Source organism: Alteromonas sp. AWJ4_197 (genome assembly GCF_056160285.1).
Genome location: NZ_JBSWWW010000006.1, coordinates 288,358 through 346,028, shown reverse-complemented (window position 1 = coordinate 346,028; position 57,671 = coordinate 288,358). Strand labels below are relative to the sequence as shown.

Sequence of the window (57,671 nt, the reverse complement as noted above, 5' to 3'; positions counted from 1 at the left end):
GGTAACGTTGTGGTATCAGTAGTATCTGATCTATTTTATGAAGAAGCGCTGGAATTCCAGAAACACTTCAATAAAACCGGTGCCGCTGAGGGGGTATTCCAGGTAGCAAGATTAAGTCATTTAAACGACTTACTTATGCATGAACATCTGGCCGGTGTGGTGGTGGATTCTCACACTGAACGTACTGCTCAGATTGCGGCCATGTTATCTTCCCGCAAGGGCGCTATTCTGCCGGTCATCACCGCAGAATATAACGATAACCTGATCCAACGTTTACTTACTGAGAAAACCATCAGTATTGATACCACCGCATCCGGCGGTAATACTTCGCTGATGACGCTGGTGGAAGACGACGAGTAAGTCCTTAAGGTCTGTCGTAAACACCACAAAAAACCGGTCCCGCTTAAAAAACGGAACCGGTTTTTTTAACTTTAAATAAAATGGCGTTGCAGGTTATGTCCGGCTTACATCCATTCTTCGTTACGACGGCGCTTCTTCGGCAGGAAGGTAAGGATCACGCCAAGCAGTACGCCACCACCGGCAACAATACCGCCCCAGGTAAACCACTTGATCATTTCATCTTTACTCTGCTGTTCCAGCTTATTGGTAAGACGGGTAATCTGAGTTGTCTGATCGCCGGTTTCGTCCTGAAGTTGTTTCAGTTCCTGACGGGTCGCGTTCAGTTGCTGTTTCAGCCTTTCATTCTCTGACTGTAAACCCTGTACGCCGGCTTCGCTGTCGGCCAGACGCTGAGTCAGCAACGGAATTTTCTCGGCATAAGACATTTCATTACTGATAAAACGGGTTTCTACCCAGCCAGTGCGGCCTTCATTATCTTTTATCTGCGTAAACTCTGTCTCGTTATTTCTGTCCAGTACAGTAATGGGCGTTCCGGCGGCCACAGAGCCTAAAATCCGGTAGTTCCGGCCCGCACCCGTATGAAGAAATACGAAAAGATCGTCGCGGATATAATTTGAAGAAGAAGCTTCCAGCTGCAGAGATTCTTCAATGGAATCCTCCTGTGCGAAAACCTGGATTGAAAGACCAATTAATGCGATGGTCAGCCATTTTCGTAACATAGTGCGTCCGTAGTTGTTTTAAGAAACTGTGTGATGTTATTGGCTGCAAACCTGAAAGGCAAGCGTACCCGCCACATTGGACCGGCAACCCGGCTGACAGTTCACTACGTTTGCACATTTGTAAGGTGATCATCCGTTGCGAAAAGTATTATACGAAGGTATTGTGTCGGAATACTGACACTTACCGACCTGCCTTTTTCTCTATGTCGGAAATAGAAATAAAATTTGTTACCCGCGACAATGCTTTACCTGCATTTGTCGAAAAAGTGCTGCCTGCCTTTGAGCAGGCTGGTTTCAGCATTTCCCGTGAGCCGGAAATGCGCTTGCAGAACGATTATTACGATACTGCAGACCACCTTTTCCAGCAGGAAAAGATGGGTTTCCGCGTCCGTGGTAATAATGGCCGTTTTGAACAGACCATGAAAACCCATGGCAAAGTCAGCGGCGGTCTGCATGAGCGTGCCGAGTACAATGTGGCCCTTGACGGTGCTGAGCCGGACTTGCGCCTGTTTCCCGGGGATGTCTGGCCGGACGACTGGCTGATTGAGCAGGTAAACGATAAATTGCAGCGCCAGTTCAGTACCCATTTCGTAAGAACCGCGTTCGATGTTGAATGGGACGGCGCATGTGTAGAAGTGGTGATTGACGAAGGTGAAGCCAGTACGGGTAAGAACAGCTCTCCTATCCATGAGATTGAGCTGGAACTGAAACAGGGCGAAGTGACCCACTTGTTTACACTGGCAAAGTTGATCACAGAAAACACATCTGTGCGCCTGAGCGATGTGTCTAAAGCTGCGCAGGGCTACCAGTTGCTTAACGGGCTGTCGCCGGTTATTTCCCAAATGCAGCCTTATTTAAAGCTGGAACAGGGTACAACAACCGAAGAGGCTTTCTGCCGGGCAGTGCAGCAAGCGTTATCTCACTGGCAGAAACATGAGCATCTGTATTTCGAAACCGGGTCTGTGAAGATGTTCGGCGAAATCGTTAAAAGTGCACGCCTGTTGTTGCAAACCGTATCTTTGTATCTGCCTGTTCTGCAGTGCCCGCAATTATTGTCAGTGCATCAGTTGCTGATGAAATATATGCAAGTCTGGTTATGGCAGGATGATCTGCAGAGCCTTCGCTATCTGTTGTCGAAAAAAAGCTTGTTTAATAAGTGTCTGAGTCGTTATCCGGCACTGACCAGTTATTTGCAGGGCAGAAAAGCCGGGTTAATTCATGCACACACACCTGATGAAATACTGTACAGTAAACAAACTAATACGTTAAAAGTATTAGTTGCTCAGTTATTGCAGGAAAAACCCTGGCGCCAGCATTCAACTGCATACAGCCTGCCGGTAATGGAACATGCACAGGGATGGTTATCTCAGGGCTGGCAAACGGTACAACAAACTATGCCGGGCAGCAAAACAATGACACCCGAAAATTATCTGGCCATTGGTGTACTGCTGAGACAAACCTTATGGAACGGTTTTCTGCTGGCTGATTTATTTGATGAAGAACGACATCATTTCCGCGCGCCATGGTTAGATATTCTTACCGGAATTGACGAATTAAAAGCGTTAATGATGCTGCGGGCCCTTGCTACTGAATCTGAGCTGGACGAACTGTCAGATGTATTCACTTGGGTGGATGATAAGATTGCTAATTTGATGCATGTCATGGAGAGAACCAGACAAGCCGGTATGCAGGGCGACGTATACTGGTAAGCAGGCCGTCTGGTCGCACAACGTTTCTTGAAGGAAGTGAGGTAGAAATACATTATGTTGCATCGCTACACCCTTTTCGTGCTGGTTTTGCTCTACCTGGTGATACTGGTTCAGTTCTTCAGGGAAAAGCACCGTGTTTCCGGTGCGCCATGGGTGCTGGCAGCCATGATAGTGTGGCCGTTCATTCTCACTGATGAATGGTTGCGTGCCTTCGGACAGGATGCCGCCGGACTGTCGGTGCTTACTGTATTTACCCCGTTGCTCTCACTAACCTTACTGTACCGTAGTGTCAAACTGCTGGTTATTGATAATGCCAGACCTTCTAAATTGTTACTGTGGCTGCCGGTCGCCCTGGCGCTGCTGGCAGAAATCCCCTTACTGTTTGTCAGCGCTGATGAAAAAGCGCAGTGGCTGGTCTCTTCTCCCACAGGTCATCCGCTGGACAACTGGCATATTTATCTGGTTTATATGGTCACCGGGTTCGGTATTCTGGTACTCGGGATCCTGATCACCGAACTGATACAGAATTACCACCGTTACCTGTCATCTCAGGTGGCTGATGTGCGGGAATTTCGTGTGCAGTGGCTCGGTGGTGCTATGGGAGTTACTGTTGGTCTGGCATTCTGCTGTATTTTGCTGGTCACAGCCGGTGCATTCGGTTTTTTCGATATTCACTTCTGGCAGTCATTGTTTAACCTGCTGTTTGCTATCGCCTTATTGCAAACGTTTATTGCTGTTATTCGTCCGCAACACACGTCTCCGTCGCCGCTGGATTATCACCGCCTTGACGATTTAAAAGCCGAACAGTGCATCATGCGGGAGGCGCTGGTTAAGGCTGAGCAGACAATGACGGATACAGAAGCATTTAAATCCCCCGGCTTGCAGCTCAAAGCCTTTGCCGGTCAGTGCCATGTGGATCCCACTACCCTGGTGATTGCGCTGAGGTTACTGGAAAAAAGAGATTTCAGAAGCTTTGTTTATCAGTACCGTCTGACCTATGCCAAAAATGAGCTTCTCGGTAGCGATGACTCACTGGCGGCGCAGGCGAAACGTCTTGGTGTGCATTCAGAACAGTTTCTGAGCGGTGTAATGATGAACCACATGCGTAAGCAAAGGTAGTCTGTTGCGCGTTATCACCTGACGCCTGAAAAAGCTGATGTCAGGTGAAGTGGCGGTGCAATACTGCGCCGGTAAACGAGGTACGTAAGTAAAATCCTCTGGGGCGGGTTTTTATTTTCTGTCCGTCAGCATCAAAGGCATCTGTCAGCACATTGCCACTGGCTGCTTTAGGACGGATGTGCAGTGCCTGACCAAGACGCGCAGTGATTTTTTCTACTTCCCCCAGCACAATCATTTCTGTGAGTTCTTCCCAGTCCTTTTGCAAGATTGCGTCTTCCCGGGCATCCGGTTGCCAGAAAAATGCCGTGGCAACACGTCGCTGTGCGAGGGGGATGGCGCGGTCACCTTCCAGTGGCACCCATAAAACCTGCTGAAGCTTATTGCGCACATTAGACGTTTGCCAGGTAGTACCGGGTTTACTTATCAGCGGCGCGTAACAAACATACGTGGTTTCCAGCGGAGTAAAATTCCCGTCAATAGGAATCGTTTTCAGCTCTACACCGAGTTCCGGGAAGTCCTGTTGAGGTTTTGAGCCGGCTGTGGCTCCCAGCCATTTTTCTATCAGCATACCCGGCCAGCCCTTGTGCCGTTGCAGATTTTCCGGAATGGCCACGTGCGCCAGCTCTGCCAGTTCGCCCAGTGACAAGCCGGCAATCCGGTAGCTGCGTGCCAGTAACTCTTCCGGTGTAGCGGGTGCGGTATCGGGTGGCTGCAAGAGACTCTCCGGGTAATATTTGCTGAATTAGGATTAATGCTTTGAAAGGGCTATAGTTTATGGAAGAATGCAGAAATAGAAAAGTTTATCGTGCCCGGGAGTCTATGTGATAGATGCCGACGGATTCCGTGCGAATGTGGGCATAGTGATTTGCAACAAAATGGGTCAGGTGTTTTGGGCAAGGCGTTATGGTCAGCATTCATGGCAGTTTCCACAAGGCGGAATTGATGAAGGGGAAACTGCAGAACAAGCTATGTACAGGGAGTTGCACGAAGAAGTAGGGTTAACGCAAAAAGACGTTACTGTTTTAGGTGTTACCCGCAACTGGTTGCGATACAAATTGCCAAAGCGATTAATTCGCCAGGGCAGTTCTCCGGTATGTATCGGGCAAAAACAGAAGTGGTTTCTGCTTCAGTTAGATTGCCAGGAAAAAGATGTCAATGTGCTCAAAAGTGGTCATCCTGAATTTGATGACTGGCGCTGGGTGAGTTATTGGTATCCCATCCGAAATGTCGTGTCTTTCAAACGGGATGTATACCGTAAGGTGATGAAAGAATTTGCCGGTGTTGCAATGCCCGCGGGTCAACGCGTGCAAAACAATCCGCCGGGGAAACCCAACAAACGTAACCGCAAGCGCCGGCGTAGCGGTTAAACAGGAGAGCATCTTCGTGGCTGGAACCGGGAATATACTCACCACGTTAAAACGCATCGTACAGGAAATGAACCAGATCCCGGATTTGGATCAGGCTTTGTTTCGTCTTGCGTCCCGGGTTAAGCATACAATGCAGGTGGACTCCTGCTCTATCTATCTTGCTGATTATGAAAAGCAGGATTTCGTGCTTAAAGCCACAGATGGTCTGCACCCTGATGCGGTGGAACTGGTCCGCATCGGATTCTCCGAAGGCTTGATTGGTCTGGTAGGACAGCGTGAAGAACCGCTGAATATCGAAAATGCGCATCAACATCCCCGCTTTAAGCATTATCCTGAAGTAAAAGAAGAAAACTACAACGCTTTCCTTGGTACGCCAATCATTCATCAGCGCAAAGTGCTGGGCGTGATCACCATGCAGCAAAAAGCCATGCGCCGTTTCGGCGAAGACGAAGAAGCGTTTCTCGTCACACTGGCCACCCAACTTGCGCTGGAAATCACCAATGCGGACATCCGCGGTGCACTTACGCCGAATGCGGCAGTGGAATCTGTTCCGAGACAAAAAAATGTGCGCGGCATTGCCGGCTCTCCCGGCCTGGCTGTGGGTACCGGTTATTCCACAGACAGTTCAATTTCCCTCCGTAACTGGGTGGTAAAACGCTGTACTGATAAAGATCTGGAAATCCGTCTGTACCGGCGAGGTGTAGAACTTACCCGTAAGCACGTTGATGATTTATCCGGTCGTCTGGATGAAGCAATTCCCGATGACGTAAAGTCCATTTTTCAGCTTTATCATCATTTGCTTGACGCCAACAGTCTGGGACGTGAAGTTGAAGCGAAAATCCGTGAGGGGTGGGATGCAGCTTCATCGCTGAAAATGGTGGTGGAAGATTACGCCGCTAAATTCCAGAATATGGAAGATCCCTACATGCAGGAGCGGGCAATTGATATTGTCGACCTGTCGAACCGGATCCTGCTGAACATTCTGTACGACAACAAAGGCAAGTCGCCGGTTAATAATGAAGTGAAAGGCGACAGCATTCTGGTTGCCGAAGAAGTCAGCGCCTCTATGCTGGCAGAGTTTCCGCGAGCTCACCTTAAAGGCATCATTTCTATCCGCGGGTCGAATAACTCCCACGCTGCAATACTCGCCAGAGCCATGGGTGTTCCTGCGGTTATGGGATGCCAGAACGTCTCCCCGGCACTGCTGAACGGTAAAGAAATCCTGCTTGACGGCTATGGTGGCGAAGTGATTATTTCGCCGGAAAAAACCATCCGTAACGAATTTACCCAGCTGATTGCTGAAGAAGCGACCCTGTCTGAGCGTATTGATGCTGAAGCAGGGCAGATATGTAAAACGCAGGATGGCTGTCGCATTGCGCTTTACGTGAATGCGGGTTTATCGGCGGAGATTGAAGCGACGCAATTTGCTAATGCAGATGGCATTGGCCTTTACCGTACCGAAATTCCGTTCATGCTCAGAGAGCGTTTTCCGTCTGAGCAGGAGCAGGTAGAGCTGTACCGGCAAATCCTGATGGCTTCACCGGAACAACCAATCACCATGCGTACGCTGGATGTTGGCGGTGATAAACCTTTGCCTTACTTTCCGATTAACGAAGAAAATCCGTTTCTTGGCTGGCGGGGGATCAGACTGACGCTGGACCATCCGGAGATTTTCCTGGTACAGGTGCGGGCAATGTTGCGGGCCAGTATTGGTTTAACGAATCTGCAAATCATGCTGCCAATGATCTCCTCTGTCGCGGAAGTTCAGGAGGCAAGACGTCTTATCGATCAGGCTTTCTTTGAAATCAGTGATGAAGTCAAAGACATGGATGTACTGCTTGAGCGTCCGAAGCTGGGTATTATGCTGGAGGTGCCTTCGGTACTTTATCAGTTGCCACAGCTGGCCAGACAGGTAGATTTCTTCTCTGTCGGTAGTAATGACTTAACGCAATATTTGCTGGCGGTGGACAGAAACAATACCCGTGTGGCCAGTTTGTATAACAGTTATCACCCTGCGGTGCTCAGTGCTCTGTATGATATTGTTAAGCAGGCGGATGCCAATCAGGTACCGGTTACTGTTTGCGGAGAGATTGCCGGTGAACCGGGCGGTGCCATTCTGCTTATGGGAATGGGTTACCGCAAATTAAGTATGAATGCCCACAACCTGCGCAAGATAAACTGGGTGGTACGCAATGTATCGCTGGAAGAGTCTAAACAGCTACTCATCAAAACCCTGACGGCAAGTACTCATGAAGAAGTGTTTGTTTATATCAATCAATATCTGGAACAGCGCGGGCTGGGTGGTCTGGTACGGGCAGGCTCCTAGGAGTTTACAGGAGCTGGTTGCTGCCGTGACAGATCTGGGAGAATAGTTGCTGCCGGTATCAAGAAACACAAATCGTCATGGTTCTGTGATACGCTACGCGCCTCGTCAATCCGGATGCGGCGCATGGACCCTTTTTTAATACTTTTCTTTTGCTGTATGGCCTTAGGCCTGGTTGTTGGCCTGCTCGCCGGGATGCTTGGCATCGGCGGCGGTCTTATTATCGTTCCCTGTCTTTCCTACCTGCTGGTACACTTCCTTGGCGTAAATACCGATACCGTCATGCCTATGGCTGTTGCCACCTCGTTATCGACCATTATTTTTACCGGTTTATCCTCCGCGCTGGCCCATCACAAACTGGGTAATCTCGACCGTCATATTGTTATCTGGAGCAGTATTGGTATTGCCTTCGGAGCCATAGCCGGTGCTCACGTCGCCAGCGCCATATCGGGACATACATTGAAAAATATTTTTGCTGTGCTGGTAATAGCAGTGGCTGCACAGATGGTATTTGGCCGCAGACAGGCTTCTTCTCATAAAGCCGGTAAACCCGCACTGGTTTCTGTGGGCGCGGGAACCGGTTGTGTCAGTGCATTAATGGGCATTGGCGGTGGCGCTCTGCTGGTACCGGCATTGGTGTGGTTTCAGGTGAATGTACGGCAGGCAATCGGCTGCGCAGCATTCAGCGGACTGGTCGTCGCACTGTTTGGTACCGCCAGCTTTATACTAACCGGTTCATCCGTCGACGGACTTCCGCAAAACTCGATAGGTTACGTGTATTGGCCGGCAACTTTAGGTATTGTGTGTACCTCGGTATTTACCGCCAATATCGGCGCCCGTCTGGGTCAGCGGATGAACACTGTTTTATTGAAGAAAATGCTCGCCTGCCTGCTGGTGCTGGTAAGTATAAGAATGATTGTAGGAATAGAATAAACCATGGCAGAAAGTAGTTATCTGGTCTTTCCCAACATAGACCCGGTCATATTTAGTATCGGCCCGTTGAGTGTGCGCTGGTACGGTATGATGTACCTTGTGGGTTTTGTGGCTGCTTATATGCTGGCGCAAAAACGCCTGTCACAAACTAACTGGACCCGTGACCAGTTGAGCGACCTGCTGTTCTGGGGATTTGTGGGGGTGATTTTAGGTGGTCGTATCGGCTATGTACTGTTTTATCAGTTCGGTATGTTCCTGGAAGATCCTACTTATCTTTTCAGAATATGGACCGGTGGTATGTCTTTCCATGGCGGGCTTCTGGGGGTACTGGTTGCACTGGCATGGCAGGCAAAGAGAATGAACGCCACATTCCTGCAAATCGGTGATTTTGTTGCGCCTCTTGTCCCCATTGGCCTTGGAGCAGGCAGAATAGGTAACTTCCTGAATGCCGAATTATGGGGGCGTCCTGCCGACGTGCCCTGGGCGATTATTTTTCCGGGCGCGGGAGAGCAGCCCCGTCACCCGTCTCAATTATATGAGTTCGCGCTTGAAGGTGTGTTACTGTTTACCATTCTCTGGCTGTTTTCTGCGAAGCCGCGTCCTACAGGGGCGGTAGGCGGTTTATTCCTGCTCGGTTACGGCTGTTTCCGCTTCATCGTTGAGTACTTCCGTGAACCGGATCAGCACATCGGTTTGTATTCCGTGGGTCTGAGCCAGGGGCAACTACTCTGTGTTCCCATGATCCTGCTCGGCGCCGGCCTGATGGTATGGGCTTACATGCGTAAATCGCCGGTACAAAAATCAGAACAATCATAAGAAAAAGCAAGTATGAAAGAATACCTCAAACTGATGCGTCATGTGAAAGAGCATGGCGTGAAAAAAGAAGATCGTACGGGTACCGGCACGTTAAGCGTATTTGGCTATCAGATGCGTTTCGACCTTGCGAAAGGGTTTCCGCTGGTCACAACCAAAAAGTGTCATTTGAAGTCTATCATTCATGAGTTGTTATGGTTTCTTAAAGGTGAAACCAACATTCGGTATCTCAAAGAAAACGGTGTTTCAATCTGGGATGAATGGGCCACTGATGAAGGCGAGCTGGGACCGGTTTATGGTCATCAGTGGCGCAGCTGGGATGCCGGAGACGGCACCACAATCGATCAGATTAAAGACGTAGTTGAGCAAATCAAAAGTAATCCCGATTCCCGCCGGTTGATTGTCAGTGCATGGAATCCTGCCGTATTACCTGATACATCTGTTTCGCCCAAAGAAAATGCAGCCAACGGCAGGCAGGCTTTGCCGCCGTGTCATACCATGTTTCAGTTTTATGTGCTGAACGGTAAATTATCCTGTCAGTTATATCAGCGCAGCGGTGATGTGTTCCTGGGTGTGCCCTTCAATATTGCCAGCTATGCGTTACTGACTCTCATGGTGGCGCAGGTATGCGAACTGGAACCCGGTGAATTTATTCATACTCTGGGTGATGCTCATCTGTACTCCAACCATCTGGAACAAACTGAGATCCAGTTAGCCAGAGAGCCGTTTCCGTCGCCGCAGATGAATATAAACCCGGCGGTGAAAGACTTGTTCGGTTTTACGTTTGATGATTTTGAACTGGTAAATTACCAGGCCCATCCGCACATTAAAGCGCCTGTTGCTATTTAAGGGACAGAAATGACCACTCCGGTACTGATTTGCGATGACTCAGGCTTCGCACGCAAACAAATGGCCCGTTCCATCCCTGATGGCTGGGATGTGAGTATTTCGTTTGCCGGTAACGGTCAGGAAGCCCTTGAGGCAATCCGTGCAGGCAAAGCCGATGTGATGTTCCTCGATTTAAACATGCCGGTGATGGATGGCTATGAAACCATGAAAGCCATCCGCGAACAGGATTTACCCTGTCTGGTGATTGTCGTATCCGGTGATGTACAGCCTGAAGCGCGGGAACGCATGGTAGCTTTGGGCGCGCTGGATTTTATCCGCAAGCCGATGGACAACAAGAAACTCACCGCGTTATTGCGTCAGTATGGTATTTACAGTGGTGACAGCAGTGCGCAGAACCGTACGTTGCAACTGGCCGGCACGCAAAAAAATACCGCAGATGAGCAACTGGATGCCTACCGCGAACTGGTCAATGTTGCCATGGGACAGGCCGGTGAGAGCCTTGCCCGGTTGCTCGGTGAATTTATCGATTTGCCTATTCCCAATGTTAACGTCATTGAAGCCACAGAACTGCATATGGCGCTGGCTGAAGCACACCAGAATCAGCGGGTTTCAGCCGTTTCCAAAGGTTTTACCAGCGCGGGCATTAAGGGTGAAGCACTGGTGATTTTCAGTGACACCAAAATGGAAAATATTATCCGGCTGCTGAATTACAACGACCAGGTCGCCACAGAAGATCAGCAACTCGAAGCGTTAATGGACGTATCCAATATTCTTACCGGTGCCTGTCTTAACGCATTATCAGCCCAACTGAATGTAACTTTCAGTCACAGCCATCCTATATTACTGGGACAGCACAGCGGATTTGAGACCATGTTGAACAATAATGCGAGTCGCTGGGGGAAAGTCATGGCGATTGAAATTGCCTATGCCATCAAAAGCCGGGATATCCGTTTTGATCTGTTGTTACTGTTTCCGGAGCAATCGATGGCTAAGATATATTCTCGCCTGGTCGATGAGGAATATGTAGCATGATTTCTGATGAACTGATTAGTATGCACTGGCAACAGGATCTTCTGAGCTCTGTTGAGGTAGGCATAGTAGTAATGGACAAAGATTTCACCATCGAAGTGTGGAATCAGTTCATGGAGAACCATGCCGGTCTGCGGCCGGGCCAGGTTAGCGGTAAAAAGCTTTTTTCTTTGTTTGATGAGATAGATGAACAGTGGCTGAGAAGTAAGGCGGACCCGGTTTTCAATCTGAAGACCCCTGTTTTTATCATCTGGGAGCAGCGTCCGTATCTGTTCCGCTTTAGCACTAACCGGCCTATTACATCTGATGCCCTTTACATGTTCCAGAATGTGACCATGTTTCCCCTTTCTTCACCGGATGGTACGGTAAACAAGCTGTGTATGCTGGTGTATGACGTAACCGATCAGGCATTGAGTAAGCTTCGGGTAGAGCGTCTTAATGACGAATTACAGCATATGAGCAGAGTGGACGGGTTGACCGGCTTATTCAACCGTCGCTACTGGCAGGAGCGGTTTGACAGTCTGTTTAAGTTGTCTCAGCGCCGTGAAACTGTATCGACTGCCTGTATGCTGGATATTGACCACTTCAAAAAGATCAATGATACCTACGGGCATCAGGCCGGTGATCTGGTGATAAAAACGTTGGCCAGAGTTATCCAAAAAAGCATCCGTGAAACCGATCTGGCCGGTCGTTACGGCGGAGAGGAGTTTGCGGTGATCCTGGTGGATTCAACGGCAACAAACGCGCTTAAGGTTGCTGAGCGCATCCGCCGGCTGGCGGAAGCCATGGTGATTGATCATGAAGGACATCAAATCCGCTTCACAGTCAGTATCGGCCTCAGTGAATTCCGCAAACCGGTCAATTCTTCTATGGCATGGCTGGAAGAAGCCGACCAGGCGTTATATATATCTAAGAATAGTGGCCGTAACCGGGTATCTGTATGGCACCACGAAAACGAAAAGCAAATAGGGCAGCTGCAGGGTTAAGACACCGCCAGCAGCAGCTTCATGGTATTTTTCAGTTCCTGATATGCTACCGGTTTCACCAGATGGTAACGCATACCTACTTCCATTGAGCGTTGTTTATCGCTTTCATAAGCACTGGCCGTAACGGCCACCAGATGGGATTTGCAGCCACGTTCTTTGAGTATTGTTGCTACTTCAAAGCCGCTCATATCCGGCAAATTGAGATCCAGTAAAATAATACTGAACTCTTCCTCGCCGGCTCTCGACAGTGCGCTCTCACCGTCCTCTGCAAGGGTAACGTCATAGCCAAGGTTTTCCACCATATCCCTCAGGATCTCAGCATTAATAGGCTCGTCCTCGACGATAAGCACATTGACTTTGTCTGACTGACTGAAAGATTTGCCTTTATTGAGACTCAGATGGTGAATGGAGTCGATAAAACGGTTCCTGTCGATGGGTTTAACAAACACCTGCCAGGCCGGAATGTTGGAGTTGGCAATGATATTGGCAATTTGCGGCGCAGCCGAAACCATAATGACCGGTGGCATCCGCTCACCCAGCATAGCTTGCAGATAATTGGCTAATTCAGCGCCATTAATGCCTGGCATGTAATAGTCGGTGATGATGCCGTCATAGGTTTTCAGTTTATCCTGATTGGCCAGTAGATCTGCGCCCGAGAGATAGGTGTCAACGTGATAGCCTTCACTCTCAATCATGTGAGATAAGTGAATGCGGGTGATTTCCTGATCATCAACAACAGCAAATTTTGAGGACGATACAGGCTTTTTCGCCTCGCGGGTATCTCCTTTGGCTGCGTTGAGCGGTACATTCAACGTAAACTCCGACCCGTTATGAAGTGCGCTGGTAACCGTGATAGTGCCGCCCGCCTGTTCCACCAAAGTGCGGGATGCATATAATCCGACGCCTGCTCCGCTGTATAATCTTGAATTGCCGTGAGCCTTGTAGAAGCGCTGAAATATATTATGCAGGTCGCTTTCGGGGATACCGATGCCGGTATCAACCACACGAATCGTCAACAACAGCTTTCCGTCACTGACAGACATGCGGTTGTATACTGATACTGAGCCTTCAGGAGTGAATTTAACCGCATTATCCAGAATATTTTTGAGTGCTTTAATCAGACTGGATGAGTTTCCGTTCACATAGTGGGGCAGAGTACTCTCGTTCTTTACCTGATAATGCAGGTTTTTTTGCTGGCAATTGTAAGCAAACTGGCTGAGCGCATCGTCCAGTAACCGGATGAGGTCAAAATCTTCGTTTACAAACACCTCATCAATTTGTTTCGACTGCATGCTATCCACCAGGTTGCTTGTCAGCATAAGCAGGCGATAGCAGCTTTGTTCTGCTTTCTGAATCAACTGACCCTGTTTGGATTGCATGTTTGGTATGAGCTCCAACGCCCCGATAATGGCTGAAATCGGCGAACGGAATTCATGACTCATACTGGCCAGAAACTCTTCCTTCGTAGTTACCACTTTAGCCGTTTGTTCACGTTCGAATTCCACATCCCGCTTCGCTTCCTGAACCAGATTAAATTGCTCCAGCACCAGATTTTTTAAGGGTCTGAAGAGCAACAGCACAGTGAGCAAAGATAAGCCCAGAGTGATGAACCAGATTCCCAGCAACATCCACTGGTTAAATCTCAGCTCACCAGTGAGTTGCTGTTCAAAAAGCAGTACTGCATGGTCGAGGTCTTCCAATAGCTCGGTGGCTTCAGAGAGGCTTACCGGAGACGCAGAGGTCAGAGCAGAATCCGGCATACTTGCAAGTTCCAGAGCCCTGTCAGCATATTCAAGGGCGTGGGAGTCAAGATCACTTTCTTTCGAAAAATAAAGCTTTTCCAGGGCACCGGATAAGGGGGTGAACAAGCCGTTCAGAGATTGTCTGGCAACCAGTACTTCATGGCTTCTGGCAAACTCCCGTGTCCGGTCAACGAGCTCCGACTTCAGTGATACTCTGCGGGCGCGGTCATCTTCAGACACAAGCAGGTTCTGCAGAAATGCAATGCGCTGAGACAACATGCGCTGCTTTCCTGCAATATTAATTATCTGAGGTTGTATTTGGGTCGAAACGAGATACTGCTGAGTCCATGCAAAGTACACTGTGAGTAACAGTGCAATGGCACTTAGTGCAACAAGATAAGTTCGCCTGATTTTCCCTTTTAAATCTTCAATGGTCAGCATGAACGAAGGTACGTGTTGATGTTTATAAAGCGTAGTTGTTAATTTTCAAATTACCAGAAACCCGGCATTATTGTGCCTGCTGTTCTGCTTTCATAATGTGGGGTTTTATCGCCCGCAAAAACAATAAACTGGGTATTACCATCAAGGCGGTAATGATGAAAAAGGTCGACCAGTCGCCGTCTAGCTTATCCACTATGTAACCACTGCCTGATGCCAGCAGGTTTTTCCCTGCCACACTTAACGACGCCATTAATGCGTACTGGGAGGCTGAAAAGGTGCGGTTACACATCAGCGAGATGAACGCGACCATGGCAACGGTACTCCAGGCGGCTGTGAAACCGTCGACGATAATCGTCAGAGCAAATAAGGTTTTATCCGGCCCCACCCAGGCCATCAGTGAAAACATCAGATTGCTGGCTGCCATGGCAATACCGGCAATAAACAACCCGCGATAAATGCCGTAGCGGATGGTTACCATACCGCCTATGACGGAAAACAATATGGTCACCCACCAGTTCAGTAGTTTGGAATAACCGCCAATTTCACTTTTACTGAATCCCAGCTCAATATAGAACTGAAGACTCATGCGTCCCAGAAAGGCTTCACCGATTTTAAACAGGAAGATGAAGAGTAATAGTGATAATGCCAGCCTTGTTCCGTTACGGGTAAAAAATTCGCGGAATGGTTCTGCCAGAGTAACAAAAAACCACGCGCCGGCTTTTTGCACAAAGCCTGCACTTTGCGGATCAGCGCCCAGGGCTTTCTGGTAATATTCTGTTGCAGCTTTGAGCTGTGCTGCACGGTCTGTAACCGGCTCCTGTGCAAACAGGGTGAATATCATAATGGTGCCCATTACGCAGGCCATCAACAAATAGATGTCATTCCAGGCCCAGCCTGTCCAGTCGGCAATGAAGAAAGGCAGTGCACCCAGACCGCCGTAACCGGTCCACCAACCGGCGGTAGCCATAGATGATCCTGCAGCCAGTTTCTCTCTTTCATCATCGTTAATAATATCGATCCGGTAGGCATCAATCGCGATATCCTGAGTAGCGGAACACAGAGCGATACTGAGACCAAAAAGGGCAACGTAGAATAATGAGTGAGTGGCGTTCAGCATACTCATCATTACACAGCAGGCTACGATGATTCCCTGCATCAGAAAAATCCAGCCTTTGCGCTGACCTAGCCAGGGCAGACGGATACGATCCAGAAGGGGGGACCAGAGAAAATTTATCGCATAAACCGCAAAAATACTGCCGAATAAGCTGATATCTGTACGGGATAAACCTTCATCTTTTAACCAGGCTGTCATAACAGAACTGATCATGACCCAGGGAAATCCGCTGGCAATACCGAACACAAAAATACTGAAAAGTCGCCGGTCAGCAAAGGACTGGATAAAACGCATAAGAAAACTTACCGGTCAGTAACCAAAAGAGTATTTGATCATGTAACGGGAGGAAACACAACCGCCGTTAGCAATTGTGAAAGGTCGTTCAGGGACGGATGCCTACGCAGTCGAGAGGACAGGCACCTTTGCCTTCCAGAAAAGCGGTGCAGGTGGTCAGTTCTTCCACCAGAAAGGGGTCGTACTTGAGTTTTTCTTCAGACCAGAAGTGAAGTTGATGCAGTACATGCCAGAATACACGTTCTCTTTGAGTGTATGGTTGATCGAGGTCGTAATGAACCAGGCTCCATTCTTCCATAGTGTCCCAGAAGAATATTTCTACCTCAGAATGTGGGATTTCGTCTTGCCAAAAACCGCGAAGATAAAAGCATAGCTGCGCGGCCTTGGTATCAACAAATGACAAAAGCATAGTCGGCGCTGCCTGATACCCAAATGATTAGTTAGTATAGTCGTTAACAGTGTATTTTGTGTGATTTGTAAACAAAAGTAAACAGGCTTTTGATTTCCTTGTAAAAAATCACCATTGACTTCCGCTTTGAAGCGCTTTACCAGCCGAGGTAATTTACCCAGCCATAAATTTCTTTGCTGAGGCTGTTACTGAACGCCGAGTTTCCGAACGTGCTGGCGAGATTTACTGATGCACCTAATTGCTTCTGCCGGTAGTGAAGTTTTAGCGCTTTCGTGGCGTCTGTCCGGCGGATAGCAGGGGCTCCGGCAGTCCAGGGAGTCGAACCCGGCAACTGTAAATCAAGTACCGGAAATAATGTACTGGCAAGTTGCTCTGATATATTTTGCTGAAGGCCACTTTGGGGCCAGTAGGGGCTTATCACCACCAGCCCATCGGGCGGGGGCACATTATCGGTAACGGCCAGGGAGAGAAATTGCGCTGCGCCCATTCCCTGACTGATCACCAGTCTGAACCCGGGTACATCATCCACACTGCGAAAGACTGCACCGGCTATCAACGCCATCATCGTCTGACTGGTACTGGCATCGGCTACCGGTGAACCCGCCCAGGCACGGGGATGCATCAGTGCACTCAGCGTATCACTGTCGCTTTGCAACTCATCACTTCCGGTGCCGTCCGCAGGGGGAGCTGTTTCTGCGACAGGGGTTGTTGCCAACGGATTTAAACTTACCGGAGACGGAACGATGCGGGTGTGCCAGCCCCACTGATTAAGTCTGGCAGCCAGTTGCTGCGCATTTTGTAAGGTCAGGCCCTGGTAGCCCGTATCCATAAAAATAATCGCCACACCGCGACTGAGGGTAGTGGTGGGCTGCGCGGAGAAAACCGGAATGTCTTCTTCACCGGCGAGTACGGTTTCGTACTCAGACGGCAAATACTGCTGACGAATATCGTCTGCAAGTATGCCGGCCCGTGTACTGCCGGTCAGCAATAAAAGAAAACACACTATAGAGCGGAACACTGCGACTCCGGTTAACAAATCTGGCTAAACAGGTTATCGGCAGTGCGAAGCAAAACTTAATCCGGGTTGATGACGTCTGAACCCGGAAGTGGCAGCGTGTCAGGTTGATAGTCCATGAATGGCACATCGCTGGTAAACCGTTTCCATTCTCCCGAAGAAGGATGTTGCAGGATCAGCGTTTCGGCATGGAGCTGAAGGCGGGGAGCCTTCGCTCTGGCTTCATCATGAGCATATAACCTGTCACCCAGAATGGGATGACCTAGTGACAGCATGTGCACCCGTAATTGATGAGAGCGGCCGGTGACCGGCAACAGCTCAACCCAAGTTTCCCCGTCAAGACGTTTGATAACACGGTAATGTGTTAGTGAGGGCTTACCATTCTCAAAGTCTACTTTCTGTTTGGGGCGGTTTGGCCAGTCCACAATCAGTGGCAGGGTTATACTTCCCTCATCATCCGCCACAGTGCCATCAACCCTGGCGTAGTAACGCTTTTTCGTCAGCCTGTCCTGAAACTGCTTCGAGAGCCGGCGGTGAGCCTCTTTATTAAGTGCCATTACCATAATGCCGGAGGTTGCCATATCCAGCCGGTGAACCACGGTGGCAGAAGGCAGCACTTTTTGCACGCGGCTGATAAGTGCATCTTTGTGTGCGGGCTGGATACCCGTCACACTTAGCAGGCCACTTTGTTTATTTGCCACCACAATGTCATTGTCGTAATACACCAGCGACAAAAAAGGTGACATGGGCGGATCGTAAATAAACGGCTTTTTACCGGCGGGCATACTCACGGATTATTCACCACGATACGCAGGCCTTCCAGTTGAACTGTTGCAGACTGCAGCGCGGCGGTTAAGCCCGTCAGCTGGGTCTCAATAAATTCGATTTCACTGTCCCGTATTGACGGATTCTGTGCTTGTAAATCCCGTAAGCGGCGGGCTTCTGCGCTAAGGGTTGCCTGCATGGTTTCAATGGCATCATGCTGAATTTGGTTCGCTTGTTGCTGAGCCGCTGCGGTGGCTTTTTCAATGTGCAGTGTCAGCGGTTGTTGCAATGCCTGAATCAGTTGCTGAACAATTTTTCTGCCGGCTTTACGGGGAGCGTCAAAGACCAGGTCTACCGGTTTTCCGTGGCCATCGGTACAAATGCGCAGCGGTGTTGCCGGCAGGAAGCGGCCCGGTTGCAACTTGCGATCTGCGTTTGCCTGAAGTACAAACAGTGACTCCAGCCAGAATGCCCCTTTCGGCAAACCTTTATCAGCGATAAACCCGACACTGGCTTTACCCAGTACATCCGTTAATACCATATCGATGGCATTGTGGACCAGCGGGTGGTCCCAGCTTAAAAAGTGCACATGCTCAAGCGTGGTGGCAATGCGGCGGCGATAGGTGACTGTCATACCTTCAGGATCCAGCCCCGGAAGGTGGTTAACCATCGATTCTGATGGTGTCAGAATGAAGCAGTCGTTACCTTTCTCTTCCTGATTAACGCCAAGGGCATCAAACAGGCGGCCCATGAAGCGGGACAGCTCAACAGATGCATCCTGCTCAACAATTTCTTCGAGCAGCCCGTCTACCTTACCTTCCCCTGACGCATTCAATTCCAGCAGACGATCGCGGCCGGCATCCAGTCTGGCTTTCAGTGTGTCATTCAGGGCTTTACTGGTGGTAACCAGTTCAGAAACCAGCGCTTCGTTTTCAGGGTCAAGGCAGGCTTCCACCAATTGCGCCTGCACTTCTTCGAATACACCTGAGCCTGTGGGGCAGGTATGTGAGAAAGCACCTAACCCATCACGATACCATTTCAACAGCACTTCCTGAGCAGACTGACTGATGTAAGGCACGTGGATTTGAATATCTTTTGTCTGACCAATGCGGTCCAGACGACCGATACGCTGTTCCAGTAAGTCCGGTGTAAGCGGTAAATCAAACAGCACCAGATGATGGGCAAACTGGAAGTTACGGCCTTCGCTGCCAATTTCACTACACAGTAAAATCTGCGCCCCTTCTTCCGGGTCGGAGAAATAGTGGGCCGCTTTATCCCGCTCTACAATACTCATGCCTTCATGAAATACACTCTGGCGAATACCGCTGCGGGTTCTGATCACTTCACCCAGTTGCTGTGCGGTGCGTTTGTCGGCACAAATCAGCAGAACTTTGGCAGGGCGGACTGAGGGTAAAAATTCCAGCAACCAGTCAACACGGGGGTCGTTATCGGTCCAGCTGTTAACCAGTGCGCTCTGGCGCTCCGGATATAACGCGTCGAAGAGTTCACCGCCGCAGACGGCACTGTCGTACATTTCCGGCAGAGGCAACGGATAGCTGTTCAGCATTCTTACCGGGAAGCCTTCAATACCGGCGCGACGGTTACGGAATAACAACCGGCCTGTGCCATGTGTATCAATCAGCTGGCTGAGAATGGCTTTACGTGTGGCCGGTTCATCCATATCGCTGTAGCGGCCGGTTATCTCAGGCGCGAGAGACGTGAGTTTTTCTCTCGCGTCTGCAGATAATGGCTCGTCTGTAAGTAACGGTGACACTGCTTCTGCCAGTGCACTGTACTGACTTTCTTCTTCAAGGAAGTGATTGTAATCATGGAATCTGGCAGGATCTAACAGCCGCAGACGGGCAAAGTGACTCTCATGTCCCAGCTGATCAGGGGTGGCTGTTAACAGCAGAACGCCGGCGGTGATTTCTGCCAGAGCCTCAATGCGCTGATATTCTTCAGAAGGCGCATCTTTGGACCAGGCCAGATGATGGGCTTCGTCGACAACCAGTAAATCCCAGCCTGCATCCAGCGCTTGCTGGTGGCGTTTAGGATTGTCTTTTAAGAAACTGATACTGCACAGTACCAGCTGGTCGTTCTCAAACGGGTTCGTGCCCGACTCGTCCAGCGCATCGCAACGGCTTTCATCAAAAATAGCGAAGGCCAGATTTACCCGGCGCAGCATTTCAACCAGCCACTGATGGACCAGAGAGTCCGGTACCACAATGAGTACCCGCTGTGCCCGGCCGGTTTTTAACTGGCGATGAATAACCAGTGCGGCTTCAATGGTTTTACCCAATCCCACTTCATCGGCAAGCAATACCCTTGGTGCATGACGGTTGCCCACTTCAGAGGCAATGTGTAACTGGTGAGGGATTAATTCAATCCGCGCACCGGACAAGCCAATCGTGCCTGATTTCAGGTACGCATGCTGATGTTCCAGAGCTTTCTGGCGCAGTTCGAACCACTTTGGAGTATCGGTTTGAAAGTTAAATAAACGCTGCTCCGGCTGGTTCAGCCGGATGTGATGGTCGAGAAAGGTTTCCGGCAGTCGCGCCGTTTCTTTGGTGTCTTCGCGCAATCCGTGATAAATCAGTACACCGTTGCTTTCTTCTACCTTTTGTATTTGTAAAGTCCAGCCTTCTTCGCTGGTAATTACGTCGCCTTCAGTAAAGATAAGACGGGTAAGAGGGGCGTTGTCCTTCGTGTAAATACGGCTGTCACCGGTTGCAGGAAAAAGTATCTCAACAGAACGAAAATCGACGCTGAGCACAGCCCCTAAACCTAATTCAGACTCAGTGTTACTCAACCAGCGCTGACCGGCTGAAAACGTATTTACAGAACTCATATTACCACCCTTTATTTTAGCGGCCGGTATTGTACTGAACACCGCTGTACGAATAAAGCCGTGAAGCACCATACCGGGTAAGTTTCACAGAAGTGTAGCCGAAGGCTGACGGACTGTTGATGAAATCCGGATCGGGTTTGCTACTTGCGCAATCAGAAAAGAAATTAATAGCCAAGCCGGGAAAACTGGATTATGGTTAATTTGAAGGTCGACGCGACATGGAGTTGAGCGTCCGGTTCGACACAGGCATCTTCTCCTTCGCGGGACTCTTGATTGCACGTCAGTAATCAGGCGGGCGAGGTTTTACTCTTGACGGAGCGAAGGATGCCAAGAAAAAAATCCACAGAAACAAAGATCTACGTTTTAGATACGAATATTCTGCTACACGAACCCCTTGCATTTCTCTCATTCAAAGAAAATGACGTTGTCGTTCCGATGACCGTTCTTGAAGAACTCGATTACATCAAAGACAGTAAAAAAGACGTTGCCCGTGATGCCAGAGTGTCTATCCGCTCAATGGAAGACTTACTCCATGACGCCACCCCGGAAGACATGCTGGCAGGCGTATCCCTCGAAGGGCTGGGTGCAGGAGAAAATAAACCCACTGGTGCACTGTCTATTTTCGCTGATTTGAATATGGCTGAATCCCAGCAAATATTTACCAGCAACGAAAATGACAACCGTATTATTAATGTGGCGCTGCATCTGCAGAAAACCTATGCACCCCAGCAAGTTGTGCTGGTGACGAAAGATCTGAACATGCGCCTGAAAGCAAAAGGCGCAGGGCTTGCTCACGTAGAAGACTACCGTACCGACCAGCTCATCACAGACATTAAATACTTGTCGAAGGGCTTCCATAAATTTGAAGGCAATTTCTGGGAAAAGGTGAAATCGGTGGAAAGCCGCTCGGAAGGCAGAGACACCATCCACACGATACCCCGTAATGTCATGGAAGATCCCTATATCAACGAATACCTGCTGGACGATACGCAGCAGTTCGCCGGTATTGTTGAGGATATGACTTCTGACGCGCTGGAAGTGCTCGATTTAGGATACGAGCGGTTAATGAGCCGTCATGCATGGGGCATATCTCCTAAAAATATTGGCCAGGCAATGGCACTGCACTCGCTGTTGGACCCGCATATTGACCTGGTTATTCTTACCGGGCCTGCCGGAAGCGGTAAAACATTGCTGGCGCTGGCTGCCGCCCTTGAAATGGTGGTAGAGAAGAACATGTACGATAAAATTATCGTTACCCGTTCTACGCCGGAAATTGCTGAGTCCATCGGTTTCCTGCCGGGCACTGAGGAAGAGAAGATGGCCCCCTGGCTGGCAGCCATCACCGATTCGCTGGAAGTCTTGCATAAGCATGATGAAAACGCGAAAAGCTCGATGAACTACATCATGGAGAAAGCGAACATCCAGTTTAAGTCCGTAAACTTTATGCGGGGGCGAAGCATCCAGAACTCCATAGTCATCCTGGATGAATCGCAAAACCTGACGGCTGCCCAACTGAAAACCATTATTACCCGGTGCGGGGAGGGCACTAAGCTGATTTGTTCGGGTAACCTGGCACAGATAGACAGCAATTATCTGTCAGCGGTAACATCGGGGCTGACCTATCTGGTAGAAAGGTTCAAGAATTTCTCCGGCAGCGCCACGATTAATCTGGACGGGGTGGTACGCTCACGTCTGGCAGAGTTTGCCGAGCAGGAACTCTGAGCTGAATTAACCCTTTCAGGCCGCCTCTGCGCGGCCTTTTTTACTGAATTTCTTCCAGCGTATATTTTTTCTGTGCTACGGCAAATTCAGAGGTTGGCGCAATTTCACCCACTTCGTATAACGCCGGGCCGGTGGGTTCAATCAACACGTAGGTTTTGCCGTCGGCTTTTATGGTTCTCTCGCCTTTGCGTGGTGTAAGTGCTATGCCCAGCAGGGCGTGGTCGGGCAATAACACCAGTACCATGGCAGTGTCCGGCAGAAAGGCTCTGGCGATGGAAGCGGTTAATACGGATTTGCTGTCACAGTCACCACGGTTTTCAGCCAGCAACTGGGCGGGAGGCGCAAAGCCTGAACCGTTACTTTGTGCCCGGTTATCCAGTGCGTCGTAGGGAATGCTTTGCACCCAACTGAGCAGAATATTGAAATATTCTCTGGCATCCGCCTGTGCATCCACTTTCTCGTAAAATGCTTGTGAGAGCGGGATCAGTGTGCCGGTCATCTCATTAATGTACCTTATATGATCCGGCTTGATGGCTTCCTGATTAAATGATGTGCGGTAGCGAGTGTAGTAGTGCTGGTGCAGGTAATCGTTGAATGCTTTTTCCTTCGCTTGCGCCAGCTGGCCCTGAATGGCTGCCAGTTTTTCCTTATTACGGGATTTCACTTTTATTGATACTTTGTCGCCCTGTTGCCTGATTTGAATATTGGCATCTTTAGGGTTGAACTGACGGGCCACATTCAGCAACTCTACCGTTACATATCGCATGGCAAGCTCAGGACGGTAATTTTTCTGTTCCCTTGGTCCCGCTGCCAGCTTTTTGTTATCCAGCGCAAAACTGACAGACTGGGTTCTGTCCTGAGCATCAAGCCACTTGTACTGGTACGTTGTCTGGCCGCCGGCAGTATTTTTTTTAAAAGCCGTTTGTTCTGCTATGGCGCCGGTAGCGGCAAACATAAAACAAAACAACCACCACCGGAGCAGAGAGATATTCATATCAGATCGTATCCATTTGCGCCGGGGCGCAATGCGTCAAAATCCGCCGGAACAATCTGCCCGGCAATTACACAGAGTATGGAACAAAACCTGAATTTAACAAAGGGTTAAGCAGTAAACCAGTCCAGCTTCTTATGCAGTGTGACTACGCTGCCCACAATAATGAGTGTAGGGGGCTTCATTTCATCCAGTTGCGGATGAGCGGTGATAGTATCGAGAGTACTGGTAATGACTTTCTGAGACTCTCTGGTTGCTTCCTGAACCAGCGCAATGGGCGTGGAAGCAGACAAACCGTGTTCAATCAGCTTGCTGCAAATAACAGGCAGGCCGGTGAGACCCATGTAAAACACGATAGTCTGATTTTGATGTGCAAGTGCCGGCCAGTTCAAATCGATGGTGCCGTTTTTCAGATGGCCGGTAGCAAAGGTAACAGACTGGGCATGGTCGCGGTGTGTTAACGGAATACCGGCGTAAGTACTGGCACCGCTGGCTGCGGTAATGCCGGGCACGACCTGAAAATCGATACCGGCGGCTATCAGTTCTTCGATTTCTTCGCCGCCACGACCAAATATGAACGGGTCGCCCCCTTTCAGACGGACAACACGGTTACCTTTTTTCGCTTCTTCGACCATCAGTGAATTGATTTGGTCCTGAGGCAGTGTATGGTTACTTTTCGCCTTGCCCACATAGATCTTTTCGGCGTCCCGGCGCACCAGTTCAAGAATGGCAGGAGACACCAGCCGGTCGTAAACCACGACATCCGCTTTCTGCATCAGGCGCAGGGCGCGGAATGTCAGCAGATCAGGATCACCGGGGCCTGCACCTACCAGATAGACCTGACCTTCAATTTTTTGTTCGCTTTGCGCTGCTGACAGTGCTTCCAGAAATTTGGCGTTGGCTTTGTCGTCCTGGCCTTTTTCTACCAGCTCGGCTATGTCGCCATCCAGTACGTCTTCCCAGAAATACCGTCTGGCCGTTACGCCCTTCAGTGAGGACTTCACTTTCTCACGGAATTTCTCGGAAAAAGCGCCCAGACGGGAGATATTTGCCGGTATCACTGACTCCAGCTTCTGACGTAAATAACGCAGTAATACCGGAGCGACACCACCGCTGCTCATTGCAATAACAATGGGGGAACGGTCAATAATCGAGGGCGTGATGAACTGGCAAAGTGGTGTGTTATCTACCACATTAACCAAAATGCCTTTTTCACGGGCAATATCATGTACATGCTGATTAATGCCGGTTTCGCTGGTGGCCACAAATACCATTTGCTGATCGGTCAGATCAGTATCCGCAAATTCACGTTCAATGAGTGTGACCCGGGGATTATCCGCGTAGGATTTTACGGTGTCGCACATCCATGGCGCGACAACAGTCACGCTGGCTTCGGATTTCAGGATTAACTCCAGTTTTCGGGCTGCCACTTCTCCGGCACCTACGATCAGGCAATGAGATTGTTGAGTGTCGATAAATAACGGGAAGTAACGCATGTGCCTGTGGATCCTGTAACGCTGATAATAACGCAGTGGTGATAGGACTATTTTGACGGGATTCCGTGCAAAGAAAAGAGTTGTTTTGTGCCTTCTTATTTCCAAATGGCATATAAAAAAGGCAAGCTATAACGCTTGCCTTCGAGCATTTAGTTTTTGCGGGGAGCCCGGCGCTTTGGCGGCGTATCGGACCACTCGCGGATAGACAACTTTTGTCCGGCTACGCGGGTGTTCTGCAGCAGCTCTTTGGTTTCACGGGGCATGCCCTGAGGCAAATCAACGGTGCTGAATTTATCATAAATTTCGATAGCACCAATGTTCTTGCTGTTGATATTCCCTTCGTTAGCAATTGCACCAACAATGTTACCGGGCTTGGCACCGTGAGTATGACCAACATCAATACGGTAACGCTGCATGCCGGCTTCAGGCTTGCTTGAAGCGCGCTTACCACGACGGTCGCCTCTGTCTCCGCGGGGGCCACGGTCGCCACGATCACGGGGGCCGCGGTCACCACGATCTTCCCGTTGTGGTTTGCTGTGCAAATCAGGACGGTCAGATTCTTTCAGTAACAGTGGTTCGTCACCTTGTGCCAGTTTGATCAGTGCGGCAATCAAACGCTCAGGCGAAGCTTCTGTTTCCTGTTGTAAAGATTCCACGATAGGCATCAGAGATTCCAGGCTGTCATCACTGGTTGCTTCGCTCACCGCGTGCTTGAACTTGCTCAGGCGCGTTTCGTTCAATTCATTAATTGAAGGAATCGGCATACGTTCAATTGGCTGACGCGTGGTTTTCTCAATGGCGAAAAGTAAACGCTTTTCACGGTGAGAAATGAACAGAATTGCTTCACCACTACGACCTGCACGGCCTGTACGACCGATACGGTGTACGTATGACTCTGTATCGTAAGGAATATCAAAGTTAACAACGTGGCTTACACGTTCAACGTCAAGACCACGGGCAACAACGTCTGTTGCAACCAGAATGTCGATAGCACCCTGCTTGAGTTTTTCTACTGTGCGTTCACGGGCATTCTGCGGGATATCACCGTTCAGTGGCTCAACATCGTAGCCACGGGCAGACAGTTTGTCAGATAATTCAACAGTCGCCGTTTTCGTACGTACGAAAATGATCATGCCGTCAAACGGTTCCACTTCCATAATACGGGTTAACGCTTCCAGCTTATGGTGTGGTGCAACCTGGCAGTAACGCTGACGGATAGTGCTGGCCGTTGAAACTTTCGATTCAATTTTAACGTGCTTCGGATTTTTCAGGTAACGCTGGGTAATCTTTTTGATTGGTCCTGGCATGGTTGCCGAGAACAGCGCAGTCTGCTTTTCTTCCGGAGCATGACTTAAGATGGTTTCAACGTCATCGATGAAGCCCATGCGCAGCATTTCGTCAGCTTCGTCGAGCACCAGAAACTTCAGTTCACTTAAGTTTAATGTTTTGCGGTTAATATGATCGATGATACGGCCCGGGGTACCAACAACAACCTGTACGCCACGTTTAAGCTGACGAATTTGGTTATCGTAAGACTGACCACCGTATACAGGCAGTACCTTAATTTTCTGCGAAAAGCTGGCATAAACCTGAAAAGCTTCCGCCACCTGAATAGCGAGTTCGCGGGTTGGAGCAAGTACCAGCAATTGCGGTAATTTTGCTTCCGGGTCGATATTTGCGAGCATTGGAAGGGCAAAGGCCGCAGTCTTACCTGTACCTGTTTGCGCCTGACCTAACAGGTCATGGCCTTCAAGCAGTAGCGGGATACTTTCAGCCTGGATGGGGGATGGCTTTTCATAGCCAACTTTCTCCAGAGCCTGTAGTATGCTTTCTGGTAAGTTAAGGTCTTTAAATGTCAGCTCGACAGTATTGGTCATTAATGATCCTGAATGATTATATGAAAGAGGTGGGCACGGCACACGCCGGCACGATTACCCGGAGTACCCCTGAATCATGTATCTTCTGTGAATCATGTATCTTGAGGTGGCGCGGGCTGTTTTACTAAAGAGGTATTATATTCCAGATAGGAGTGGAATACCAAACAAGAAAGTAAAGGTACAAAGGATGAATTATAACAAAACAGGAAAACGGATAATAGTGCCTCTGGCGATTGCTGCATGCTTATCTGCGGGTCTCACCGGCTGCGGCAAAAAATCCACAGAAGAACACCTTGAAGCTGCGAAGCAGTTCGCCAATGCGAATAATAGTGATGCAGCCATTATCGAGTTTAAAAACGCGATAAAAAGTAATCCTAAAGCACCTGAACCCCGTTTCGAACTGGGTAAATATTATCTGCAAACCGGTGACTTTGACGGCGCTGAAAAAGAACTTAACCGTGCACTGGATCTGGGGCAGTCTGCCTCGGAAGTGATTCCTTATCTCTCTGTGGCCTATCAGAAAACCGGCGCTGAAAATGCGCTGGCCGGTGTTGATTTTCAAATGGAAGGCATGACTGCAGTCGAATCTGCAGAAGTTGGCTTTTACAAAATGCAGGCCATGGCGCAACTGGGCAAGAATGAAGATGCGCTGGCGCTGATCGATCAGTTAGAAACCCTCGATACCAGTTCGGTGTATAAGGGGCTGGCGTTAACTTACCGTGATATTATCAATGAGAATGCAGAAGGTGCGCTCTCATCATTAAAAGCTCTGCGTGAGCAGGCACCGCAAAACAAAGATGTGTTGCAACAGTTAGGCAAACTGGCGCTGGCGACAGGTGATAAAGCGCTTGCCATGGATGCCTTCGGAGACTACGTAGAAGGTAACCCCACTGATGTAACCAGTAAATTTGCTTACATCACGCTGCTAATCGAAGCAGGAAAAACTGAAGATGCCGACCCGATGGTCTCGGAACTGCTGAACAACAACCCTCAGCATCCGTTACTTAACCAGTATAAAGGTATCATCGAAGCTAATGCCGGCAACTATGAAAAATCCATGAGTTTCCTTGAAACTGCCATGCGTAATGGCAATAACAATCCGGCGATCAGATTACTGGGCGGCTATGTGGCTTATCAGATGCAGGATTTTGCCGCAGCCAATGAGTACCTGTCTGAGGTGGCGCCTGCTTTACCTGCCGATCATCCTGCGTTACGCATGCTGGCCGACAGCTTGTTGCAGATGGGGCAGGGAGAAGACGCATCACAGATCCTGAACCGGGTAGAAGTTGACGGTGAAGCCGGTGCATCACTGTTTTCAAAAGCCGGTTATCAGTTGTTGCGTCAGGGCAACGTGGTAGACGCCAAAGCCATGATTGAAAAATCCGGCACCATGAGTGAAACCGCAGAAGACCTTGCCAGACTTGGTGTGCTGCAGTTATCGGTTAATGATATCGACGGGTTAGTGAATCTGGAAGCTGCCGCCAAAATGGCGCCGGAGTCTGTAGTGACGCAACGTACGTTGATCACGGCTTATATGACCACAAACAAACTCGATAAAGCGAAAGCCGCATCGCTGGAATGGGCTGAAAAAGAACCGGACAACCACACGCCACACTTATTCCTGGCGGAAATTGCATTTAAGCAGGGTGACAAAGAGGGAGCCCTGGCTGAAATTGAAAAAGCCAAAGCGCTTAATCCCGGTACCACTGAAATCGATCTGGTACAGGCCAGATTGCTTCTGTCTGAAAGCGACGTGCCGGCAGCAGTGGCGGTGTTAAATAATATTCTCAAAAAAGAACCGGGTAATGTACAGGCAAGAGATGTGTTATACACCGTCGCTGTACAGACTAATGAAGCCGATGCTGCCGCCGTTGCACAAGGTGTTTATGATCAGCTTCAGAAAACGCCGGATGATCTGAATTTACGTTTATTAGCGGGCCGTATCGCCTTTGCCAATAACGAAGATGACAGAGTGATGAGTTTGCTGGCGCCGGTACAGGCTACGGTCAAGACGCCTAAGTTATACTGGAACCTCAAAGGTCAGACGCTTATCCGTCAGAACGACGTGAAAGGCGCTGCGGCACATTACGATGCGTGGCTGAAACTCTATCCTCAGGACAAAACTGCTGTGCTGGGAATGTTGTTACTGTTAGATGCACAGCAACAATATCAGCAGGGGCTGAATCTCACTAATGCATTTCTGGCGAAACAACCTGACAGTCAGGTCAAATTACTTAAAGCCCATTTTCTGGCTATGACCCGCCAACCCAAGCCTGCAAAGGCGATTCTGGATGATATGCCTGAAAACGTTAAAGCGTTGCCCTTTGTGCGCAGTATTTACGCCCGTGTTGCTATTTTGGAAGGTAAGAGCGCCGATGCTGTGAAAGATGCCATGACGGCATATGACGCCAATCCGAACAGCCAGAATGCGTTACTGGTGGTTGCAGCATACGAAACGTCTGGTCAGGCACCAAAGGTGAACCCGTTTATAGACAGTCATCTTGAGGCACATCCGGCTGATATCCGCATTGCGATGTTAAAGGCGGAGCGGTTGATCGGCTCCGATAAAGAAGGGGCGAAATCTGTGTACGCCGGTATTTTAGAGCAAATGCCGGAAAACTTTGTGGTACTGAATAACCTGGCTTACCTGTACTACGAAGATGGTGAATTGAATAAGGCCATGGAACTGGCGCGTAAAGCCGTTGGCCTGCAGCCTAAAAATGCGGATTCAGTTGATACACTGGCGCAGATCCTTATTCAGCAGGACAAGTATGAGGAATCACTGTCTTTATATGAGTCGGTGGTTAATGATCAGCCTGTTGCCGATATTGTGTATCTGAACTACGTTCAATTGCTGCTTGATATGGGCAAAAAAGAAGTCGCACGCCGTAAAATGCGCAATCAGGAATTCACGACAACCGACGGGCAGAAGCGGGCGGAACGTATCCGCGTTCGCTACAGTCTGTGATTACCCGGCATTCAAAGGTAAACAAAAATCCCCGCTGAGCCGTCAGCGGGGATTTTTTTATGCTTCACCGTGATGGATTAAACTGATCAGTCCGGTGATTTTTGTAACTTGTTTACTGTCTCACGGAGTGATTTCAGTTCGGCCATCACATCATTCAGTGTGGGCTCATTATTTTCAGCGGCGGCTTCACGGCGGGCGGCAGCGTTTTCCTGCTCCATGACACCTACCACAATACCGATTACCATATTGAGAAACGCAAACGCCGTAAAGAAGATAAAAGTGAGATAGTACAGCCAGCTGAGCGGGTACACTGCCATGGTTTCATACATGACATCCGTCCAGTCTTCAAAGGTCATTACCCTGAACAGCGTCAGCATAGAAATAGTGATATCGCCCCACAGTTCACTGTTAATTTGCTCAAATAAGGTGCTGCCAACGGCGGCATAGATGTAAAAGATGATAAACATCAGCAGCATGACATAGCCAAGCTGAGGCAAGGCTTTTACCAGTGACACCAGCAAAATCCGCAATTCCGGTATAATGGAAATCATCCTTAAAACCCTGAACACCCTGACCAGCCGGCCTACGAGAGCAAGATCGGTGCTTTCAGCCGGGATAAGGCTGACAATCACAATCAACGTATCAAACCAGTTCCAGAAGCTTTTGAAGAACTGCTTTTTATTTTTCTCGCCCAGAAAGCGAATGGTGATTTCCGTCAGGAAAAAGGCACTGATAAACCAGTCGAGTATTAATGTTACCGAGGCAAAACCTCTTGGCATATCATAGGTTTTGGCGCCTACCAGTAAGGCGGAGATGATGATGACTGAGATGACAAAAATCTCAAATGTTTTATTAGAACGGATCCGTTCAAAGCGATTCTGGAGTTCAGTGGCTTTCATGATGTTGGCAAAATTACTACTTAAGTATAAATATTAAGAATCAAGAGTGTTTCAAAAATGCAGTTGGTTTTTCTACAATGTCATTAACGTTAACATCATCGAAGGCATGTATAATGGATGACTCATTATCAGGCTTGCAAGGAAAATTGCTGGATACCAGTGAAAAACTGGAGAATTTTATTCCCACTTCAGAGCATGCTTCCTCGCTGAAAGAGGACCTGCATGACTTGCTATCCATGCTTTCTGCGTTGCAATCCCATTCAGCAGACCCGGGCCAGTAATCTTATTTCATGCACATACGAAAAAGCCGTTTGCCCGCTAAGGCAAACGGCTTTTGCTTTTCTCTTCACAATTAACTGTTTTCGGTATCCGCCGGACGTAAACCTTTGTTAATCATTTCAATATCCTGTGCTGTCAGCGTACCGGCTGCCTGTTTCAGGTTAACTACCGCCTGAATGAAATCGTAGCGGGCACCAGCCAGGTTACGGCGGGCATCAAACAGGTTTTGCGTGCTGTCCAGTACGTCAACAATGGTACGGGTACCCACATCGAAACCGGCTTCAGTGGCTTCAAGTGCACTGCGGGCAGAAACCACAGCCTGTTCCAGTGCGCGGATTGTCGACATCGATGCTTTCACATCGTTAAACGAGCTGCGTACTGACTGAACAGTCTGACGATAAGTCAGTTCCAGATCCTGACTGGCAGAAATGTAGTTAAACTTCGCCTGCTCAGTTTGTCCCGATACGCTCAGGCCCTGGAAGATAGGTACGTTCAGTTGCACACCAACGCTGTAGCTGTCGAGGTAAGGCGTGGTGTTGTCGATAACTTCGTTACCTACAGTCGTTGTACTGTGAGTTTTGTCCTTACCCGCAGACGCAGTTAAATCCAGTGTTGGCAGGTGACCGGCACGGGCAGAAGAAATGTCTTCTTTCGCAATGTCCATCGCCAGGCGGTTAACCAGTAACGATAAGTTCTTCTCTTCGGCGGTTTCCAGCCATTCATCCGGGGTGGCCGGTTGTGGCATGGTTGCAGAGAAGTTCTCTGTATTCAGTTCGTACAGTCTGTCGTGGTACTTACCGGAAATTACACGAAGTGCTTCAAGTGCCAGCTCAACGGCATTTTCTGCCTGAATTTCCTGAGCAATGGTATTGTCGTAGTTAGCTTGCGCTTCATGCACGTCAGTGATCGCCGTTAAGCCCACTTCAAAACGTTGCTTGGTTTGTTCAAGCTGACGCTCAATGGCACTTTTCTGAGCTTTAACAAATTCCAGACTGTCTTTCGCACGTAACACATCAAAATACGCAGTGGTTACCCGTACAATCAGTTGCTGCATGGCAGAGGCCAGAGTGGCGTCGCTTTGTTCTGCTACTTTTTCCGCGCGGTCCAGACCTACCCAATTGGCGTGGTCGTATAATGACATGGAAAGGTTCAGGCCATAGCTGGTGGTATCACTGTCGGAGTCGATCATGGTGATACCTTCGCCTAAAAACTGGGCACGTTCAGCAGAAGACGTGGTATAACCTACGGTTCCTGAAATTTGTGGCAGCAAAGAGGCACGGCTGATGGTAATACCGGAGTAGGCAGCGTCCCGTTGCGCTTTGGCCTGATTTACAACCGGATCATTTGCCAGTGACTGCTGATATACTTGCAAAAGGTCGTCTGCAAATGCCGTTGCCGGAACACCTGCGGTAATACCTAATCCAACCATCAACGATAAGAGTGTTCGTTTCATTAATGTGCCTTCCTGTAATTATTGACGGTCCACTGGACTCATAAGCTATGAAGTGTATGAAATCACTCCGTAAACCGGTAGTCTGTTCTGGTAACAGGGCGTGTTTAACTGTAACAGAATATGTTATCGCCGCTTTTCTCTGTAAGCTTGAGTACGGCTTTTTACCAGAAAACCAAAATGGTGATTAAACAGCCGGTTTCAAGTTGACCAGTATCATAAGGCTTTTACATGCGAGAGTGAATGTAAATGAGCAAAAAAATCGGGATGTTTAACTCAAACGATATAAAGATTGAAGCAAAAACGCCACTGTATCAGGGCTTTTTTAAAATGGTGCGTTACGACTTCAAACACAAGCTGTTTGCCGGTGGCTGGAGCGATACAGTACGCCGTGAAATATTTGAACGGGGTCATGCCGTTGCCGTTCTGCCTTACGATCCTGATACGCAGGAATTCGTACTGATCGAGCAAATCCGGATAGGGGCAATGGCCACCAGTGATAATCCCTGGTTAATTGAAGTTATCGCCGGCATTATCGATGAAGGTGAAACCGAAGCGGATGTGTGTTGCCGTGAAGCTGAAGAAGAAGCCGGTATTGTGCTCAGGCAACTGAGTAAAGCTACCAGTTACCTCGCCAGTCCGGGCGGCACCACGGAGCGTATTCATATTTTTATGGCCACCACGGATGCCACTACCGCCAGCGGTATTCATGGCCTTGATCATGAGTCAGAAGATATCCGAGTTCACCGTGTGGCAGAAAAAGACGCCCTTGAATGGCTGGAAAATGGCCGCATTGACAACGCTGCTACCATAATTGCGCTACAATGGTTCTTCATGCATAAAGAAGTACTGTTGAAAAACTGGAGTCAGGTTTGAATCAGACAACGCGAAAATATGTACCACATCTTCCCAGCATGCAGGCACTGTGTGAACTGAACTACAGCCGTTTCCTGCGTTTGCTGCCGGACTGTGATACCGAATCGCTTGTCTACCGGTTTTCTGTGGCTGAACAGTTTACTTATCAGATTACCATTGATGAGGCTGCCCGTTACACCACCACGCTGACGGTTTCTCAAAACAGTACCGGCACGCCGGAATATCTTAAACCGTCTATGTCTGTCAGGTTGTATCACGATGCCAGAATGGCTGAAGTCATCACCAGCCAGAACACCGGCGCGTTTGCCCCGTCATACGATTATCCCAACAGCAAAATGCGCCAGCGCAACGAGAAACTGATGATTAATATCTTTCTGGCAGAATGGCTGCAGTTTTGTCTGAAAAATAAACCTGTGGTATCGGCCCCGGTTTAATGCGGCTGCTGCAACTTTCCGATTGTCACCTGTTCGCCGATCCTGCTCAGACAGCATACGGTGTAAATCCTTATCAGTCATTGAGCCGTGTGCTTGAATGTGCCGCCGGGGAAGCGCCGGACAATGTGATAATTACTGGCGATGTCAGCGGCGATAACAGCGAAGAAAGTTACCGGCATTTTCTGTCACTGATGGACCGGTATCTGCCCGGCTGTGAGTGGCGGGTCGTAGCCGGAAACCATGACAGTAACGCTCACTTTGAAGCTATATTCGCTGATCACATTCTTCATGCCGGCAACGCCTGGTGCATCAATAACTGGAAAGTACACGGGCTCGATACGCGTTTTCAGGGCGCCCGGGGACAAATTCTGCCGGCAGAATTGCAGGCGGTGAGTGCAGATATCAACAGTACCGCTGATTGTTTTCATTTACTGGTACTGCATCATCATGTTTTGCCTACCGGCAGCTGGATGGATAAACACGCCCTGGAAAACCCTCAGGATCTGCTGGCCTGGCTTGAGTCCGCTACCGGTATCGCTCTGGCAATACATGGTCATGTGCATGCCGGATTATGTTATGAAGCCGCCGGAATCTCCGTGCTGTCAGTACCCTCGACCTGTTGGCAATGGCAGCTAAACCCTGAATTTGGCACTGCTGCGTTACCCCCGGGATTCCGGGAAATTATGTTGTCGCCTGATGGCGAATGGACCTCTTCAGTCAGGAGAATTGAATGATTCACGTGTTGTACCTGCACGGCTTTCTAAGCTCACCTAAATCAGTAAAAGCGCAACAGACCCTCGCCTGGTGTGAAAAGCACCGGCCGGATATCACATTACATATCCCGCAACTGTCGAATTACCCTTCTCAGGTGGGGCTGCAACTGACAGACTATATTCAGGCCCATCCACAACTGACAGAAGCGGGTCTGCGTGCCATAGGCAGTTCAATGGGAGGCTATTTGTCTTCCTGGCTGGTGGAGCAGTACGGCGGCAAAGCGGTATTGATCAATCCGGCGGTAAAGCCATTCGAATTGTTGCTTAAATACGTTGGCGAGCATGTTAACCCGTATACCGGTGAGCCTTTTAAGATTGTGCAGGAAGATATGGCGATACTGAAGGCAATGGACAGCGACAGCTTAGCGGCACCGGAAAGCTATAAGGTACTGCTGCAAACCGGTGATGAAACCCTGGATTACCGTCAGGCTGAAGAAAAGTACGCTGACAGCGACCTTATCATTGAGCAGGGCGGCGATCACAGTTTTACCGGTTTTGAAAAACACCTGCCGGCTATTTTCCGCTTTCTTGATTAAAATCCGGCAGGGGGCTGTGTTGCAGCTTTTCCGCAAGTAAGCCGAACAGCCTGTGTCAGATGCCCCGCCGGACGCAAACGGGCAATTGCTCACATAACTGATGCCTGCTAACATCGTTTAAAACTGTGGCACGCCCGTGCCTATAATAAACAGCGTCCTGGAATAAGCAGCACTATGTCTAATCAATATAATTCCGAAGCGATAGAAGTCCTCAATGGTCTGGACCCGGTTAAACGCCGTCCGGGCATGTATACCGATACGATGCGGCCCAATCACCTCGGTCAGGAAGTTATCGATAACAGTGTGGATGAGGCGCTGGCCGGACACGCGACGAATATCAAAGTGATCCTGCATGAAGATCAGTCGCTGGAAGTCATTGACGATGGCCGGGGCATGCCGGTAGACATTCACCCGGAAGAAAAAATGTCCGGTGTGGAATTAATCATGACCAAGCTTCATGCCGGCGGTAAGTTTTCCAATAAAAACTATGCTTTTTCCGGTGGTTTGCACGGGGTCGGGATTTCTGTTGTTAACGCTCTGTCCACCCGCGTTGAGGTAGTTATCCGCCGTGACGCAAACGTCTATCAGATTGATTTTGCCAATGGTGAAAAGGCGGAAGAGTTACGGGTCATCGACTCCTGTGGTCGCCGGAATACCGGCACCCGTGTAAGGTTCTGGCCTGATCCTCAGTATTTCGATTCTGCTAAATTCTCTGTTTCCCGCTTAGTGCACAACTTACGTGCTAAAGCGGTGCTTTGTCCCGGGCTGCGCATCCGCTTCGACAATAAAGTCAGCGGCGATACCACCGAGTGGTATTTTGAAGACGGCTTGCGGGACTATTTGTATCAGGCGGTGCAGGAGTTTGAAACGCTGCCGGCAGACACGCCTTTTATCGGAAACTTCTCCGGCAATGCAGAAGCTGCGGACTGGGCTGTCATGTGGCTGCCTGAAGGTGGCGAACTGGTCACCGAGAGTTACGTAAACCTTATTCCTACTGCACAGGGCGGTACCCATGTTAACGGTCTTCGTCAGGGCCTGCTGGAGTCTATGCGGGAATTTTGTGAATTCCGTAATCTGATGCCCCGCGGTGTTAAATTATCTCCTGATGATATCTGGGACCGCTGTGCTTACATTCTGTCGACGAAGATGCAAGACCCTCAGTTTGCCGGTCAGACAAAAGAACGTTTATCCAGCCGTCAGGCATCAGCGTTTGTTTCCGGCGTGGTTAAGGATGCTTTCAGTTTGTGGCTGAACCAGCATACTGATGTGGCAGAAGCCCTGGCTGAAATGTGTATTAACAACGCCCAGCGCCGTCTGCGCCAGAACAAGAAAGTAGCCCGTAAGAAAGTCACACAGGGCCCGGCACTACCCGGCAAGCTCACAGATTGTTCCGGCCAGGATATTACCCGTTCAGAACTGTTTCTGGTGGAAGGGGATTCCGCGGGTGGTTCTGCCAAGCAAGCGCGGGATCGTGAGTTCCAGGCGATTATGCCGCTGCGGGGAAAAATTCTGAACAGCTGGGAAGTCGAGTCCTCCCAGGTGTTGGGTTCACAGGAAATTCACGATATTTCTGTTGCACTGGGTATTGACCCGGATTCTTCGGATTTATCCGGTTTGCGTTACGGGAAAATTTGTATTCTGGCTGATGCTGACTCCGACGGACTGCATATTGCCACGTTGTTGTGTGCCTTGTTCGTCCGTCACTTCCGTGCGCTGGTAGATGCCGGTCATGTGTATGTTGCCATGCCGCCGCTGTTCCGCATCGATGTGGGCAAAGAAGTGTTTTATGCGCTGGATGAAAGCGAGAAACAGGGTATTCTGGACCGGATTGAAGCAGAGAAGAAGCGGGGCAAAGTGAACGTGCAACGCTTCAAAGGTTTGGGTGAAATGAACCCTATCCAGTTACGTGAAACCACCATGGATCCTAATACCCGCCGGTTAGTTCAGCTTACCATTGATGACAGCACAGAAATGTTAGAGATGATGGATATGTTGCTGGCCAAAAAGCGCTCCGGCGACAGAAAGTCCTGGCTGGAAAGCAAAGGGAATATGGCCGAAGTGGTGTAATACCCCGCAGCCTTTATTAAAACTAAAAATAGCCACAAATGTCGCTATTTTTGTCTTGTAAGTTTCATATCAATATGGGGAATACCGTCTTCCAGATACATAGTGGATGTTGGCGTAAAGCCAAATTTTCCGTAGAAACCTGCCAGATGTTCCTGTGCGCCGATTTCAATATTCTGCTCCGGCCAGTATTCAGCGCAGTACGCTAATGCCTTTTCGATCAGAGTGTATCCCTGTCCCGAACCGCGACACTGGCTGGTTGTCAGCACCCTGCCAATACTGACTGACGGATAGCTGAGCCCGGGCGGTAACAAGCGTGCGTAGGCGACAATGTCTCCGTTCTCATAACCAAGCAGGTGACGAACACAAGCCTGAGTATCTTTATCATCCAGCTCAGAATAGGGACAATTTTGCTCTACGACAAATACATTTATTCGTGCCTGAACCAGGGCGTACAGTTGGGTGATTGTGAGCTCACCGAAAGTCAGGCATTGCCAGTTCAGCATAGTATTATCTGCATTGTCTTTAAAATGAATTAGGGGAATGTATCAGGCTTTCCGGATTATTGCACCGGCATTCCGCAAGCATAGTCTATTATTTCACCGGTATATCAGGTGGCACTATGTTCAATCTTTGCTAATTTTTGTATGAGGTGGCAATCAGGCCGCTTTCTTTTTTAGCGATCCGGCTTCGGAACATTTTTCAATGAAAGACATCAGCTTGCACGATAACGGATTTGAGGCCGTTTTCAGGGCCTCAAAAGATGGTCTGGGTATTTTCCGCGAAGGTATATTCTTCGATTGTAATCAGTCGATGCTGGATTTGGTCGGCATCGCTGATAAAGAACAGTTCATCGGCCTGACGCCTTTCGATTTTTCTCCTGAATTTCAGCCTGACGGCCAGGTGTCGGCTGAGAAAGGCGCAAAGCTCATTGAGCGTTGTATGGAGGAGGGGAGTTTACGATTTGAATGGCTGCACTCCAGATTCAACGGGGAGCCATTTTGGGCGGAGGTCATCATCACAAAAATGATGATGAACGACGAAGTTGTGGTGCACGCAAACTGGCGGGATATTTCTGAAAAGAAAAACCTTGAACTGGAAATCGCTGCACAGAAAGATGCCTTTGAAACACTATTCAATGAGTCAGTAGACGGATTATGCCTGCTCACCAGCGAGCACTATCTGGATTGCAACCGCGCCTTTCTCGAACAACTGGGATTCAGTAAAAAAGAAGACATTATTGGTCTGACGCCCATGGATATTTCGCCCGAATATCAGCCGGATGGCCGGCCGTCTGAAGAGGCTGCCGTAGAGATCATCGAAAATGCGTTTAATAAAGGTAGTGTGCGGTTCGAATGGGTGCACAAAAAAGCCTGCGGGTCAGAATTCTGGTGCGAAATTATTGTCACCCTGATTACCCTTGGCGGAGATGATGTGCTGTACGCCATCACCAGGGATATATCTGAAAAGAAAGCATTGGAATTACAAATTGTAGAGCGCAATGCGGCACTGAAAGACTCCAATGCCAGCCTTGAAACCATGATCAATGATTTGAAGCAAACTCAGGATAAGTTAATCGAGTCTGAGAAAATGGCCAGTTTAGGGTCGCTGGTGGCGGGGGTGGCTCACGAAATAAATACGCCGGTAGGCATTGGTCTGACGGGGGTAACCCAATTGATGGAAGAGTGCACAGATATCCGTCAGCGTTACGATAAAGGCAGCCTGACAGAAAACGACTTCGAAGACTTCCTTAACAGTGCCAATGAAATCGCTGATATCGTGAAAAAGAATCTGGTAAGAACCGCTCACCTGGTGAGAAGCTTTAAGCAAGTTGCGGTTGACCAGACCAGCGAGGAAGACCGCGAGGTAAACCTTAAGCAATACTTCGATGAAGTGGTGTTCAGTCTTGCCTCGGTGTTACGAAAAGCCAGTGTCGTGGTGGATATTCATTGCCCTGATAATCTCAATGTTATTACTAACCCGGGTTTGTTGTCTCAGGTACTGACCAATCTTATAGTCAATTCAGTCAATCACGGCTTCAGTGATCGGGATAGCGGGCACATAGCCATGACTATCAGTGAGCTGAACAGTCACGAATTTTTGCTGGTGTACAAAGATAACGGGAAAGGGATCAGCGAGGAAAATGCACCGAAAATCTTCGACCCGTTTTTTACCACGCGCCGGGGGACCGGCGGCACCGGACTCGGGCTCAATATCACTTACAATATTATTACGAATGCATTGGGCGGAAGCATTAAATGCAGAAGCAAAGAAGGCGAAGGCGTAGAGTTTACCATTCAGTTTAAAGTGACTGACCGGCTGTTGTAATGTTCAGCCCTTGACCAGTGACAACGCATTTGCGGTAAGAAAACGGGTGTTATTCCGTCCGCCTTTTTTCGCCGCATAGAGTGCGTCATCAGCTCTTTCCAGCACCACATGCCAGCCCAGATCGCCCTGTTCCATGGTGGCCATTCCCACACTGACAGACAAGGGAAGGGATTCGGTTCCCATACACAAGGGCGTGGACTGAATAGCGAACCGCACACGTTCAGCAATGGCTTTCACATCGCTGACTTTCAGCCCTGCCAGCATGATCACAAACTCCTCGCCGCCAAGACGGAAGTGATAGTCGTACTCCCGGGTGGCTTCCCTGGCGACATTAGCAATATGACGAATGGCTCTGTCGCCGGTTGTGTGTCCGTACTGGTCGTTTACATTTTTAAAAAAATCGATGTCGAAAGTGACAAACGCGAAGGAAAGCTGATTACGCTGGCAGCGGGTAAATTCTCTGCTGGCAGATTCATTCAGGGCATGCCGGTTAAACCAGCCAGTGAGCGCGTCGGTTCTGGATACGGTTTTAAGGGTAACCTCCCGTTTCCAGGCGTGAACAAATATTAATCCGAGTGTCAGACCGGAAATATACAACAGCACAACCAGTGAATTAGTGGTCTGAATAATATCGTTACCAAGGAACTCAAGGTGGTCAGGGAAAAGAAGAATTGCCACAGCACTGCCGGCGGTGTGAACAATGAAAAGCAGAATAATCGTCATGACAGCCCAATAACTCTTACCATGGGCCGAGTGTCTGAAGCGCCACAAGTGGAAGACACTCAGCAGGTTTAATGTCAACATAACCGGGTAGATGGCCAGCATGCGGAATTCCACATTGCTGCTGATTGCATCGTTAAAATGCATCAGCAAAACAAAAGCTGAAAATACACCAATGGAAAGGTGGCTGTTCACCGAGCGGGTTTGCGATGTAATCCCGCTGAGCACAAAACCATGGGCGGCGATATACAGTGTGTTAGATAACACAGGAGTAAGAAGCCAGGGCACGGTGCGAACAGACGCAACAAGGATTAACAGGCTGCAGGCGAGAAAACAGACGCCGGCCAGGGACCAGTCACGCATGGCTTTATCAGCGGTGTTGGTCAGAAAGAGAGCTGACAGCGTAATGGCCATCATTGCACTTAGTAAAACCGTGCAGAGGGAAAGCGTAAACAAGTCCATGTGAGTTCCACGTCAGGGAAGAAATATCGAAATCCGTGATATGGAAAAGTAATTTGCAGCAATACCGGATGCAATTCAATACTAATGCGATGAACGGATTAAGATTGATCCGAATCCGGGGTAAGGTTAGTTTCAATGAGATACCCGCTTAAACAAGGACATTCACACCCTATGACATCTCCCCGTGCAATCAGCCCGACAACCCGCGCCATTTTGTTTGATCATGACGGTACCCTCATTGATTCTGAACAGGTGCATTATGAAATCTGGCGAACAGTGCTCCGCCAGCATGGTGTGAGCCTGACGGAAGCTTTTTACAGTGATGTCATGGCCGGTATTCCGGTTGCCCAAAACGCAGTTGATGCAGTGACAACATTTAAGCTGCCCGTTGCAGCAGAAAGTCTGGCGGAAGAAAAACATGAACAAACCCGCCGTTATCTTGCAGAGCAGCCTTTTCCACTGATGCCTCATGCAGTACAGACCATTAAAAAGTGTTACCAGAGCGGGTATCAACTGGCCATCGTGACCGGTGGAAGCCGCATTTCAGTAGAGCGTACGCTGGAGGCCAGGAACCTTCGTCATATGTTTTCCGCAACGGTTTCCGTTGAAGATGTGACTAACAGCAAGCCGGCGCCTGATTGCTATCTGCTGGCCATGAAAAAGCTGGGACGCCAGCCTCATGAATGTGTCGCCGTTGAAGACACGGAACATGGTATGCGGGCTGCCGTGAACGCCGGTGTGCCTTGCGTCGTTATCCCCACAGTCCATTCAGCCGGACATAATTTTAACGATGCCACATCCAGATATTCATCCCTTCAGGCATGGTGGATGTTAGAGTCCTGATTGTCTGAAGACATACCGGGATTGAATTTATTCCGGAATTCACAAAGAATAATAACCTTCGGTTTAAGAGGCGGATCCGTTTGCGAATATTACGTGGTGTCATTATAGCGTTGCTGGTGAGTGTATTGCTGGTGGCGGGACTGATTGTACTGATGATAGAAAGTGAACCTGTGGTTGATGTAAAAGCAGCGGAACAGGTGGCAGATGCCGATACCGTACATGAACTGCTGTCTCAGCTGGAATCCAGTGTTTCAGATCGCCATCAGGGTCACACTATTACTATCACAACTCAACAGTTTGACTCCATTGTCGGCTTCTTACAGCGTGCCACGCCGGACTTCCGCGGTAAGGTAACTGTGCATCCCGATGCCACCCGTTTACAAGCCAGCATTGCTATTCCGGTGGACTTATTTGACAGCTACCTGAACGTTGATGCCACGATTTTGCCGGCTAACTTCCTGTTGCTGGATGAAGTGAAAATTGGCGATTTACATATACCCGGGCATTTGGCGGTAGGGTTGGCCGAGTGGTTGGTTAACCGCTGGACTAAAAGTGATATCGCCACTCAGGCAAGGGAGCAGATTGAAAAAGTCAGTATGACGGAACAGGAAATGATGGTCAGTCTGCGTCCTATGGACGGCTTCCTGCGCAATCTGAACGAAGTCAAAAATGGTTTATCGGTGGATCAGGACGACGAGCTGCGGGACTTAACGGCCTATTACCTGCGCTACATCTCTTTTCAGGATATTACCCTGGCGGATACCCCGCAACCGGCAGTAGATTTTATCCGTCTGACCATGAAACGCGCAGCTCAGCGAAGCACGCCTGAGAACGCGGCGGAACATAACCGTGCAGCCATTCTGGCGCTGGCAATTTTTATCGGCCATCACCGGGTTGCCAACTTTGTCGGAGACGTTCAGCCTGATGCGGATAAAGCCTTGAAACCGTTAACGCCACCATTACTGCGGGGCCGCAACGATCTTGCCAGACACTTCCTGATTTCCGCTGCATTAAAAGTATTAAGTGAGCAAGGCGTTACACTGGCCATCGGTGAATTTAAAGAATTGATGGACCGTGCTATGGGCGGAAGCGGTTATTCCTTCGTTGATCTGACAGCTGATATGGCCGGTATTGAGTTTGCGCGTGTTGCGACGTCACCGGTTCATGCTGTCCGGGTGCAGCAACTATTATCTGAAATGCATGACGACGATGTGATCATGCCGCCGGTTGACGGTCTGGCAGAGGGATTGTCGAAAGACCAGTTTATTGAACAGTTTGAGCGGGTAGACAGCGACGCCTACCTGCAGGAAGTGGCAAAGATAAAGGCCCGTCTTGCAACGGTGCCTCTTTACCAACTTGAAGAAAACTGAGGGCGGGTCAGGCTTTGCCTACCGCCTGAAACTGTGACAGGGTCGTCAGCGCCAGTTCTATCTTTTTCACCAGCGGAGCCAGGCCTGCTTTGAAGGTCGCTTCGTCAGCGTCTTTGATGGCCTGCCAGTCGCGGGCGATTTCTTCCACGTAGGGTGAAAAGCGTTTTGCCTGTGTTTCAAACCCGCTGTCTTCTGCGAATACTGCCTGAAACTTGCCTTTCTGAACCTGTTGTAACTGGTCCAGCACCGCATCGGCATCTATCGCTTTGCGGTAGAGGGTTTGTAAGGTTTCCTGAAGTTGTTCGTTAATTGCCTGCATGACTTTCCGGATTTCTGCTAAAGTTTATGAGTGTATGGTCGATAACGATGTACCCGTACTGCATCATTAATGATGTAGTACGCTGATGAAGGTGGGCAATTCTGCCTACTTTTTTACTTTGCTACAAGCAACAAAGGAAACTGGTATGGATATACAAGGTGCTGGTGCATCTGCAACATCCGGTGCGTCGCTTGAGTTGGCCTCTCTTAAAATGGCGAAAAGCCAGCAACAACAAGAGGGACAAGCAACGCTTCAGCTGCTGGAATCAGCCGCTGACGTACCAAAACCGTCATCCGGTAATCCGTCGTTGGGTGCCAACGTCGATACCTACGCGTAATTACGGGTGAATATGTAAGTCGACAGGCGTTTTGCCGGGCTGGCCGCCGATTTCTCTGGTGAGTTTCGGTACCAGAAAACCCGGTAAGCGCTTTATTACTTCCGCCATCAATGATCTGGCTTCATCGTCAGACACTTCAAAGTGGGCCGCGCCCTGAACTTTGTCCAGCAAATACAGATAGTAGGGCATCACGCCTGCTTCAAAAGACGCTTCCTGCAAATCTACCAGTGCATCAGCCGTATCATTAACGCCTTTCAATAATACTGCCTGATTGAGCAGCGTCACGCCATGCCTGCGTAATGCATCTAAACGGTCGTTCAGTGCCGGACTGAATTCATTGGCGTGGTTAGCATGTAATACCAGAATCGTTTTCACCGGCAATGACGTTAACCAGTCACTGAACTCTGCGTCCAGGCGTTGGGGGAGCACGACCGGCAGGCGTGTATGAATTCGCAATCTGCGGATATGGGGGATCCGTGATATTTCACCGGCCAGCCAGGCCAGATGGGTATCTTTTGCCATCAGCGGATCACCGCCCGAGAAAATCACTTCGTTAATGGCCGGATCGGCAGCAATATAAGCAATGGCGTTTTCCCATTCCTGTTTGCTCACCGCATTGTCGGCGTAGGGGAAGTGGCGACGGAAGCAGTAGCGGCAGTTTACAGCGCATCCGCCTTTTACAATCAGCAGTACGCGACTTTGGTACTTATGTAATAACCCCTTACCGGCAGTATCATGTTCATCCAGCGGGTCGGTGCTGTAGCCGGGGGCGGCTTCAAATTCCTGAGATAAAGGCATTACCTGGCGGAGCAACGGGTCATGCCAGTTGCCTTTTTCCATCAATGAGGCGAAGTGGCGGGGGACGCGCATGGGAAATAACCGTCTGGCAGCGCCGTGATGACCCAGTTGATCTACATCGAGATCCAGGTAGTCCAGCAGGTCTTCCGGGCGGGTAAACGCCATTGCAAGATCTTTTTGCCAGTTTGTCTCTACAGACAGCCGATTTTTAGGTATTATTTGCGCCACTTCGTATTTACACCTTATGTATTGGCAGAGAAAAATATGGCTTTTTACAGCACTAACGAATTCAAAGGCGGCCTCAAGATCATGCTTGACGGCGAACCTTGTAACATTCTGGAAAACGAATACGTAAAACCGGGTAAGGGTCAGGCTTTTAACCGCGTTAAAATCCGTAAGCTGATCTCCGGTAAAGTTCTGGAAAAAACGTTCCGCTCCGGTGAAACCGTAGAAGGCGCAGACGTGATGGATACGGAACTGGCCTACCTGTACACCGACGGCGAATTCTACCACTTTATGAATAACGATACATTCGAACAAATCGCTGCTGACGAAAAAGCGGTTGGCGAAAACATTAAGTGGCTGAAAGAGAACGATGTGTGCACCATCACACTGTGGAACGGCTCACCTATCACAGTAACTCCGCCTAACTTTGTTGAGCTGGAAATCACTGAAACAGACCCAGGCCTGAAAGGCGATACAGCGGGAACCGGCGGCAAGCCTGCTACGCTGTCTACCGGCGCTGTTGTTCGTGTACCTTTATTCGTTCAAACCGGTGAAGTTATCCGTGTTGATACCCGCTCCGGCGAATACGTATCACGGGCGCAGAAGTAATCTGAACCCGCTGCCGGCCGGTACGCACTTACGTGCACTGGCCGGATATATTCTTATGCCCTCTCCGGCCTGATAATTCCCGTATCCGATCTCATGTCATCAAATACTCCCTGGCAACCCACCGCATCGCTGAATAATTTGCGTAAGCGGGCTGAACTGCTGCGCCAAATCCGTGATTTCTTCGCCTGCAGAGATGTGCTCGAAGTCGATACACCATTGCTAAGCCACGGTACCGTTACCGATGTGCATCTGGCTGCCTTTTCCAGTGAATTTGATCACAGCGACACAGGCAGAAAGGAAACCCTGTATTTGCAAACGTCGCCGGAATACGCCATGAAACGGCTGTTGTGTGCAGGCTACGGTTCGATTTATCAGATATGCAAAGCGTTTCGTCATGAAGGGGCAGGGCGCTTTCACAACCCTGAATTTACTATGCTGGAGTGGTACCGTACCGGCTATGACCATCATCAGTTGATGGCAGAAATGGACACCCTGCTGCAACTGACATTGTCGACCGGAACTGCGGAAAAAATCAGTTATCAGGATGTATTCCTCAGGGAATTAAACGTCGATCCTCTTACCGCCACAGTTGAGCAACTGCAGCAAATCGCTTTGCAATGCGGGCTGGATATGCATGCCGGCATGCCGGAAGACGCAGACACCCTGCTTCAACTGCTGTTTAGCCTTTACATCGAGCCCCGTATTGGCGCTGCCGTACCCTGTTTTGTTTATGGCTTTCCAGCCTCGCAGGCAGCACTGGCAAAAGTGAATGAAGATGACCCCCGTACTGCTGATCGTTTCGAAGTGTATTTTAAAGGCGTGGAACTGGCGAACGGGTTTAATGAACTGGCTAACCCCGCGGAACAGCGTCAGCGCTTTCTTAACGATAATGCACAACGCCGTCAAACCGGCTTACCGGAACTGCCGGTGGATGAGCATTTCCTCTCTGCGCTGGAGCAGGGATTACCTGACTGCGCCGGCGTGGCACTGGGTATCGACCGATTGCTGATGCTGAAAACAGGTGCTGAACATATTCAGGACATCATTGCGTTCCCCGTATCGCGGGCCTGAATAAATTCCCTTATCCTACCCTGACAGTATTATCTGCTTTTTGAACGATTCCTGAAATCAATCTGTGATAATTTTGCAAAGTTTATGGCATGATATGTTATATCATCGATAAAACGCTGATGTTGTCGACAAAATGCCGTTGACGTTAACGCTAATTCGCCTGAAAATGTTATAACATTACGAAACAGGCGATAACTCAGTAGTTAACGGAAATCACCATGCATACTCCCTCTCTTATAGCTGTTGCTTTGATGACAGCATTCAGCAGTGCCGCACTGGCCACGACAATAACAGGTAAAGTCACTGATCAAGCCGGCGCTCCCGTTGCAGGAGCAGAAGTCTCAGTAGAAGGTTCAAGGCGCGTAGTCTATACCGACGAAAATGGCATTTATTCAATGGATAATGTCACCGCACAAGACGTCCATATTCATGTGGCAACGCCGAAATATCTGCATGGTGATAAAGATTTAGGTCCCGTTTCTGAAGACCAGCAGGTTAACTTTACGCTTCTGCCAGCTTCCATTGAGAACATCACGGTAACTGCTACCGCAATGCAAACCTCTGTACTGGAAAGCGTGACGCCGGTCTCGGTTATCGGCTCAGAAGAACTGCGCAGAAAACAACAGCCGACTTTGGGTGAAACACTGAAAACTGTTCCGGGTGTGCATTCCAGTTACTTCGGACCGGTCTCAAGCAGTCCGGTCATTCGTGGTGCCGGTGGTCCGCGGGTGAAAATCGTGCAGAACGGTCTGGATGTATCTGATGTATCACGAATTGGTCCTGATCATAACGTAGCGGCCAGCACTTCCAGTGCCACTCAGGTGGAAGTACTGCGCGGTCCTGCCACATTACAATATGGCTCCGGCGCGATCGGCGGTGTGGTCAACGTGGTCGACAAACGTATTCCTCAGGAAATGCCATACGGCACAGAAGGGGAAGCAGAAATGCGTTATTCCACCGTGGACAACGGTAAGTTCGGTAAGGTGGACGTGACCACCGGAACCGGCAATGTGGCATTTCACTTCGATGGTTTCAAACGCAAAACGGATGACGTGGATATTCCCGGCTACTCAGAGGCTGAGCCGGATGATGATGCCACTTACGGCACACTGGCCAGTACAGATATGGATACAACCGACTTCAATGCCGGTATCAGCTATGTAAAGGATGAAGGCTTCTTCGGCTTTTCTGTAGAAAAACTGGATAACCTGTATGGCGTGCCCGGTCATCATCACCACCACGAAGAAGAAGAGGAAGCGGCAGAGGAAGAAGGCGCAGAAGAAGGTACCAAAATTGATGTGGATATGACCCGCTATCAACTGGCGGGTGAATGGCATTCGCCCACTGCCGGTATTGATAATATCCGGTTCTCTGCTGCTTATACAGACTACACCCACGTTGAAATTGAAGATGGCGAAATTGGTACGCAATTTAATAATGAAGGCGTGAATGCCAAGCTGACGATTGCCCATACCGGTATTGCCGGATGGCATGGTGTATTTGGTTTCCAGCTAACGGACAGCGATTACGAAGCGATTGGTGAAGAAGCATTTTCCCCGCCAACCAGCACAGATACACAAGCTGTTTTTCTTATTGAACAGAAGAAAGTGGGCGACGTGACTTTTGAGTTGGGTGGCCGTCTTGAGCAAACCTCCTACGATGCGGATGACGCTGAAGTGGAACTTCATGTGGAGCACCTTGACGAAGAAGAGCATGAGGAAGAGGAAGAACATGAAGAAGAGGCTATGGTCTTCAACTTCCCTGACTATGACTTCACCAGTGTTTCGGTATCTGCCGGTGCAAACTGGGAATATCAGCCGGGTTACTCTGCCGCACTGACATTATCCCGCAATGAACGTGCGCCAAGTCAGCAGGAATTGTTCTCCGGTGGTCAGCACATTGCGACCCGGACTTATGAAGTCGGGTTGGTGTATCAACTGGATGATGAAGGTGAGTTATCTGACACGCTCAGAAGTGTAGATGAAGAAGTCAGTACCAACATGGATCTCACATTCCGTAAATTCAGCGGCAACTGGGGTTACACTGCGTCACTGTTCTACAACCAGGTAGACAACTACATTTATGAAAGTGGTACAGGCCTGATTGCTGTAACCGAAGAGCATGAACACGAGGAAGAAGGGGCAGAAGAGGAAGGTCATGAGGAAGAGGGCACACCGGTGTACTACTTCCGGCAATCCGATGCTGACTTATACGGTATGGAAGCCGAGGTGTTCTACAACATTACCGGTGAATGGCGTGTGGATTTATATGGTGACTACATTCGTGCCAAACTGGATAACGAAGACTTGCCACGCATTCCGCCTCTGCGTATCGGCTCGTCAATCCGTTATCAGGGGCAATCACTTTCCGGTGAGGTGGGTGTGGAATGGTATGACGACCAAACCCGTACTGCACCATATGAAACTGCAACTGATGGCTACACCTTGCTGAACGCTAGTGTTGAATATGACATCGCATCTGCCGGGGTGGACTGGGTGCTGTTCGCTACTGCAGACAACATCACAGACGAAGAGGCCCGCGTGCACACGTCGTTCCTGAAAGATTTAGCGCCGCTGCCCGGCCGCAACTTCTCGGTGGGTGTAAGAGCCGTGTTTTAAGTCCCTGGCATGCCGGCATGGTGATGTGTGTGTTCGTGTAGTAACTGAATCTGTCAGTTTGCTGCGTGAAGCCGGGCCGGCGAGACGCTATACTGACTCCCGTTATGGTTTTCCATTGCGGGAGTTTTTTTGTTAAAAGGCACATCTTTGATTCTTTCTACATCGCGGCTGCATCTGCGCAAGCCGGTGGCTGATGATCGCAACTGGATTTTTGCGTTAAATCACGACCCTCTGTGGCTACGTTTTATTGGAAACCGGGGTGTACATACACTTAAAGATGCGAACCGGTATATTGATAATGCGCTGGTGCATTTTGAAAACCATGGCTATGGCTTGTTTGCCGTAGTAGATAAATTAACCGGTAAACCGTTGGGGATGTGTGGTTTGATAAACCGCGGTATTTTCAGTGCGCCTGATTTAGGATTCGCCTTGCTTCCGCAAGCCCGCGGGCAGGGGATTGGTGGCGAAGCCGGTGAAGCGGTTATCAGCTATGCCAGAGACACCCTTGGCGTGACTTACCTCACTGCGATGACTCATGCTGATAATACTGATTCTCAGAAACTGTTAATGAAACTGGGCTTTAAGAAGCGGGGCAATCTGTTTATGTCAGGTGTCTTTGCGCAACATTTTTTCTGGCTGGATTTAAAAACGCGGCAGCGCTGAATTTACGCGCTGCCACAGCGTCAGCTTTTTTACACCGCCGGAAGTAAAGTGACAGATTTCAGAATGATGGGCTCTTTAGGGGAATTCGGTTCACCCAGCGCCGGCTGATAGTCCAGCTCTACTTCCATCATTTTTTCCACAACAGCTTCGCCTTCCACAATCATACCGAACACGCTGTAACCCCAGTCTCTGCCGGGATCCAGGTTGGTATTGTCATTCATGTTAAAGAAGAACTGTCGTGTCGCTGAATGCGGGTCGTTCTGGCGTGCCATGGAAACCGTGTACATCTTGTTGCTCATGCCACTGCCGGATTCGTTGAAAATCGTGCCGTAATCCGGCTTTTCATCAAACTCAGCATTGTAACCGCCACCCTGGACGATATAGCCGGGTACAACACGGTGAAAAATGGTGCCGTTATAGCTTTTCTTATCAACGTAACGCAGGAAGTTATTCACGGTGATAGGCGCACGGCGGCGGTACAGTTCGACGACAAAATCGCCCATTGTGGTTTCCATTTTCACCCGCGGGTAATAATTGTCCGGCTGAATTTGTGAGCCGTCATCTTTTGGTTTTGCTGCAATAACCGGAGTGGTTACGACAACTAAAGCCAGCAGCAAAGCACGCAGCATAGCATTCTCCCTTTAGCGTTTTGCACAACTTAAAATAACAAACTTCTGATGGCTGGCAACTTGCGTTACGCCACCAAACAAGCGCTTTAATTTAACATGGTAATCGAGATGGCGGTTACCCACCACCACCAGATGTCCACCTCTGGCCAGACTGGCTTTGGAATCTGAAAACATTTGCCAGGCAATGTGGTCGGTTATCGCGTTCTGCTGATGAAAGGGCGGGTTGCAGAACACTTTACTGAATCCGCCCTCCACAGCCTGTTTCAAAGCGTCAAGGCAGTTCGATGGCACAAATTCACATTGCGCCAGTTGTTCAGGAAAGTTCTCTGCCACGTTTTGTCTGGCTGAGGCCAGCGCCATGAATGACTCATCAACAAAGGTGATCCGCGCCTGTGGTGCCAGTGCCAGCGCGTTCAGACCTAAAATGCCGTTGCCGCAACCAAGATCAATAACCCGTTCGTTGTTGGTCACGTTCATATGATCAATCATGAACCTTGCCCCGATGTCTAAAGAGCGTCCGGAGAATACATTGGCATGGTTGGAAAGTGTCAGCGTTACGCCGTTCTGGCTTTTCGCTGTCCAGCGCACCGGATAAGGAGACTGTACGGGCTTTTTCAATATCGCTTCATCCGGCTTTGCAAAAATAAGGCGGGATTTTTTCTTTGCCAGTGAAGTGGTGGTGTGACCGGTGTATTTCTCAAACAGTTCCAGCACATTTTTCGTGATGGCCTTCACTTTCGCACCGGCCACAACACGTGTTTCAGGCGTGATGACCTTTTGCAGCATAATTAACTGATGTTCCAGCAACGCCAGAGTACGGGGTATTTTTATAATCACCGTTTGCGGGTTTTCCGGCAACGGAGCAAGGCAATCTGCAGCTTTCAATGGCGAGGCTACCAGTCCGTTGTCATCCAGTGTGGCGGCAATATTGTTACCTTCCAGGTTGTCAGCCAGCGAGCGGTGAGCAATCCATGAATCTGAAATCCAGCATGGATTATCAGTGGCATACCAGCAGCCCAGGGTGCCGAAGTCATCATTAAATATGATACATTTGCCGGGGCCTTCAGGGGCTTCTGTGGCAAGATAATCGATGATCAACTCATCGGCGCTGTCCCAGGCCTGTAAACTGACATGCTGATGTTTTGCCGGGTGGCGTATTAAGTTCAGTTCGCGGTCGCGAAATACAAAGGCTGTGTTGTCGCTCATGCTGTGTTGTCGCTCATGATAACGTTAATCGGGTTCCGGATTTATGCAATTTTCACTGTTCGATGATGGCTGTAACGCCGGCGCTGCGCCTCAGAAACTGGCGTTACCCGGCGCGGATGTTACTTACATACCGGGCTGGATAGGACCGGATGATGCTGACGCGTTGTACGCATCGCTGGCCTCATCGTTAAACTGGTCGCAGGATACCATTAAACTGTTTGGTAAGCCGGTTAAAATTCCGCGTCTGCAAGCCTGGTATGGGGATGCTGTCAGCGAGTATTCCTACTCCGGCCTGACGATGGTACCGCGCCCCTGGACCGCTGATCTGCTGGCGTTGAAAACCCGTTGCGAAAACACCGCCGGTTGCAGGTTTAACAGCGTGCTGGCGAACTGGTACCGGCACGGGCAGGACAGCATGGGCATGCATGCCGATGATGAAAGGGAGCTGGGCGAGCAGCCGGTTATTGCATCTGTGACTCTCGGTGAAGCGAGGCCCTTTCTGTTTCGTCACCGCAGTGGTGCTCCGTCAGTGAAGATCAGTCTTGAGCATGGCTCACTGCTAATCATGCAGGGTGACACTCAGCGCAACTATCTGCACGGCATCAACAAGACGACCCGGCACGTTGATGGTAGAATTAATCTAACTTTCCGATTTATCTATCCCGCTGTGCCGGAGCAGAACCCATGCAAAATGTAAAACAGTTTATCGAACAGCAACTTAATGATGCTCTCACACCTGTGTATCTTGAAGTGCTGGATGAAAGTCATATGCACAATGTGCCCGACGGTGCCCAGAGTCACTTCAAGGTAACAGTGGTGTCGGAAGTGTTTGTTGACGTACGTCGGGTGCCCCGTCACCAGAAGGTGAACGGGTTGCTGGCCGAAGCTTTACAGGGACCGGTACATGCACTGGCTTTGCACACGTATACCCCTGAAGAATGGGAAGCCAGAGGCGGCAGTGTAACCCCGTCACCGGATTGCCTGGGTGGCAGTAAGTTGGGATAATTTTCCATAATTTTTAAAGAGAAAAAGAGCACGCCGGTCGTGCTCTTTTTTGTTTTTTGACCCGCCGGGAAGAGGAGGGATTTCAAACCGGCGTCCGGTTCTGTCACTTGTCTAAAATTGTTAAACAATAGTTGTAAAATGATATCGATGTCATTAATGTAAAGGTTCTAAAGTGGGTGTAACAAATAATTAACTTCTTGCAGGCTCAACGGGACCAACATGTTGAGCCTGTTTCTTACCGGAGAGAGGAAACAATAATGACTTCGTCACTTACCCGTCGACATTTTCTTAAAGCCGGTCTGGGCGTAGCCGGTGTGCTGGCAGCGCCGGGACTGATGGCCAACGCGATGACCGGAGGCTGTAATGCAGCTTCTGGCAGACCTTACGGCGTTCAGATGTACATGCTGCGAGACATGTTTGCAAAAGATCCCGCCGGTACAATTAAAAAACTGGCTGCAGCCGGTTTCAAGCAGCTTGAAATGTTCGGTGTAGGTGGCTCAGTGAATGCAGAAGGCGCGCCGCTGTTCGGTTTAAGCATCGATGATATGGCAGATCTCATGGCAGAATATAAGCTGACAGTGCCGTCTGTACATATTAATTCCGACCTGGAAGACATTGAATATATTAAGGAACTGGGCAGCAAACTGAATATCGATTACTTCATCGAGCCCATGGCCGGCGAGTTCCTGAATTTCAAAGATGGTAAAGTAAACCTGAACACCCCTTCTTCTGTTGACGAAGTTAAAGCTATTGCTGCACGACTGAACAAGCGTGGTCAGACAATGGAAGAGCTTGGCTTTAAGTTCGCATATCACAACCATAACTTTGAGTTCGATAAAGTGGACGGACAGGTGATTTTCGACATCATGATGGAGAACACCGACCCGGAGCTGGTTAAAATTGAGCTGGATTTGGGTTGGGTGGCTGCAGCCGGTCATGATCCTGTTGCCATGCTGAATAAATACAAAGGCCGTGTTATCGGCTGTCATATGAAGGATTACGACGGCTCGGTTCCGCTGAGTGACGATCCGCGTATGATCATTCCTGAGATGTCACGCATCTCAACCCCGGGGGACGGCAAATCAGACTTTGCCGCCATCGTTAAACATCTGAACGAAAATGACGTGAAGTACCGCTACGTAGAAGTGGATGTAACAGATACGCCGTTTGAAGATGCTGTGCGCGGACTCTGTCATCTGAGTGCGTTAGGTTAACCGTGGATCAGAATAAGGAACGTTTGTTATGAAAAAACGGCTGTTTGCTTTGTCTGCTGTTGCAGCAGTAATGTTAAGTGCCTGTGGTGAGAAAGTGGCTGAAACTCCTGCGCCGGTAGCTGAAGATGCATCACCGCAGGTAACGGTTAAAAATGGTACGCTGCAGGGCGTTAAAGATGATGATATCCGCGTTTTTAAAGGGATCCCTTACGCAAAACCTCCGGTAGGTGAAAATCGCTGGCGTTCTCCTCAGCCCGTTGCAGACTGGAACGGTGTGAAAGAAGTGCTGGATTACGGTAACGACTGTATGCAAAAGCCGTTTCCAAGTGACGCTGCACCGCTAGGGAAAGAGCCTGCGGAAGATTGTTTGTACGTTAACGTATGGACACCGCTGGAAGATGATATCAAGCGTCCTGTGGTTGTGTGGATCCATGGTGGTGGCTACGTGAATGGTGGTGCATCGCCTGCTACCTATGACGGCAGCGAGTTTGCCCGTGCCGGTGTGATTTTTGTCAGCTTTAACTACCGCCTTGGCCGGTTTGGTTTTTTCGCACATCCGGCGCTTTCAGCCGCTGAAGAAGGTCCGTTAGGCAACTACGGTTTTGAAGATCAGATAGCCGCCATGCAATGGGTGAAAGATAACGTGGAAGCTTTCGGTGGCGATAAGAATAATGTCACCATCATGGGCGAATCTGCCGGCGGCGGTTCTGTACACAATCTTATGCAGACACCGGGTGCACGGGGTACCTTCCAGCGGGCGATTATTATGTCCGGTGGTGGCCGTTCATTAACCGGCGAACGCAGCTTAACGGAAGAAGTAAACGGTCAGCCCTCTGCGGAGCAGATTGGCGTTAATTTCGCTGAAAAGAATGGCATTTCCGGTAATGGCGCAGAAGCGCTGGCTGCTTTGCGGGCATTGCCGGCAGATAAAGTAGTAGATGGCCTGAATCTGATGGCACTGTTCCAGCCTCCCGGCGGTGTACCGACGTATGTTGGCGGCCCTATTGCTGATGGTGACATTGTACAGGGCAGCACCCAGTCATTGCTTGAGCAGGGTAAAGTCGCGAAAGTGCCGGTAATGGTGGGTACGACCAGTCAGGATATCGGATTCAACATGTTCCCGGATAAAGAGGCATTGTTCGCCTCATTCGGTGAGTACGCGCAGGCAGCGAAAGATGCCTATGACCTTGAAGGAACCGGTGAATTACAGGATATCGGAGCGGAAGTGGCTCAGGACCGTATGATGCAGGAGCCTGCAAGGTTTGTTGCTGAGCGTATGACGGATCTGGACGAAAATGTGTATATGTACCGGTATGGTTACGTGGCAGAAAGTGTCCGTAACGGGAAGGGCGCCCCCCATGCCAGTGAGATCCCGTTTTTCTTTAAAACGGCTGACGTGAAGTATCCGGATGCCACTGAGCAGGATCTGAATGCCTCTGAACTGGTTTTCGACTACGTGGTGAGCTTTATCGAAAATGGTGATCCGAATGTGTCCCGGTTGCCGGAATGGAAGCCTTATGACAATGAAGCGCATAACATCATGACGTTCACCATGGACGCTACAGCGGTGCATGGTGAAGACCCCTGGACAGAGCGTCTGGATGTGGTTCAGCGTTCAACCGAAGCTGCTCAGGCAGCCATGCGTTAAGCGTGTTTTTCGGCAGTATTTAAACGTAAAAGAGCGCATAAATATGCGCTCTTTTTTGTTTTCATTATCTGTTCATTACGCAGGGGCTTTATTTCAGGCCACTATACCAGGTTCAGAGCAGTCAATGTTCCGAATGCCAGTGCTGTTACCGGTAATGAAACCAGTGTGGATACAGCAATAATACTGGCAGCCAGCCGGTGGTCTCCGCCCATATTTCTTACCATTACATAGCTGGCAGCGGCTGTCGGGGCAATCGACAGGAGCAGCACTATCCCCAGGCTCATTCCGGTAAATCCGGCAAGATACGCCAGCCCTACCATCAGCGCGGGATAAAGAATGCACTTGCTTACTGTACTCAACGTAATATTAAACCAGTCGGCGGAGAATGAGCGGAACTGCAGCGAAGCACCGGTACAAATGAGCGCAAGAGGTAAAGTTAACTGGGAAACATATTCACCGGTTTTAAGAATGGCGTCAGGCAGCGTCCATGAGTAATAGGAAAAGGGCAGCGCCACGACAATGGAAATGATCAGCGGATTTTTAGTGATACCCTTGATTTGTTTGCTCACAGAGCGGTGGCCGGTCTGATAAAAGTTAAGCACAATCACAGACAAAATATTAAATAAAATTGTGACACAGCCCAGGTATACAGATGCGGCAGCCAGCCCTTCGGGCCCGTACGTATTGGCGCAGTAAGCCAGGCCGATAATACCCATATTGGCTCTGAAACCACCCTGAACCACAACACCTCTTGCCTGATAAGGCGTCACCGTCATCCTTGCCGTAAGCACCAGCAGAGCACACATGATGAGTGTGCCGGCAATACCCACCCCAATCAGTGGAAAGTTTGCGGCATGGGCAAAGTCGGCCTGACTGATAGATAAAAACAGCAATGCAGGTAATGTGACGTTGAAAACCAGTTTAGAACCGGCTTCAACAAAACTCTCGTTCAGCCATTTTATGCGGAAAAATAACCAGCCCATCAGCAATAAAATCAGCACGGGTAATAGGGTTTCAGTGATAAAGGAAAACATGGGTAGTCAATACAGGAGATGATGGCGGCCATTATACCAAGATTTTCGATACTTGAAGGCGCTGTAACAGCAAAATCTGTTGTATTCAGCGTATTGATTCTTCCGGTAAAGCGATCCAAAGCTGCGCTCAAAAGGAATAAAGACTATCTGTCAGTGACCCTTCGTTTCTATGCAATCCGATCACATCAGGCCATCCGTGTTGCGACTCATGGCTTTTGCCGGACTTTCCGGTTTACTTCTGCTCGCTGCATGGGCACATCTTGACCCAGTGCCCGCCATCGATAAAAGCATTATGTTGATGTTCCGCCGTGCCGGAGACCCGGGGCAGCCAGCAGGGCCGTTATGGCTTGCGGTACATTTCCGTGACATGACCACCCTGGGCAGTAACTGGTTTTTAATTGTGATCACCGGCCTGGCAGCTCTGGTGTTACATAAAAAGGGGCAGACCCGTCACGCTGTTTTTCTGATAACAACAGTACTGTCCGGTATGGTTGTCAGTTTTGCACTAAAATATGGTTTTCACCGGCCACGGCCAGATCTGGTTCCTCATATTACGAAGGTATACACCAGCAGTTTTCCTTCAGGCCATGCCATGATGTCATGTTTAACGTATCTTTGTCTTGCGTTCACCGGTGCATCAGTAAGTGGCAACCCGTCGTTGACCCGCTGGTTTTCCGGTATTGCCATGTTAATTATTTTGCTGGTCGGCATGAGCCGTGTGTTTCTGGGGGTTCACTGGCCCACTGACATTCTGGCAGGCTGGTGCGCGGCTGTCCTCTGGCTGTCACTGGCTTTAATGACGGCGGCACACGTACGGCGAACTGGATGAATCATTTACTGCCTGATGTGGCTTTTACCACACGTTCCGCCACATCAATCAGGCGACAATTCTGATCCATCGCTGTTTTTTGCAGGCGTCGGTAAGCCTGATCTTCGGTTAGTTGCCATTGCTGCATAATAAGCAGTTTGGCACGGTCGATACATTTTTGATCGGTAATCGCCTGGCGGGCTTCCTCCAACGCTACTGACATGTTTTTGATGTGTTCAGTCTGATCGCATAACAAGTCGTAAAAAGACCGGTGTGCGGATAAATTTTCCGCATTGGAAATGGTATCCGGACCGGACATTTCTGAACCCCGTAAGCCCGGCATTTGCGGATCAAACAGCATTGTCAGTGGTGTGCCCGTTGGATTAGGTTGTTGTTCCAGCGTTTTTACCCGTTGATGATGATTTTTCAGCTCGGCATCTGCACGACTGACCAGCTCTGAAGCCAGTGAAATGAGTTTGGCGGTCAGAGCTTCGTCAATGGATTGCATGGCATCAATGCGGGTGGTGGCAATGTCATACCATACTTCACTGATTTGTCCGTCAA

General features: G+C 49.5%; 52 protein-coding genes (2 of these 52 only partly in view). 31 read left to right on the top strand and 21 right to left on the bottom strand.

Annotated elements, in window-relative coordinates; translation table 11 throughout:
* Positions 1–360: the 3' end of a bifunctional proline dehydrogenase/L-glutamate gamma-semialdehyde dehydrogenase PutA gene (gene putA / locus ACXAGC_RS15350; protein WP_474845186.1), read on the top strand. 3,441 nt of this gene lie to the left of the window's left edge; the window shows 360 of its 3,801 coding nt (coding positions 3,442–3,801); its start codon lies off the left edge, out of view; the stop codon is at positions 358–360.
* Positions 361–464: 104 nt separating this feature from the next.
* Here putA and ACXAGC_RS15345 read toward each other — a convergent pair whose 3' ends face one another.
* Positions 465–1,079, bottom strand: coding sequence for a TIGR04211 family SH3 domain-containing protein (locus tag ACXAGC_RS15345; RefSeq protein ID WP_474845184.1), 615 nt, complete (start codon positions 1,077–1,079; stop codon positions 465–467).
* A 203-nt stretch (positions 1,080–1,282) separates the two neighbouring features.
* Here ACXAGC_RS15345 and ACXAGC_RS15340 point away from each other — a divergent pair, with 203 nt between their 5' ends.
* Both ACXAGC_RS15340 and ACXAGC_RS15335 read left to right on the top strand, forming a co-directional pair.
* Positions 1,283–2,788 carry a CYTH domain-containing protein gene (locus tag ACXAGC_RS15340; RefSeq protein ID WP_474845182.1) on the top strand — a complete coding sequence of 502 codons (1,506 nt, stop codon included), beginning with the start codon at positions 1,283–1,285 and terminating at the stop codon, positions 2,786–2,788.
* A 54-nt stretch (positions 2,789–2,842) separates the two neighbouring features.
* On the top strand, positions 2,843–3,907 hold the full coding sequence (locus ACXAGC_RS15335; RefSeq protein ID WP_474845180.1) for a helix-turn-helix domain-containing protein: 1,065 nt from the start codon (positions 2,843–2,845) through the stop codon (positions 3,905–3,907).
* A 40-nt stretch (positions 3,908–3,947) separates the two neighbouring features.
* On the opposite strand, the gene mutH is transcribed toward ACXAGC_RS15335, so the two are convergent.
* Positions 3,948–4,622 (bottom strand): DNA mismatch repair endonuclease MutH, encoded by a 675-nt coding sequence (mutH, locus tag ACXAGC_RS15330; protein WP_474845178.1) that lies wholly within the window; start codon positions 4,620–4,622, stop codon positions 3,948–3,950.
* A 106-nt stretch (positions 4,623–4,728) separates the two neighbouring features.
* Here mutH and rppH point away from each other — a divergent pair, with 106 nt between their 5' ends.
* From rppH to ACXAGC_RS15295, 7 genes are all read left to right on the top strand, one after another.
* The gene (gene rppH / locus ACXAGC_RS15325; protein WP_119500007.1) at positions 4,729–5,274 is read left to right on the top strand and encodes an RNA pyrophosphohydrolase; all 546 of its coding nucleotides are present in this window, start codon (positions 4,729–4,731) and stop codon (positions 5,272–5,274) included.
* Positions 5,275–5,308: 34 nt separating this feature from the next.
* Complete coding sequence (gene ptsP, locus ACXAGC_RS15320; protein ID WP_474845364.1) at positions 5,309–7,600, top strand: phosphoenolpyruvate--protein phosphotransferase; 2,292 nt, start codon at positions 5,309–5,311, stop codon at positions 7,598–7,600.
* A 123-nt stretch (positions 7,601–7,723) separates the two neighbouring features.
* Positions 7,724–8,530, top strand: a complete 807-nt coding sequence (locus ACXAGC_RS15315) for a sulfite exporter TauE/SafE family protein (protein WP_474845176.1) — start codon at positions 7,724–7,726, stop codon at positions 8,528–8,530.
* Between the two features lie 3 nt (positions 8,531–8,533).
* Positions 8,534–9,346 carry a prolipoprotein diacylglyceryl transferase gene (lgt, locus tag ACXAGC_RS15310; protein ID WP_119500010.1) on the top strand — a complete coding sequence of 271 codons (813 nt, stop codon included), beginning with the start codon at positions 8,534–8,536 and terminating at the stop codon, positions 9,344–9,346.
* A gap of 12 nt (positions 9,347–9,358) precedes the next feature.
* Positions 9,359–10,192 (top strand): thymidylate synthase, encoded by an 834-nt coding sequence (locus tag ACXAGC_RS15305; RefSeq protein WP_474845174.1) that lies wholly within the window; start codon positions 9,359–9,361, stop codon positions 10,190–10,192.
* A 9-nt stretch (positions 10,193–10,201) separates the two neighbouring features.
* A complete protein-coding gene (locus tag ACXAGC_RS15300) occupies positions 10,202–11,224 on the top strand; it encodes a response regulator (RefSeq protein ID WP_474845172.1) in 1,023 nt (340 codons plus the stop codon).
* Positions 11,221–12,207, top strand: a complete 987-nt coding sequence (locus ACXAGC_RS15295) for a sensor domain-containing diguanylate cyclase (protein ID WP_474845170.1) — start codon at positions 11,221–11,223, stop codon at positions 12,205–12,207. The genes ACXAGC_RS15300 and ACXAGC_RS15295 overlap by 4 nt, the downstream gene beginning before the upstream one ends.
* On the opposite strand, the gene ACXAGC_RS15290 is transcribed toward ACXAGC_RS15295, so the two are convergent.
* The 6 genes from ACXAGC_RS15290 to rapA form a co-directional block, all read right to left on the bottom strand.
* Positions 12,204–14,390 carry a response regulator gene (locus ACXAGC_RS15290; protein ID WP_474845168.1) on the bottom strand — a complete coding sequence of 729 codons (2,187 nt, stop codon included), beginning with the start codon at positions 14,388–14,390 and terminating at the stop codon, positions 12,204–12,206. The genes ACXAGC_RS15295 and ACXAGC_RS15290 overlap by 4 nt on opposite strands.
* Before the next feature lie 67 nt (positions 14,391–14,457).
* The gene (locus ACXAGC_RS15285) at positions 14,458–15,798 is read right to left on the bottom strand and encodes an AmpG family muropeptide MFS transporter (RefSeq protein ID WP_474845166.1); all 1,341 of its coding nucleotides are present in this window, start codon (positions 15,796–15,798) and stop codon (positions 14,458–14,460) included.
* An 88-nt stretch (positions 15,799–15,886) separates the two neighbouring features.
* Positions 15,887–16,207, bottom strand: coding sequence for a hypothetical protein (locus tag ACXAGC_RS15280; protein WP_474845164.1), 321 nt, complete (start codon positions 16,205–16,207; stop codon positions 15,887–15,889).
* Positions 16,208–16,343: 136 nt separating this feature from the next.
* On the bottom strand, positions 16,344–17,225 hold the full coding sequence (locus ACXAGC_RS15275; RefSeq protein WP_474845162.1) for a DUF3530 family protein: 882 nt from the start codon (positions 17,223–17,225) through the stop codon (positions 16,344–16,346).
* Positions 17,226–17,281: 56 nt separating this feature from the next.
* Positions 17,282–18,007 carry a pseudouridine synthase gene (locus ACXAGC_RS15270; RefSeq protein ID WP_474845362.1) on the bottom strand — a complete coding sequence of 242 codons (726 nt, stop codon included), beginning with the start codon at positions 18,005–18,007 and terminating at the stop codon, positions 17,282–17,284.
* A 2-nt stretch (positions 18,008–18,009) separates the two neighbouring features.
* Entirely contained in the window at positions 18,010–20,835 is a 2,826-nt protein-coding gene (gene rapA / locus ACXAGC_RS15265) for an RNA polymerase-associated protein RapA (protein ID WP_474845160.1), read from the bottom strand.
* 324 nt (positions 20,836–21,159) lie between these two features.
* Here rapA and ACXAGC_RS15260 point away from each other — a divergent pair, with 324 nt between their 5' ends.
* Positions 21,160–22,557, top strand: a complete 1,398-nt coding sequence (locus ACXAGC_RS15260; RefSeq protein ID WP_474845158.1) for a PhoH family protein — start codon at positions 21,160–21,162, stop codon at positions 22,555–22,557.
* 40 nt (positions 22,558–22,597) lie between these two features.
* On the opposite strand, the gene ACXAGC_RS15255 is transcribed toward ACXAGC_RS15260, so the two are convergent.
* The 3 genes from ACXAGC_RS15255 to ACXAGC_RS15245 all read right to left on the bottom strand — a co-directional run bounded on the left by ACXAGC_RS15255 (position 22,598) and on the right by ACXAGC_RS15245 (position 26,921).
* A complete protein-coding gene (locus tag ACXAGC_RS15255) occupies positions 22,598–23,551 on the bottom strand; it encodes a hypothetical protein (protein ID WP_474845156.1) in 954 nt (317 codons plus the stop codon).
* Between the two features lie 107 nt (positions 23,552–23,658).
* Positions 23,659–25,044 carry a siroheme synthase CysG gene (cysG, locus tag ACXAGC_RS15250; protein WP_474845154.1) on the bottom strand — a complete coding sequence of 462 codons (1,386 nt, stop codon included), beginning with the start codon at positions 25,042–25,044 and terminating at the stop codon, positions 23,659–23,661.
* Between the two features lie 149 nt (positions 25,045–25,193).
* A complete protein-coding gene (locus ACXAGC_RS15245) occupies positions 25,194–26,921 on the bottom strand; it encodes a DEAD/DEAH box helicase (protein ID WP_474845152.1) in 1,728 nt (575 codons plus the stop codon).
* A 187-nt stretch (positions 26,922–27,108) separates the two neighbouring features.
* Here ACXAGC_RS15245 and prsT point away from each other — a divergent pair, with 187 nt between their 5' ends.
* Positions 27,109–29,889 (top strand): XrtA/PEP-CTERM system TPR-repeat protein PrsT, encoded by a 2,781-nt coding sequence (gene prsT / locus ACXAGC_RS15240; RefSeq protein ID WP_474845150.1) that lies wholly within the window; start codon positions 27,109–27,111, stop codon positions 29,887–29,889.
* A gap of 86 nt (positions 29,890–29,975) precedes the next feature.
* Here the strand turns inward: prsT and ACXAGC_RS15235 are convergent, their stop codons facing one another.
* Complete coding sequence (locus ACXAGC_RS15235; protein WP_303573822.1) at positions 29,976–30,788, bottom strand: ion transporter; 813 nt, start codon at positions 30,786–30,788, stop codon at positions 29,976–29,978.
* 113 nt (positions 30,789–30,901) lie between these two features.
* Here ACXAGC_RS15235 and ACXAGC_RS15230 point away from each other — a divergent pair, with 113 nt between their 5' ends.
* Positions 30,902–31,069 carry a hypothetical protein gene (locus ACXAGC_RS15230; protein ID WP_474845148.1) on the top strand — a complete coding sequence of 56 codons (168 nt, stop codon included), beginning with the start codon at positions 30,902–30,904 and terminating at the stop codon, positions 31,067–31,069.
* 71 nt (positions 31,070–31,140) lie between these two features.
* Here the strand turns inward: ACXAGC_RS15230 and tolC are convergent, their stop codons facing one another.
* On the bottom strand, positions 31,141–32,520 hold the full coding sequence (gene tolC, locus ACXAGC_RS15225; RefSeq protein ID WP_119500025.1) for an outer membrane channel protein TolC: 1,380 nt from the start codon (positions 32,518–32,520) through the stop codon (positions 31,141–31,143).
* A 246-nt stretch (positions 32,521–32,766) separates the two neighbouring features.
* On the opposite strand from tolC, the gene nudF reads away from it, so the two are divergent.
* The 5 genes from nudF (at position 32,767) to parE (ending at position 37,203) form a co-directional block, all read left to right on the top strand.
* A complete protein-coding gene (gene nudF, locus ACXAGC_RS15220; protein ID WP_474845146.1) occupies positions 32,767–33,393 on the top strand; it encodes an ADP-ribose diphosphatase in 627 nt (208 codons plus the stop codon).
* A 38-nt stretch (positions 33,394–33,431) separates the two neighbouring features.
* Entirely contained in the window at positions 33,432–33,827 is a 396-nt protein-coding gene (locus ACXAGC_RS15215; protein ID WP_119500027.1) for a DUF1249 domain-containing protein, read from the top strand.
* On the top strand, positions 33,827–34,561 hold the full coding sequence (locus tag ACXAGC_RS15210) for a metallophosphoesterase family protein (protein WP_474845144.1): 735 nt from the start codon (positions 33,827–33,829) through the stop codon (positions 34,559–34,561). The genes ACXAGC_RS15215 and ACXAGC_RS15210 overlap by 1 nt, the downstream gene beginning before the upstream one ends.
* On the top strand, positions 34,558–35,136 hold the full coding sequence (locus ACXAGC_RS15205) for a YqiA/YcfP family alpha/beta fold hydrolase (protein ID WP_474845142.1): 579 nt from the start codon (positions 34,558–34,560) through the stop codon (positions 35,134–35,136). Before ACXAGC_RS15210 ends, ACXAGC_RS15205 begins: the two co-directional genes overlap by 4 nt.
* A gap of 174 nt (positions 35,137–35,310) precedes the next feature.
* On the top strand, positions 35,311–37,203 hold the full coding sequence (gene parE / locus ACXAGC_RS15200) for a DNA topoisomerase IV subunit B (protein WP_119500030.1): 1,893 nt from the start codon (positions 35,311–35,313) through the stop codon (positions 37,201–37,203).
* A gap of 44 nt (positions 37,204–37,247) precedes the next feature.
* On the opposite strand, the gene ACXAGC_RS15195 is transcribed toward parE, so the two are convergent.
* Positions 37,248–37,706 carry a GNAT family N-acetyltransferase gene (locus tag ACXAGC_RS15195; protein ID WP_474845139.1) on the bottom strand — a complete coding sequence of 153 codons (459 nt, stop codon included), beginning with the start codon at positions 37,704–37,706 and terminating at the stop codon, positions 37,248–37,250.
* A 199-nt stretch (positions 37,707–37,905) separates the two neighbouring features.
* Between ACXAGC_RS15195 and ACXAGC_RS15190 the strand changes: the two genes are divergently transcribed.
* A complete protein-coding gene (locus ACXAGC_RS15190; RefSeq protein ID WP_474845137.1) occupies positions 37,906–39,528 on the top strand; it encodes a PAS domain-containing sensor histidine kinase in 1,623 nt (540 codons plus the stop codon).
* 3 nt (positions 39,529–39,531) lie between these two features.
* On the opposite strand, the gene ACXAGC_RS15185 is transcribed toward ACXAGC_RS15190, so the two are convergent.
* Complete coding sequence (locus ACXAGC_RS15185) at positions 39,532–40,710, bottom strand: GGDEF domain-containing protein (RefSeq protein WP_474845135.1); 1,179 nt, start codon at positions 40,708–40,710, stop codon at positions 39,532–39,534.
* Positions 40,711–40,881: 171 nt separating this feature from the next.
* Between ACXAGC_RS15185 and ACXAGC_RS15180 the strand changes: the two genes are divergently transcribed.
* Both ACXAGC_RS15180 and ACXAGC_RS15175 read left to right on the top strand, forming a co-directional pair.
* Positions 40,882–41,553, top strand: coding sequence for an HAD family hydrolase (locus tag ACXAGC_RS15180; protein ID WP_474845133.1), 672 nt, complete (start codon positions 40,882–40,884; stop codon positions 41,551–41,553).
* Positions 41,554–41,633: 80 nt separating this feature from the next.
* On the top strand, positions 41,634–42,923 hold the full coding sequence (locus tag ACXAGC_RS15175; protein ID WP_474845131.1) for a hypothetical protein: 1,290 nt from the start codon (positions 41,634–41,636) through the stop codon (positions 42,921–42,923).
* Positions 42,924–42,930: 7 nt separating this feature from the next.
* Here ACXAGC_RS15175 and ACXAGC_RS15170 read toward each other — a convergent pair whose 3' ends face one another.
* The gene (locus ACXAGC_RS15170; protein WP_119500037.1) at positions 42,931–43,242 is read right to left on the bottom strand and encodes a hypothetical protein; all 312 of its coding nucleotides are present in this window, start codon (positions 43,240–43,242) and stop codon (positions 42,931–42,933) included.
* Between the two features lie 145 nt (positions 43,243–43,387).
* Here ACXAGC_RS15170 and ACXAGC_RS15165 point away from each other — a divergent pair, with 145 nt between their 5' ends.
* Positions 43,388–43,579: a hypothetical protein gene (locus ACXAGC_RS15165; protein WP_119500038.1), complete on the top strand. Its 192-nt coding sequence runs from the start codon at positions 43,388–43,390 to the stop codon at positions 43,577–43,579.
* Here ACXAGC_RS15165 and epmB read toward each other — a convergent pair whose 3' ends face one another.
* Complete coding sequence (epmB, locus tag ACXAGC_RS15160) at positions 43,580–44,605, bottom strand: EF-P beta-lysylation protein EpmB (RefSeq protein ID WP_474845129.1); 1,026 nt, start codon at positions 44,603–44,605, stop codon at positions 43,580–43,582.
* A 36-nt stretch (positions 44,606–44,641) separates the two neighbouring features.
* Between epmB and efp the strand changes: the two genes are divergently transcribed.
* The 4 genes from efp to ACXAGC_RS15140 all read left to right on the top strand — a co-directional run bounded on the left by efp (position 44,642) and on the right by ACXAGC_RS15140 (position 49,563).
* A complete protein-coding gene (efp, locus tag ACXAGC_RS15155) occupies positions 44,642–45,211 on the top strand; it encodes an elongation factor P (protein ID WP_303573808.1) in 570 nt (189 codons plus the stop codon).
* A 93-nt stretch (positions 45,212–45,304) separates the two neighbouring features.
* A complete protein-coding gene (epmA, locus tag ACXAGC_RS15150) occupies positions 45,305–46,282 on the top strand; it encodes an elongation factor P--(R)-beta-lysine ligase (protein ID WP_474845127.1) in 978 nt (325 codons plus the stop codon).
* Between the two features lie 218 nt (positions 46,283–46,500).
* A complete protein-coding gene (locus ACXAGC_RS15145; protein ID WP_474845125.1) occupies positions 46,501–48,900 on the top strand; it encodes a TonB-dependent receptor in 2,400 nt (799 codons plus the stop codon).
* Between the two features lie 129 nt (positions 48,901–49,029).
* Complete coding sequence (locus tag ACXAGC_RS15140) at positions 49,030–49,563, top strand: GNAT family N-acetyltransferase (protein ID WP_474845123.1); 534 nt, start codon at positions 49,030–49,032, stop codon at positions 49,561–49,563.
* A 29-nt stretch (positions 49,564–49,592) separates the two neighbouring features.
* Here the strand turns inward: ACXAGC_RS15140 and ACXAGC_RS15135 are convergent, their stop codons facing one another.
* Both ACXAGC_RS15135 and ACXAGC_RS15130 read right to left on the bottom strand, forming a co-directional pair.
* Positions 49,593–50,192, bottom strand: a complete 600-nt coding sequence (locus tag ACXAGC_RS15135; RefSeq protein WP_119500043.1) for a peptidylprolyl isomerase — start codon at positions 50,190–50,192, stop codon at positions 49,593–49,595.
* Positions 50,193–50,204: 12 nt separating this feature from the next.
* The gene (locus ACXAGC_RS15130; protein WP_474845121.1) at positions 50,205–51,398 is read right to left on the bottom strand and encodes a methyltransferase; all 1,194 of its coding nucleotides are present in this window, start codon (positions 51,396–51,398) and stop codon (positions 50,205–50,207) included.
* A gap of 43 nt (positions 51,399–51,441) precedes the next feature.
* On the opposite strand from ACXAGC_RS15130, the gene ACXAGC_RS15125 reads away from it, so the two are divergent.
* From ACXAGC_RS15125 to ACXAGC_RS15110, 4 genes are all read left to right on the top strand, one after another.
* Positions 51,442–52,095 (top strand): alpha-ketoglutarate-dependent dioxygenase AlkB family protein, encoded by a 654-nt coding sequence (locus tag ACXAGC_RS15125; protein WP_474845119.1) that lies wholly within the window; start codon positions 51,442–51,444, stop codon positions 52,093–52,095.
* On the top strand, positions 52,083–52,403 hold the full coding sequence (locus ACXAGC_RS15120; RefSeq protein ID WP_474845117.1) for a BolA family protein: 321 nt from the start codon (positions 52,083–52,085) through the stop codon (positions 52,401–52,403). Before ACXAGC_RS15125 ends, ACXAGC_RS15120 begins: the two co-directional genes overlap by 13 nt.
* Positions 52,404–52,660: 257 nt before the next feature.
* Positions 52,661–53,617 (top strand): TIM barrel protein, encoded by a 957-nt coding sequence (locus ACXAGC_RS15115; RefSeq protein ID WP_474845115.1) that lies wholly within the window; start codon positions 52,661–52,663, stop codon positions 53,615–53,617.
* Positions 53,618–53,645: 28 nt separating this feature from the next.
* Positions 53,646–55,265 (top strand): carboxylesterase/lipase family protein, encoded by a 1,620-nt coding sequence (locus ACXAGC_RS15110; RefSeq protein ID WP_474845114.1) that lies wholly within the window; start codon positions 53,646–53,648, stop codon positions 55,263–55,265.
* A gap of 101 nt (positions 55,266–55,366) precedes the next feature.
* Here the strand turns inward: ACXAGC_RS15110 and ACXAGC_RS15105 are convergent, their stop codons facing one another.
* Positions 55,367–56,299 carry an AEC family transporter gene (locus ACXAGC_RS15105; RefSeq protein WP_474845112.1) on the bottom strand — a complete coding sequence of 311 codons (933 nt, stop codon included), beginning with the start codon at positions 56,297–56,299 and terminating at the stop codon, positions 55,367–55,369.
* Between the two features lie 208 nt (positions 56,300–56,507).
* On the opposite strand from ACXAGC_RS15105, the gene ACXAGC_RS15100 reads away from it, so the two are divergent.
* A complete protein-coding gene (locus ACXAGC_RS15100) occupies positions 56,508–57,128 on the top strand; it encodes a phosphatase PAP2 family protein (protein ID WP_474845360.1) in 621 nt (206 codons plus the stop codon).
* Between the two features lies 1 nt (position 57,129).
* Here the strand turns inward: ACXAGC_RS15100 and ACXAGC_RS15095 are convergent, their stop codons facing one another.
* Positions 57,130–57,671, bottom strand: partial view of a nitrate- and nitrite sensing domain-containing protein gene (locus tag ACXAGC_RS15095; RefSeq protein ID WP_474845110.1) — the 3' end only. The gene runs 787 nt beyond the window's last position; 542 of the gene's 1,329 nt are visible here — the last part of the coding sequence; its start codon lies beyond the right edge, outside the window; the stop codon is at positions 57,130–57,132.

Coding starts and splice junctions, on each gene's coding strand:
- epmA (WP_474845127.1), top strand. CDS start 45,305: ATGTCATCAAATACTCCCTGGCAACCCACCGCATCGCTGAATAATTTG.
- ACXAGC_RS15210 (WP_474845144.1), top strand. CDS start 33,827: ATGCGGCTGCTGCAACTTTCCGATTGTCACCTGTTCGCCGATCCTGCT.
- ACXAGC_RS15255 (WP_474845156.1), bottom strand. CDS start 23,551: ATGAATATCTCTCTGCTCCGGTGGTGGTTGTTTTGTTTTATGTTTGCC.
- prsT (WP_474845150.1), top strand. CDS start 27,109: ATGAATTATAACAAAACAGGAAAACGGATAATAGTGCCTCTGGCGATT.
- efp (WP_303573808.1), top strand. CDS start 44,642: ATGGCTTTTTACAGCACTAACGAATTCAAAGGCGGCCTCAAGATCATG.
- ACXAGC_RS15185 (WP_474845135.1), bottom strand. CDS start 40,710: ATGGACTTGTTTACGCTTTCCCTCTGCACGGTTTTACTAAGTGCAATG.
- cysG (WP_474845154.1), bottom strand. CDS start 25,044: ATGCGTTACTTCCCGTTATTTATCGACACTCAACAATCTCATTGCCTG.
- ACXAGC_RS15290 (WP_474845168.1), bottom strand. CDS start 14,390: ATGCTGACCATTGAAGATTTAAAAGGGAAAATCAGGCGAACTTATCTT.
- ACXAGC_RS15180 (WP_474845133.1), top strand. CDS start 40,882: ATGACATCTCCCCGTGCAATCAGCCCGACAACCCGCGCCATTTTGTTT.
- ACXAGC_RS15335 (WP_474845180.1), top strand. CDS start 2,843: ATGTTGCATCGCTACACCCTTTTCGTGCTGGTTTTGCTCTACCTGGTG.
- ACXAGC_RS15295 (WP_474845170.1), top strand. CDS start 11,221: ATGATTTCTGATGAACTGATTAGTATGCACTGGCAACAGGATCTTCTG.
- ACXAGC_RS15145 (WP_474845125.1), top strand. CDS start 46,501: ATGCATACTCCCTCTCTTATAGCTGTTGCTTTGATGACAGCATTCAGC.
- ACXAGC_RS15135 (WP_119500043.1), bottom strand. CDS start 50,192: ATGCTGCGTGCTTTGCTGCTGGCTTTAGTTGTCGTAACCACTCCGGTT.
- ACXAGC_RS15110 (WP_474845114.1), top strand. CDS start 53,646: ATGAAAAAACGGCTGTTTGCTTTGTCTGCTGTTGCAGCAGTAATGTTA.
- ACXAGC_RS15215 (WP_119500027.1), top strand. CDS start 33,432: ATGCAGGCACTGTGTGAACTGAACTACAGCCGTTTCCTGCGTTTGCTG.
- lgt (WP_119500010.1), top strand. CDS start 8,534: ATGGCAGAAAGTAGTTATCTGGTCTTTCCCAACATAGACCCGGTCATA.
- ACXAGC_RS15125 (WP_474845119.1), top strand. CDS start 51,442: ATGCAATTTTCACTGTTCGATGATGGCTGTAACGCCGGCGCTGCGCCT.
- ACXAGC_RS15100 (WP_474845360.1), top strand. CDS start 56,508: ATGGCTTTTGCCGGACTTTCCGGTTTACTTCTGCTCGCTGCATGGGCA.
- ACXAGC_RS15120 (WP_474845117.1), top strand. CDS start 52,083: ATGCAAAATGTAAAACAGTTTATCGAACAGCAACTTAATGATGCTCTC.
- ACXAGC_RS15345 (WP_474845184.1), bottom strand. CDS start 1,079: ATGTTACGAAAATGGCTGACCATCGCATTAATTGGTCTTTCAATCCAG.
- ACXAGC_RS15245 (WP_474845152.1), bottom strand. CDS start 26,921: ATGACCAATACTGTCGAGCTGACATTTAAAGACCTTAACTTACCAGAA.
- rapA (WP_474845160.1), bottom strand. CDS start 20,835: ATGAGTTCTGTAAATACGTTTTCAGCCGGTCAGCGCTGGTTGAGTAAC.
- ACXAGC_RS15280 (WP_474845164.1), bottom strand. CDS start 16,207: ATGCTTTTGTCATTTGTTGATACCAAGGCCGCGCAGCTATGCTTTTAT.
- ACXAGC_RS15170 (WP_119500037.1), bottom strand. CDS start 43,242: ATGCAGGCAATTAACGAACAACTTCAGGAAACCTTACAAACCCTCTAC.
- ACXAGC_RS15300 (WP_474845172.1), top strand. CDS start 10,202: ATGACCACTCCGGTACTGATTTGCGATGACTCAGGCTTCGCACGCAAA.
- ACXAGC_RS15115 (WP_474845115.1), top strand. CDS start 52,661: ATGACTTCGTCACTTACCCGTCGACATTTTCTTAAAGCCGGTCTGGGC.
- ACXAGC_RS15305 (WP_474845174.1), top strand. CDS start 9,359: ATGAAAGAATACCTCAAACTGATGCGTCATGTGAAAGAGCATGGCGTG.
- ACXAGC_RS15205 (WP_474845142.1), top strand. CDS start 34,558: ATGATTCACGTGTTGTACCTGCACGGCTTTCTAAGCTCACCTAAATCA.
- ACXAGC_RS15315 (WP_474845176.1), top strand. CDS start 7,724: ATGGACCCTTTTTTAATACTTTTCTTTTGCTGTATGGCCTTAGGCCTG.
- ACXAGC_RS15195 (WP_474845139.1), bottom strand. CDS start 37,706: ATGCTGAACTGGCAATGCCTGACTTTCGGTGAGCTCACAATCACCCAA.
- ACXAGC_RS15105 (WP_474845112.1), bottom strand. CDS start 56,299: ATGTTTTCCTTTATCACTGAAACCCTATTACCCGTGCTGATTTTATTG.
- ACXAGC_RS15165 (WP_119500038.1), top strand. CDS start 43,388: ATGGATATACAAGGTGCTGGTGCATCTGCAACATCCGGTGCGTCGCTT.
- ACXAGC_RS15285 (WP_474845166.1), bottom strand. CDS start 15,798: ATGCGTTTTATCCAGTCCTTTGCTGACCGGCGACTTTTCAGTATTTTT.
- parE (WP_119500030.1), top strand. CDS start 35,311: ATGTCTAATCAATATAATTCCGAAGCGATAGAAGTCCTCAATGGTCTG.
- nudF (WP_474845146.1), top strand. CDS start 32,767: ATGAGCAAAAAAATCGGGATGTTTAACTCAAACGATATAAAGATTGAA.
- ACXAGC_RS15190 (WP_474845137.1), top strand. CDS start 37,906: ATGAAAGACATCAGCTTGCACGATAACGGATTTGAGGCCGTTTTCAGG.
- ACXAGC_RS15235 (WP_303573822.1), bottom strand. CDS start 30,788: ATGAAAGCCACTGAACTCCAGAATCGCTTTGAACGGATCCGTTCTAAT.
- tolC (WP_119500025.1), bottom strand. CDS start 32,520: ATGAAACGAACACTCTTATCGTTGATGGTTGGATTAGGTATTACCGCA.
- ACXAGC_RS15340 (WP_474845182.1), top strand. CDS start 1,283: ATGTCGGAAATAGAAATAAAATTTGTTACCCGCGACAATGCTTTACCT.
- ACXAGC_RS15230 (WP_474845148.1), top strand. CDS start 30,902: ATGGATGACTCATTATCAGGCTTGCAAGGAAAATTGCTGGATACCAGT.
- ACXAGC_RS15260 (WP_474845158.1), top strand. CDS start 21,160: ATGCCAAGAAAAAAATCCACAGAAACAAAGATCTACGTTTTAGATACG.
- ACXAGC_RS15130 (WP_474845121.1), bottom strand. CDS start 51,398: ATGAGCGACAACACAGCCTTTGTATTTCGCGACCGCGAACTGAACTTA.
- ACXAGC_RS15270 (WP_474845362.1), bottom strand. CDS start 18,007: ATGCCCGCCGGTAAAAAGCCGTTTATTTACGATCCGCCCATGTCACCT.